This window comes from Flavobacterium sp. FlaQc-52, assembly GCF_044007495.1.
GTDB lineage: Bacteria > Bacteroidota > Bacteroidia > Flavobacteriales > Flavobacteriaceae > Flavobacterium > Flavobacterium cupriresistens.
Genome location: NZ_JBIPCV010000018.1, coordinates 1 through 42,166, shown reverse-complemented (window position 1 = coordinate 42,166; position 42,166 = coordinate 1). Strand labels below are relative to the sequence as shown.

The following is a 42,166-nucleotide window of genomic DNA, read 5'->3' as shown; positions in this document are numbered from 1 at the left end:
TTATTTATTGGCAAAAGCCTTAGACTAATTCTCTTATGAAAAACAAAAACACAATCAACAAGTTAGCTTTCAATAAAGTAGCTGTTGCAGAATTAAACGACAACCAAATGTATGACGTTGACGGCGGCACAAGCCCAACCTGTCTTTTAGTAATCAGTTATTTATTGGCAAAAGCCCTAGACTAATTCTCTTATGAAAAAACAAAACACAATCAACAAGTTAGCTTTCAATAAAGTAGCTGTTGCAGAATTAAACGACAACCAAATGTATGACGTTGACGGTGGAACAAGCCCAACCTGTCTTTTAGTAATCAGCTTTTTATTAGCTAAAGCCCTAGACTAATTCTCTTATGAAAAACAAAAACACAATCAACAAGTTAGCTTTTAATAAAGTAGCTGTTGCAGAATTAAACGACAATCAAATGTATGACGTTGACGGTGGAACAAGCCCAACCTGTCTTTTAGTAATCAGTTATTTATTGGCTAAAGCCCTAGACTAATTCTCTTATGAAAAACAAAAACACAATCAACAAGTTAGCTTTCAATAAAGTTGCTGTTGCAGAATTAAACGACAATCAAATGTATGACGTTGACGGTGGTACAAGCCCAACATGTCTTTTGGTAATCAGCTTTTTACTGGCCAAAGCCTTAGATTAATTATTGGTGAAAAAACAAAACGTGAACAAACAAGCTGTATTTAAATAAAATAGCTGTTACGAAATTAAATGTCGGTAAAATACATCCTGTTGATGGTGGAAGCTCAGCTTTTTGTATTCCGTGTAGTATTGTTATAACGATACATTTAATATAATTTCGAACATGTTCCCCTTAAAAAAGCATTATTAGTTTTACTGATAATGCTTTTTTTTATGCTTTTTAATCCTAAAAACAGACCACAAACAGATTCGACATTAAATCATTCTAATATCGAATTATAGCACTGGTAATAAGGTGTTTACGGCTATAAAAGAATGCTATTTTTTATAAAAATGGGTATTTTTCATTTTTTTCTTCCTTAAATATTAGGTTCATTTGTCCTGTAATTAATACCGATACCGATGAACGATAAAGAAATTTTCCCAGAAGAGATTTTAAACAACACAGTTGAAAGTCATATTATTAAACATAATAAGAAAACATCACGTTTATTTGTGATTACGTTTATGGCCCTTTTAATTGCTTTTATCTCGCTTCCTTTTATATATATAGACATTTATACGACGAGTAGAGGAACTATAATTCCACAGGAAAAGAAACTGACTCTTTATTCTCCTATAAGCGGTAAAATATCGTTTTTTAATGTTGAGGAAAACAAGAAAATCAAAAAAGGAGATACGTTACTGATCATAGATCATAACATATTAAAAGAAAGAGAAAACTTAAATACGATTCAGAGCTCAGAAAATTCTGTTTACCTGAATGACCTAAAGAATTTAATTCACCGAAATTACAACCAAGTACAATCGGATCAGTATAAAAGAGAGCTTTTAAAACACCAGCAGGAATTGTATAACCTTGATGTTATTGTTAAAAATACGCAAGCCGACTTCGACCGAAAAGAGCATCTTTACAGAAAAGAAGTCATATCAAAATCAGAATTCGAAAAAGCACAATTAGAACTGGATAAAATCAAGAATGACCGAATTAATCTGATCAAACAAACAGAGTTGTCCTGGCAAAAAGAATACACGCAGTTAAGCCAGGATAATAAAAGCATTCATTCCAATCAGAAACAGCTTAAAGAAGAAGAGAATAATTATATCATCATTGCTCCCATTGACGGCGAATTGGTCAATATGCAAGGCTTTCATAAAGGAAGTGGAATTGCGGCCGGGAATCCAATTGTAGAAATTTCTCCTGATAAAAGTATTATTGTAGAAACCTACGTAAATCCATCTGAAATTGGGTATTTAAAAGAAGGCGGTGATGCTATTTATCAAATAGATGCCTTTAATTCCAATCAATGGGGATTTGCCAGAGGACGCATTTTCGAAATAAGTAAAGATGTACTTATCGTTAATAATGAACCGTACTATAAAATAAAAAGCAACCTGCAAACCGATAGTTTAACCTTAAAAAATGGGGCTCAGGGAAATCTAAAAAAAGGAATGAGTTTAACAAGTCGTTTTTTCTTGACTAAAAGAACAGCATTTCAATTATTATTTGACAAAGTAGAAGATTGGTTTAATCCTTACAATAGCAAAAATGAGTAAAATAGAAATAAAACAACATGATTTTTCAGATTGTGGTGCAGCTTGTTTAGCTTCAATTTCAGAATTCTATAATTTAAGTTTGCCTATTTCAAGAATTAGACAATATGCAAGTACAACCCAAAAAGGGACAACACTATTAGGTTTAAGAGAGGCCGCGGTAAAATTAGGCTTTCTAGCCAAAGGAGTAAAAGTGGAATTTGAAGGATTAAAAGACGTGCCTTTACCGGCGATTTTGCATGTTTTGATAAAAAAAGACGGACATGAGTTTCCTCATTATGTTGTTGCCTACAAAGTAACCAAAAATTATATCCAGGTAATGGATCCGTCTAGCGGGAAACTGGAAAAGAAACCATTTGCCGATTTTGAAAAGATCTTTACAGGTTATGCTTTGATATTGGTTCCTGATGATGATATTTTTAAAGAAAAAAATGAAAAAGTATCCAATTTCAGAAGAATATTATTTTTACTGAAACCTCATAAATACATTTTATTGCAGGCTATTATCGGTGCCGTTCTCTATACTTTGCTAGGTTTTTCGGTATCAATATATGTTGGTAAGATTACCGATTTTGTACTCGTGAGCGGCAATAAAAGCTTGTTGAATCTAATGAGTATTATTGTTATTGGTTGTTTGTTGCTTCAAATTTTATATAGCGTTTTAAAAGATGTCTTTATTTTAAAAACAAGTCAGCAAATCGACTCCAGACTTATTCTCGGGTATTACAAGCACCTTTTTACAATGCCTCAAAAGTTTTTTGATACCATGCGAATTGGTGAAATCATGTCAAGAATAGGGGATGCTGTAAAAATACGCGCTTTAATAAATGAAACCGCTTTGAGTATTTCTGTAAATGTACTAATCGTATTCTTTTCGTTTATTTTTATGTTTTCGTTCTATTGGAAATTGGCTTTAATTATTTCGTTAATCATTCCGTTTTATATTGTTATTTATTTAATCACAAATAAGTTAAATAAAAAAGCAGAGCGGGAAATAATGGAAAAAAATGCGCTTTTGGAATCGCAGCTGGTAGAGTCAATAAAAAACATCGGTACTGTAAAACGTTTGTCTTTAGAGGATTTTTCTAAAACAAGAACAGAACTTAAGTTTGTTGATTTGTTAAAAAGCATTTACAAATCGGGAATGAATGGAATTTTCGCAAGAACTTCTACCGATTTTATTTCGCGACTATTTACAATTATCCTTTTATGGGTAGGGACATATTACGCTATTGATGGAGACATTACTCCAGGTGAGTTGTTCTCGTTTTATTCTATAATAGGTTATTTTACGGGACCTGCCTCACAGTTAATCGGAACCAATCAGGCCATTCAGAATGCCATGATTGCCTCAGACCGCTTGTTTGGTATCATGGATCTTGATCGTGAAGAAATGGAATCTAAGGTGAATTTAACAAAAAATAATTTTGATGATATAAAATTTAAGAATCTTGATTTCTCTTATGAACTAGGACGTTATATCTTTAAAGATTTGAATCTTACGATTAAAAAAGGTCAGTTTACAGCATTGGTTGGAGAAAGCGGAAGCGGGAAAAGTACTATTGCGTCACTGATTCAGAATATCTATAGTCCAAAAGAAGGGAAAATATTAATTGGAGAATATGATTTAAATTACATCTCCAAACGAAGCATTAACGCACTCATTACCACTGTGCCTCAAAATGTGGAGCTTTTTGACGGAACGATTGCTTTTAATATTTCAATTGGAGAATCAAATCCGGACATGGAGAAAATTATTGAAGTAAGTAAAAAAGTAGGCGCATATGATTTTATTGAATCTTTGCCAAACGGTTTTAATACTTATCTGGGAGAGTTTGGTGCAAATCTATCCGGAGGAGAGCGACAAAGAATAGCTTTTGCAAGAGCGCTTTACAAAGATCCGGAAGTACTTATTCTTGATGAAGCTACTTCGGCACTGGATTCTGAATCTGAAATGGTGATTAAAAATTTAATCGAAGAATTGAGCGCACAAGGCAAAACCATTATTGTGATCGCACATAAACTGCAGTCGATTAAAAAAGCAGACGTTATTTATGCCTTTAAAAAAGGAGAAATCGTTGAATCAGGCTCACATGAAGAGCTTCTGAATAAAAAAGAATACTATTATAAAATGTGGAATAATATAATTGTTTAATAAGGAAATTTAACAAAAATGAAAAATTACTCTTTTACAAAAACGGCTATTGTAAGAACTCCAATTGAGGAAAAACAAACGGATCTTACCTGGGAAAAAATTACAGCAATTTTTTCTAAAAAAGAAAATAGAGAAGCTTTATTTATAGGTTCACCTAACATTTACAAAGCACTTCTTTTGTGGGAAAAAGGCGAAGCTTTTCAAACAGAAGAAGAACTTAAAAGTTTAAAAGGATCTTTATACAAATATGCTTCCCGATTGTCGAACAGAAGCACGCCCTTTGGAATGTTTTCTACAGTGGCAGCGGTAGATTTGAGTGCAGAAACCAATCTTAATATTGCAGCAAGTGCATTTGGAAGATTTACCAAATTTGATATGTATTTCTTGGGAAGCTTTCTACCGGTTATTGTAAACAATGATGCGATCAGAGCCGTTTTAAAATTTTACAGCAACAATTCGATTTATACGGTTTTTGATAAATATCGTTATGTTGAGTATTATTTTAAAGACAATGTAAGGTTTCATAAAATTTCTGAAGTTGAAATAAGCGAGTACTTAGAGTTAATATTCGAAAAAGCAAAAAATGGAGTTTTAGTTAGTGAACTGGCCGAATTACTTGTTTCTGATGAGATTTCTTTGAAAGATGCCAATGAATTTATAGACACACTTATTAAAAGTCAGTTTATCGTAACCGAACTGGAATTCACCATTACTGGAGAAGACTATTTTGAGCGATTGTTACGTGTACTCTCTGAAGAGCGATTTGACTTTTATGAAGCAGGTGTGATCAAAGAACTGATTACTAATTTAAAAGCCAAAATCAATTTCCTCGATACCAATAGCAGTAACGATCCTGCTTTATATACAGAGATTCATGAGTTGGTAAATGAAGAATTAGAACATGTAGATATTTCAAAATTATTTCAGGTAGACAGTTTCAGAAAAATCGAGAATGGTTCTATTAGTTTTAAAACCCTTAAGAATCTGCGCCCGGCGTTAAGTGTTTTAAACAAACTGCAATCGAGTTCAGAAAACGGCCATTTAAAAGAATTCAGAAAAAAATTCCTGGAGCGATTTGAAGAGTATGAGCAACCTTTGGTAAGTGTTCTGGATCCGGATATCGGGATTGGGTACGGAAAAATATCAGGAGCAAAATCGCCTTTAGTGGAAGATTTATTAATCAATTCAGGTCAATCGGGTGTCAATCAGATCTCGATGGATGCTAAAAAAACATTTCTGTTAAAAAAGCTAATCCACGCGACAAAAAACAATTTGCAATCAATTGATTTGTTAGATGAGGAAATCAACAAATTTGAAGAAAATGAATCTTTATACCCGGATAGTTTTTCAGCATTTGTAAATGTATTTCATGAAAATGGAGTTGAAAAAATCAATCTAAAAACGGCAAGTGGGCCGTCTGCAAATGGGTTAATAGGCAGATTCAGCCATTTAGATACCAAGATTTTGGATTTGTGTAATGAAGTTACAACTATAGAAAATGAGTTGTATTCTGATAAAATTGTAGCAGAAATCGTGCATTTACCACAAGCAAGAACAGGAAACATTCTGTATCGAAACTTTCAGAGAGCATATGAAATTCCGTATTTAGGAAATGCTTCGGTAGACAGCGATCACCAGATTAAGATTGAAGACCTGTATGTTTCCGTAAAAGGAGGAAAAATTGTTTTGCGTTCAAAAAGACTGAATAAAGAAATAATCCCTAGATTGAGTAATGCTCATAATTTTGCTTCGAATGCCTTACCAATCTATCATTTCTTGTGTGATCTTCAGAATCAAAACTCTTTCGGCTTTGGTTTTGGCTGGGGAGCCTTACAAAATGAGTTTGATTTTCTGCCAAGAGTAAATTACAAAGACACCATTTTAAGCAGAGCAACCTGGAATATTACAAAGACAGAAATTGAAAGTATACTAGCGGTTGGTGAGTCTAAAACGGTTGAATTTATTCGCGATTTCAGAGAAAAAAGAAACATTCCTGATTTGATCTATGTTTCTCAGGGTGACAATGAAGTGTTGATTAATTTCAATAATGATTTGAGCTGTAATGTTTTTTACTACATGTTGAAAGGGGAGACTTTCATTCAATTAAAAGAATTTTTATTTGCAGAAGATACCATTACAGGAAATTATTGCAATGAAATCATCTTTACCGCTCATAAAAATATTGCCAAAAAAGAAGAAACTTCTATTGCAAACCAATTTGTTTCAAAAGAAAATCAAGAGGGTGTAGCGACTTCATTTTCAATAGGTGAAAAATGGCTGTACTATAAATTTTATTGTGGAGAAAGAGCCGGTGAAGAACTCCTAAACAGAGCGATCAATCCTATTATTGAAGAATTACAATCAAAAGATTTAATTGAGAAGTGGTTTTTTATCCGATACTACGATGTACAGGGACACCACATCAGATTCCGTGTTTTATTAAAAAACAGCAATTTATTTACCGATTGCATTCAAACGATAAGACAACATATTGAACCTCTTGAAAAAACAAGAATTATCTGGAAAACACAAACCGATAATTATCTGAGAGAGTTACAACGCTACGGTTATGAGGCTATCGAAGAAACCGAATCTTTGTTTTTTAATGACAGCGCCTGTACGTTAAAATTCACCGATATGATTGAAGGAGATTCCGGAGAAAAAATAAGATGGATGTTTGCCTTATTGTCTATAGATCACTTTTTAAATGATTTTGATGTAAAACTGGAGGGGAAAATCAAATTGTTTAATGTAGCTAAAACCGGTTTTGGAAAAGAATTTAACCGCTCAGGCCGTCTTAACAAACAAATTAATGAAATGTTTGTAAAGTATGAATTTGATATAGAATCTTTCTTAAACCCGGCTGTTATGGATGAAATGTATGCGCCTTTGATTGAGATTCTGGAGGAGCGTTCCGAGAAAAATGTATCGCCTGTAAAAGCAATAAAAGCGATAGACAAAGAGCACCGTTTACCAACTCATCTGGATAATATAATGTTGAGTTATGTTCATATGATTTGTAACCGAATCTTTTTAACAAAACACAGAATTCATGAAATGGTTGTCTATGACTTTTTATACAAATATTACAGCAAACAGCTTCATACCGGTAAAAACGAGAAAGTAAAAGAAGTAACAGAACTAATATCTTAAAAATATGAGAGCACTGGCAGTAGTAACTTCTTCCTTATTTGATAAGATTGAAGACCATAACAAACACTTACTTCGTATTGATAATGTGGAAATTCCTTTGGCGTTTGTCGAAGGAAATTCCCCTGATTTTGATGCCGAATCAGATCAACATGCCAATTTTGTATTGGTAAAAAAAGTTAGTTTTTCTTTAAATTACAGAGATTTAGGCATTGTAGAAAATGCCTGGCAGCGATTAAAAGGGGCTACTATCGATACTTTTTACCCGATCGGGTCAGATTTTGCAGGGCATGTAATTGCAATTGGTAAAAATGTTACGACTTTGTCTGTTGGAGATTTGGTAATCGGAAACTGCTTCTATCCTGAAGCCGAAAACGGAGCAATGCCCGGAATTCCGTCCAATCATTCAAGTAAAGAACATGAAATTTATCATTACGGAAAATTAGTAAAAGTACCCTCTTATCTCACAGGCGTTGAGGCCGGTGCTTTGGGAATCGGAACACAAACGGCTAATGCCATGATTCGAAAAGCCAATATTAAAAAAGGAGATAACGTACTGGTAACCTCTGTAACGTCAAACACCTCTTATTTTTTATTAAACGCGCTTTGGAATATGGACTGTAATGTTTATGGCTTATCCTATTCCGGAAAAAATATAGCGTTAGTACGCGAACATTTTCCGTTTATAAAAGATATTTTCGAAGTAAAAGAAAAAAACATTCCGAATACACTGTTGATAGATGTAGTGCTGGACTCTTTTTCAGACACGTATTTAGAACTTTTATTGCCTCAGTTAAATATTAATGCCCGTTACTTGACTTGCGGTATTTTTAATCAATCGATAGGTAAATTAAAAGAGGTTAAACCAACCAATTTAACCCTATTGATCGCCAATTTAATGATGCGAAATATCAGTTTTATTGGTAATTGTCTGGGTACAACTCAGGATTTAGTTTCTGGTTTGGAATTTTATGAAACAAAAAAACTATTAGTTGATTCCGTTTTCACAGAAGAAGATTCGTTGTCTGATTTTATTTTAAAGTCGTTTAACACAGAATCGGATAAATTTGGAAAGGTAATCTATGAATACAACGAAATCGAAGAGGAAGCGGAGGTTTAATAGTTGTTTCTAAACCAAACCTTTTGCCATTCCCTTTTTAAAATTAGAAAAGAAACTTGTTCGGCCAGGAGTACCAAATCCGATCCGTCAAGTTTTTTTATTTCGGTTTCAGACACATCTATAATATACAGCAGATTCAGATATTCGGCAAATTTGTACTGAATCATGCGGTAGATTTTTTCGTGCAGCTGAATTTTTATTTCATCAGGAGAAATGCTTAACGGAAAATCGATTCCTTCGTTGGCTAAATTAAAATCCTTATTAATTTGTTCAATTAATTTTAGGTACAAAGCCTCGGTTTGGGCTTGTTGGAGTAATAGCTCAGTTGATTTTGGAGCGATGAAATTCATACAGTTTTCTTTTTATTTTCCCAAACACCTACAATCTTCGCCAGCAGCACATCTCCGCCTGCATAGACAAAAACGGCGCCCATTGGCGGATTTGAAGTAGGGATAACTCCAAATACATTCGGGACCCAAGTCCAACATTTAAAATAAGTGCCTACCAGCTCTATAAATATAACACAAAAGGCTATAAAACAGTAGAGATTCTGCCAACGTTTTCTTTTCAAAAGTACAAAAAACAGAATGCCGAGAAGCAACGAAAAATAGTCCTTTAAAAATAAAGCAACACTTAAAAATAAAAGAGCAAAAAAGGAGAGGAAATATTTTCTTAAATAAAGTTCTTTAGAAATGGACCATTCGGTATTGGCAAAAACATAACCCGAAACATAAACAATAGCATGTCCAAAAGGTACGTATAAAGGAATTGCCGGAGTTCTGTACGAATACATTCCTAACAGGCTACAGAAAAGTAGCTCACCGATATAAGAAAGCCCAAGCATTACGAGCATCAATTTCCTTAAATAGGAGTTTGATGTAAAATAAAAACCCGCAAAATAAAGGATGCACAATACGTTGGTCAGCTGTCTGCCGTCAAAATAATGCTCGGTAAAAAAGACAGAATCGATCCCTAATGCCAGAACAGTAAAAAACGGAAAACCTATTGCAAAAAGGAATTGCAGTTTTGCATCATTTCTTTCGGAATTAAAAATAACCGCCTCTATTTTGTCCATCAGATCGTTGTATTGAAAAAGCAGCTTTTACGTTTAAAAGCTACACTTTTCTGCCCATTAAATTTTCGCCAAAGGTTTTTAAAATGTTTTTCTTCTCTGCGCTGATATTTATTTTTTCTAAAGTTTCAAAAGCTTTAAAAGTATACATTTCTATCGCTTCCTGTGTTGCTTTTGAAGCACCCGATTCGTTAAAAATGGCCTTTGCTGTTTCAATTTTAGCCGTATTGTCGTCAAGTTGTAAGCCGAACAAATTTTGCAGTTGCAAAGCTCTTTCCTTTGAGGAGAATTCTATTGCTTTTAAGTATAAATAAGTTTTTTTATTTTCTATGATATCCCCCCCAACTTGTTTTCCAAAAGTTTCCGGATCTCCGAAAGCATCCAGAAAATCATCCTGAAGTTGAAAGGCCAGTCCTAAGTTAAGTCCGAAATCATAGATTAAATCTGCCTCTTGTTCAGAAGTTTTGGCTACAATTGCCCCCATTTTCATGGCAGCGGCTACCAAAACAGCTGTTTTATATTCAATCATTTTAAGGTATTCCGGAATGGTTACATTGGTTCTGTTTTCAAAATCAACATCCCATTGTTGTCCTTCGCAAACTTCAAGAGCAGTTTTGCTGAACAATTTTGCCAGGTCTCTGAAAATCGTCGGCTCGTATTGTTCAAAATATTGATACGCCAGAATTAACATGGCATCTCCCGATAGAATTCCGGTATTCAGATTCCACTTTTCATGTACCGTTTCTTTTCCTCTTCGCAAAGGAGCGTCATCCATAATGTCATCATGAACCAGCGAAAAGTTATGAAAAACTTCAACAGCCATAGCAGCCGGAAGTGCTGTTTTGTAATCGGCATCAAAAACTTCTGCCGCCATTAAGGTAAGTACAGGACGCATACGTTTTCCGCCAAGACCTAAAATATATTCAATGGGTTCATAAAGATCTTTGGGTTCTTTATTGATGCTTTGTTTGTTTAAATAACTAATAAAGAAATCCTGGTACTGACTAATATCGTGCATAAAATGAAATTCTGATTTACGAAGTCCAAAGATACAATTCAATTATGAATAATTAGTTCTTAAATTTTAAAAGGAATTATGCATTAAAAACAGCGTTTGGAGCAGGTAATGCACAATACATCAAAAAAAATATAAAAAAAACTTGGAAACTTTGTTGGTGTTTAAAGTTTCCTGTTTATATTTGCACCGCAGATACGGAAACTCAGGAAACTATAAAAGTTTCCACGTAAGAGCTCGAGTAATGTGTTAACACAGTAAAATCAGGTATTTATGAAAACAACATGGACCATAGATTCTAGTCAATCAGATGTTTTAATAAAAATGAGACATTCGATAATTGCTTATTTAGGAGGAACTACAAACAAATTTGACGGTTATGTAGATTTTAAAAACAATGAAATTGAAGATGCTTCTGTTGAGTTTTTTCTGGATATAAACAACCGAAATGATAGTTTCCAGCAAATGGACACCCATTTACAATTGAATGATTTGTTTAATGTAAACGAACATCCAATTATTAGTTTTAAATCGACCTCTTTTCAGAGAGTGAGTAATAATATTAATTTTTTCAAAGGAGATCTGACAATAAAAGATGTAACGAAAGTGGTAGAGCTTGATGCTGAGTTTATTGGAGTTAATTCTTATGATGGTAAACAAAAAGTCGCTTTTGAAATTACCGGAAACATTAAACGTCAGGATTTTGGGTTAGATTATAATTCGTTTAACCATAACGGAGGTTTGGCATTGGGAAAAGATATGAAGCTTATTGCCAATTTAGAATTTAGTATATAACTGTTATATAGTGAACAAATTAATGTAAAATTATTACAAATTTATTGGAAACTATTTTCGTAAACAAAGTTTCCAAATTATATTTGTAGTACAATTTGAAAATTAAAATGAAAGAGAAAATCATATCAAAAGCAAGTGAATTGTTTTTAAAACTGGGTTTTAAAAGTGTTACTATGGATGATATTGCAGGGGAAATGTGTATTTCTAAAAAAACGATCTACAAGTATTTCTGTAATAAAGAGGTTTTAATAGAAGAGAGTACTTCATTGGTTCATACACAAGTACATCAGATTATTGATTCTATAGTAGCAAAAAACCACAATGCAATTCATGAGAATTTTGAAATCAGAGAAATGTTTTGTGAGATGTTTAAGAACAATATTGATTCTTCCCCTATTTATCAGTTAAAAAAACATTATCCGGAAATATACCATAATATAATGAGTCAGGAAATTGATTTGTGCAGTCAATGGTTCAGAGATAATATTGCAAAAGGAATCGAGCAGAATTTATACAGAGCAGATTTAAATGTTGAGGTATATGTGAAATTCTATTACATTTTGATTTTTCATATCAACGAAAATACAGTCTCAGAAAAAGAGGCACAAAGCATAGAATTAGAAGCTTTGGAATATCACACCAGAGCCATGGCAACAGCAGAAGGCATTGTCGAATTAGAAAAACAACTTAAAAAATTTACTACTTAATCATCAATCTATGAAAAGAATCATTCTTATATTTTTGTGTTCCATTGGCTTAAGTGTCAACGCACAAGTCAAAACACTAACCTTAAAAGAGGCTATTACCTACGCGCTTGAGAATAAAGCCGATGCTAAAAAGTCTAAATTAGAGGTTGAAAAAAGTGAATATCAAATTCAGGAAGTACGTTCCAGAGCCTTGCCTCAGATTACAGGAAATGGAAACTTAACTTATAACCCAGTCTTACAAACAAGTGTGATCGACGGAGCAGGATTTGGACAGCCGGGAACGACTATTCAAGCGACTTTTGGTCAAAAATGGACTTCGGGAGCCGGAATTTCTTTGACTCAGGCTTTGTTTGATCAATCTGTTTTTACAGGATTGAGAGCAGCAAAATCTACTCGTGAATTTTATCAGATCAACGATCAATTGACAGAAGAGCAGGTAATTGAAAGAGTTGCTAACAATTATTATTCTGTTTATGTACAACGCGAAAGATTGGTTTTACTGGACAGTAACTATGTAAATACCACTAAAGTACGTGACATTGTTAAAGGTCAGTTTGATAACGGTCTTGCTAAAAAGATCGATTTAGACAGGATTATTGTAAAAATGTCAAACATTAGTACAGAACGTCAGCAAATCTTAAATCAGGTTCAGTTACAGGAAAACGCCTTGAAGTTTTATATGGGAATGCCTATCGAAACTCAAATCGAAATTCCACAAGAACAATTCGAAGTTACGATTCACGCTTTGACAGAAGAGCCAAATATGGCCAACAGAACAGAATATTTGCTTTTGAAAAAACAAGAGGAATTGTTAACCTTTCAAAAGAAAGCGGTTATGGCAGAATACTATCCGACACTTTCTTTAGTTGCAGGCTATAATTTTATTGGTCAGGGTCCGGAAATGCCTCTTTTTGCAAAACCTAGAGATGGAGTATACTGGTCTGATTACTCAGCAATCGGAGTGAATTTAAAAGTGCCAATTTTTACAGGATTCGGTACCCGTGCTAAAGTAAGAAAGGCAGATGTGGATATCAGATCACTTCAGGAAGATATTAAAGACACACGTCTTTCTCTTGACTTAGATTACAGAAACGCAAAAACTCAAATTGAGAATAACCTTGTAACAATCGAAAATCAGAAAGAAAATATGCGATTGGCAAGTGAGATCTTAAGCAATACAAAAAACAATTACCTTCAGGGATTGGCATCATTGACCGATTTGTTAGATGCTGAAAATGCATCACTGGAAGCACAAAACAATTATACCAGAGCAGTTTTAAATTACAAAGTTGCCGAAGTAGCATTAATCAAATCAAAAGGCGAACTTAAATCTCTTATTAAATAACTATACACAAATGAAAAAAACTATTATAACTATCGTAATCATAATTGCAGCATTAGCTCTGATTGGATTTGTCTTAAATAATAATAAGAAGGAGAATAAAGCTAAAACAGACATTGTTGCAGAGAAAAATGCAGCGGTTTCAGTAAAAGTAACTCCTGTAAAAACAGAAGAAGTTTCGTTGGATTTCGTGGCAAACGGAAACTTCCAACCAACTCAGGAATTGACTTTCTCTGCTGAAAAATCAGGAAAAGTAATCAGTGTTTTGGCTAAAGAAGGAGACTACGTAAGAGTAGGCCAAACTTTACTAACGGTAAGAGGAGATGTAATCAATGTAAATGCACAAACGGCTGAAGCTGCTTATTTAAATGCAAAATCAGATTACAGCAGATACGAAAATGCATTTAAAACCGGTGGTGTTACAAAACAACAATTGGATCAGGCAAAATTGGCTTTAACCAATGCACACTCTAATTATACAGAAGCTAAAATTAATGTGGGTGATACGAGAGTAAAAGCTCCGATTAACGGATTTATCAATAAAAAATATATTGAACCGGGTTCGATCTTAGCAGGTATGCCGGCAACAGCATTGTTTGATATCGTAAATGTTTCTAAATTAAAATTAACAGTTACGGTAAACGAAAACCAAGTAGCAAGTTTGAAAAATGGAGACAATGTAAACGTAACAGCCAGTGTTTATCCGGATAAAACGTTTTCAGGAAAAATTACTTTTGTTGCTGCAAAAGCAGATGCTTCTTTAAACTTTCCTGTTGAAATTGAAATCGCAAATAACTCGAACAACGATTTAAAAGCAGGTATGTACGGAACAGCAAATTTTGCATCCAAACAACAAAAACAACACTTAATGGTTGTACCTAGAAATGCATTTGTTGGAAGTGTGAGCAGTAATGAGATTTTTGTAGCACATAATGGTATTGCAAAATTAAGAAAAGTTACGGCTGGAAGAATTTTGGGTGATCAGGTAGAAATTATCAACGGATTGTCTGACGGTGAAACTGTAATTACTACAGGTCAAATTAACTTACAAGACGGAAATACAGTAGAAATTATTAAATAATTGGACGCTTTTAAGCTTTAGGCAATAAGCAGTAAGTATTAAGCTTATTGCCTAAAGCGTACAGCCTAAAGCCTACAGCCAAAAACAAAACAAATGAAATTAGCCGAAATATCGATAAAACGTCCGTCGTTAGTAATTGTATTGTTTACGATTCTGACACTTGGTGGATTGTTCAGCTATAGCCAGTTGGGTTATGAACTGATCCCGAAATTTGAACAAAATGTGATTACGATTTCTACTATTTATCCCGGAGCTTCTCCGAGTGAGGTAGAGAATACCGTAACCAAGAAAATAGAAGATGCGATCGCATCCTTAGAAAATGTCAAGAAGATTGACTCGAAATCTTACGAGAGTTTGTCCATCGTGTCGATTACGCTGACTTCTAACGCAAAAGTCGATTTTTCGATGAATGATGCACAGCGAAAAATTAATGCCATCATAAGTGATTTACCGGAAGATGTTAAAACACCGGCGCTGACCAAATTCTCGCTGAGTGATTTACCAATCATGACGCTTGGAGCAAATGGTAAAATGGATGAGGCAGAGTTTTACGACTTAATTGATAAAAAAATTGCGCCTATTTTATCTCGTGTACAAGGGGTAGCGCAGGTAAGTATCATTGGTGGTTCTGAGCGTGAGATTCAGGTGAACCTTGATGCCTTAAAAATGCAGGGGTACGGACTTTCGATTCCACAAGTACAACAGAATATCTTGACTTCGAACCTGGATTTCCCTACAGGAAATATTCAGACTCGTGATCAGAAAATATTAATTCGTTTAGCGGGTAAATATAAAAGTGTTGAAGAATTAAGAAACTTGGTAGTATCTTCTCAAAACGGAATTCAAATTCGTTTAAGTGATATTGCAGATGTACAGGATACTCAAAAAATTGCAGAGAAAATATCTCGTGTAGATCAAAAAAGTGCGATTGTTTTGCAAATTGTAAAACAGTCAGATGCCAATGCCGTAGCGGTAAGTGAGCAATTATTGAAAACGATTGCAACTCTTGAAAATGATTACAAAAGTAATCAGTTAAAGCTTGAAGTAGCAAAAGACAGTACTATTTTTACATTAGAAGCAGCAGATTCTGTTGTACACGATTTATTAATTGCGGTTGTTTTGGTTGCGTTTGTAATGTTGTTCTTCTTGCACAGTATTAGAAACTCGTTGATTGTAATGGTGTCTATCCCGGCCTCTTTGATTGCCACTTTTATTGGTATTTATTTAATGGGATATACGTTAAACTTAATGAGTTTATTAGGATTGTCTCTTGTTGTTGGTATTCTGGTCGATGATGCGATTGTGGTCCTCGAGAATATTTACAGGCATATGGAGATGGGTAAAAGCAGAATTCGTGCTTCGTACGATGGAACTGCTGAAATTGGTGGAACAGTAACTTCGATTACATTGGTAATTGTGGTGGTATTCTTGCCGATCGCGATGAGTTCTGGTTTAGTATCTAATATTATTACACAATTTTGTGTTACCGTAATTATTTCAACTTTACTGTCACTTTTAGCTTCATTTACAATTATCCCTTGGTTATCATCTCGTTATGGTAAATTAGAGCATATTGAAGGAAAGAATTTATTTGGAAGAATTATCCTTGGTTTCGAAAGCTATTTAACACGTTTTACCAACTGGGTTTCTGAATTATTGACCTGGTGTTTGGATCACTATATTAAAACTTTTGCTGTAGTAATTGTATTGTTCTTTGCTTCAACAGTTGGATTAATGGGTGGTGGATTCATCGGTGGAGAGTTCTTTGCTTCTTCTGATAGTGGAGAGTTCTTAGTTCAAATCGAAATGCCGAAAGACGCTTCGTTAGAGCAAACCAACTTCATGACTCAAAAAGCGGAAGCGTACTTAAAAGGACAAGAATACGTACACAGTCAGATTACAACGGTAGGACAAACCAGTGAAGGTTTTGGAGCATCGCAAGCTACAGCATACAAAGCAGAGATTGACGTTAAGATGATCGAACAAAAAGATCGAACAGACGATGCCAACGTTTATGCTGCTAAAATGAAGCGTAAACTGGAGAAAGTATTAGTTGGAGCAAAAGTAAAAACAGTTCCGGTTGGTATCTTAGGTACTGCTGAGGATGCTACTTTAGGATTGATCGTAACAGGTCCATCAACTGAAAGTGCGATGGCCTTTGCTAAATTAGCGGAAGCTGAGTTACGTACTATTCCCGGTACAACAGAGATTAAATTAACGGTTGAGGACGGAAATCCTGAAATCAACGTTAAGGTGGATCGTGATAAAATGGCTGCCTTAGGACTAACACTTCAAACAGTTGGTCTAACGATGCAAACGGCTTTTAGTGGAAACACAGATGGTAAATACAGAGCCGGAGAATACGAATACGATATCAACATCAGATACAATGCTTTTGACAGAAAAAGTATCAAAGATGTTAGTAACTTGATTTTTATTAATTCAGCCGGACAGCAAATTAAATTATCTCAGTTTGCTTCTATTACAGAAGGTTCAGGACCTAGCCAGTTAGAGCGTAGAGACAAATCTGCTTCTGTAACGGTAAAAGGACAAAACGTTGGGGTTCCTTCCGGAACAATTGTTACGCAATGGCAAGCCAAACTGGATAAGCTTAAAAAACCAACCGGTGTAAACTACATCTGGGGAGGTGATCAGGAAAACCAAAGTGAAGGTTTTGGTACCTTAGGAATCGCGTTACTAGCAGCTATTATATTAGTTTACCTGGTAATGGTGGCACTTTATGATAGTTTTGTTCACCCGTTTGTGGTATTGTTTGCGATCCCGCTTTCGTTTATTGGTGCGATGTTAGCGTTGGCTTTGACCAACAATTCATTAAACATCTTTACGATTTTAGGTATCATCATGTTGATTGGTCTGGTGTGTAAGAATGCGATCATGCTTGTCGATTATACGAATCAGCGAAGAGCTGCCGGAGAATCGATCAGAACCGCATTAATCCAGGCAAACCACGCTCGTTTACGTCCGATTTTGATGACGACAATTGCGATGGTATTCGGTATGTTCCCAATTGCATTGGCATCAGGAGCAGGAGCAGAGTGGAAAAACGGATTGGCTTGGGTAATTATCGGAGGATTGATTTCTTCGTTATTCTTAACCTTGATTGTAGTTCCAGTAATCTATAACATCATGGAGAAAATCATTCATAAATTCTCTAAAGGAGAAAAAATCGACTACGAAGCTGAAATGGTAGCGGATTATGTGCCAACAGAAGTAAGTGAAGATGGTTTTAACCCGAAACACACGCACTAAGAATTTAAATTCCAATATTTTAAATTCCAAATTCCAAATTTTAAATTAGGAGTTTCGTAATAGAAAGATCCCAAGTTCCTTAATTGGAATTTGGGATTTTTTATTGAATTAAATAAGTTGGAATTTGATAAAAAAGGGGTCTTCGACTTCGCTCAGCCTGACACTTGGGGAGGAAAAATTTGGCGGCTTTGCGACTTTGCGAGAGACATTCGGAAGCTAAGAGGAGAGGCTTTTATGGAAAACCACACACTAAGGGGGTAAATACCAATATTTTAAATTCCAAATTCCAAATTTGGAGTTTTAGAGAAAAAAACTTGGCGATTCTGCGACTTTGCGAGAGACATTCGGAGGCTAAGAGGAGAGGCTTTTATGGGAAACCACACATTAAGGGGTAAATTCCAATATTTTAAATTCCAAATTCCAAATTAGGAGTTTCGTAATAGAAAGATCCCAAATTCCTTAATTGGAATTTGGGATTTTTTATTGAATTAAATAAATTGGAATTTGATAAAAAAGGGGGCTTCGACTTCGCTCAGCCTGACATTTGGGGAGGAAAAACTTTGCGGCTTTGCGACTTTGCGAGAGACATTTTGAGGCTAAGAGGAGAGGCTTTTATGGGAAACCACACATTAAGGGGTAAATTCCAATATTTTAAATTCCAAATTTTAAATTAGGAGTTTCGTAATAGAAAGATCCCAAGTTCCTTAATTGGAATTTGGGATTTTTTATTGAATTAAATAAGTTGGAATTTGATAAAAAAGGGGTCTTCAACTTCGCTCAGCCTGACATTTGGGGAGAAAAAAACTTTGCGGCTTTGCGACTTTGCGAGAGACATTCGGAGGCTAAGAGGAGAGACTTTTATGGAAAACCATACACTAAGGGCTAAATTCCAATATTTTAAATTCCAAATTAGGAGTTTAAGAATAGAAAGATCCCGAATTCCCTGATTGGAATTTGGAATTTTTTATCACCATCAAATAAGTTGGAATTTTACAAAAAAAGCCCTTCCTTTTTTTGTTTATTTGTATCACCTTACTAAAAAACAGCTATGTTACAAAAAAATAAATCTGCGGCTATTGGTTTTATTTTCATAACCATGTTAATTGATATTACCGGATGGGGGATTATTATACCGGTAATTCCGAAACTAATTGAAGAATTGATACATGGTGATATTAGTGAGGCCGCAAAAGTGGGTGGCTGGTTGACTTTTGCCTATGCCATAACCCAGTTTGTGTTTGCTCCCGTAATTGGTAATTTGAGTGATAAATACGGACGTAGACCGATTCTCTTAATTTCTCTTTTCGGGTTTTCATTAGATTATCTTTTATTGGCTTTTTCGCCTACAATTATATGGTTATTTGTTGGACGTATCATTGCCGGAATCACCGGAGCGAGTATTACAACGGCTTCGGCTTATATTGCCGATGTAAGTACGCCCGAAAACAGAGCTAAAAACTTCGGATTGATCGGAGCTGCTTTTGGTTTAGGATTTATTATTGGTCCGGTTATCGGGGGATTATTAGGACAATATGGTTCCAGAGTTCCTTTTTATGCGGCTGCCGTTTTGTGTATGGTGAATTTTTTATATGGCTTTTTTATCTTGCCGGAATCCTTAAAGAAAGAAAACCGCAGAGCTTTCGACTGGAAAAGAGCGAATCCGGTTGGTGCTATTTTAGGTTTAAGAAAACATCCAACCTTAATTGGACTTATCTCCGCGATATTTTTGTTGTATGTAGGTTCCCATGCCGTACAAAGTAACTGGAGTTTCTTTACGATCTATCGATTTAATTGGGATGAGCGCATGATCGGAATTTCATTGGGAATAATTGGTTTACTCGTAGGAGTCGTACAAGGAGGATTGGTACGATGGATCAATCCAAAAATAGGAAACGAAAAAAGTATCTATATCGGTTTGGCTTTATATACGGTCGGGATGTTGTTGTTTGCATTTGCTACAGAAAGCTGGATGATGTTTGTGTTTTTAATTCCGTATTGCCTTGGTGGAATTGCCGGACCAGCGCTACAATCTGTGGTGTCCAGTAAAGTATTACCAAGTGAACAAGGAGAGATACAAGGAACGTTAACGAGTTTGATGAGTGCTTCATCGATTATTGGACCTCCAATGATGGCCAACACTTTTTACTTTTTTACACATGACGATGCTCCCTTTAAATTTGCGGGAGCTCCCTTTATTCTGGGTGGTGCTTTAATGTTACTGAGTACGATCGTAGCTTATTTTTCATTAAAAAAACATGCTGTTTCAAAAGCAGAAACTAGTCCGGCGACAGAAAGTATACCCGCCACTGAAACGATTTCAATAAAAGAATAAACCAGAAATAAAAAGAGCCTTCATTATTCAAAATGAAGGCTCTTTTTTTATTGTTGTCGGAAGATTATTCCTTGGTTTCTCGAAGTAAAGTTGACAGGTTTCAAAAACCTGTCAGCTTTATTTTTAAGGGATTAAAGTATATTGTTCTTGGACGGAAATTTTAAAAATAGCCACAGATTAAAGGATTAGATAATCTGTGTTAATCCTTTTAATCAGTGGCAAAAAAATAATTCGTGCCAATTGGTGAAATTCGTGGAAAAATTTACTGCTCCACAACTTTTAGCCTTGATCCATTATTCCTTTACGAATTTTATGGCTTTTACTTTTCCGTTAGCTTTTACTTTTAAAACATAAATTCCTGTTGAAAGACTTGACAAATCAATTTCAGAGTGAGTTGTATTTATTTTTTTGAATAGAACAGATTTACCTGAAGTAGAGAAAATTTCAATTTCATCGATTGTCTCCTTATTGTCAAGGGTTAGAATGTGTTTGACCGGATTAGGCGAAAATTTGAAATACGCTAACTCAAAGTCAGGAGTAGAAAGTGCTCCATCAGATTTTGCTGTTACTGCGAGACGTTCTGTACTTTCAATCCCGTTTATAGTTTGTGAAGCATAATAGATTATACCATTGACTAAAACGGTTGTTAGAGGTAAACTGGTTTCGGCCTTTTTACCTGTTGACGAACTTTTGTTGCTGTACCAGGTAATATTTTGACCCTCAACGACAATATCAGCCAAAGTTTGTCCGGCTTTAAATTCGAAAACAATGGCATTTTTTCCATTTACAAGTGGTGCCGGTGGATTTACGGCTATGTCTTTAATAAAATAACATCCGTTGCTATCCTTTATATGTACAGAATGATACCCATAAGATATATTTGTAAAATAAGGACTGGATTGAAATGCACTCCCGTCTAATGAAAAAACATATTGTCCCGAACCTCCGCTAGTAGTAATAGTTAAAATTTGTGGATTTGCCTCTACAGTTGCGGTTAATAAAGAGGGTTGCGTAATTATTGCAGCTACCGATGAGATACATCCGGTAATATTATCCTTAACCGTTAAGTTGTAAGTGCCGGCAGCTAAATTTTTCAAAAGAATTGGGTTATTGCCAGTTCCAATAATATTGACACCCCCATTTACGCTATACGAATAACCGCCATCTCCTACTGTTTGTATCTTTATAGCACCATTTTGTTCTCCAAAGCAGCTTACATTAGTTACAATCTCTAAAACAGCTTTTGGAGTAACTGCGTTTTTTACTTCTATAATTAAAGTTACTGTAGCCTCTTGTGTATCGCGAACAGTTATATAATAAGTACCTGGAACTAAACCTGAAAATACATTTGAGGCAGTAAGAGGTTCGTTGTTTAGCAGATATTGATACGAACCTGTACCTCCTGTTGCCGTTACCGTAATTGTTGCTGTAGGATTATTACAAGTTATTGCAGTTACCGAAGCAACGGCAGAAAGTGTGTTTCTTGGGGCTACATTTACATTTGTTTTAGAAACGATGCAGCCGTTGGAGTCTTTAACATATACCGTATAAGTTCCTTTTGACAGATTGTTAAATGTATTAGCAGTCTGATATTGTACTCCATCTAAAGAATATTGGTAAGATCCGCTTCCTCCTGCTGCAGTAATACGTATGTTATTAGCATCAACCATCGCATCGGCGGTTAATTGATTGGGTTGGGTAATTACTGCCGTTAGCGTTTTTATGCATCCGGTGGCATTGTCTCTAACATTTATAGTGTAATTACCGGGACCTAAATTGTTAAAATAAGAATTGTTGTCGGAATTGCCATCTCTATATGGACCTCCATTTAAGCTATAAGAATAATCGGAGGGCTTTACTTTCTCTACCTTTATATAGCCATTTTGAACTCCAAAACAGCTTACATTTCCAACAACCAAAGTAGCTTCGGGAGGATTTACGGCACTTATTACCTTGGTTAGAGAGGTTGTAGCACCTTGACTGTCTGTCACGATTATAGTGTAAGTTCCGGCTGTCAAATCTGTAAATAAATTTGAAGTCGTAGAAGGGCCATTATTTATCGAATATCGATACGTACCTGAACCTCCTGTTGCCTCTACGGCTATTGTTGCTGTAGGATTATTACAAGTTATTGCAGTTACCGAAGCAACGGCAGAAAGTGTGTTTCTTGGGGCTACATTTACATTTGTTTTAGAAACGATGCAGCCGTTAGTATCTTTAACATATATGGTATACGTCCCTGTAGCCAGATCAGAAAAGAGATTGCTAGCCTGGTAAGGCACCACCAATACATTGTCAATAGTTGAGACGGCATATTGATAAGATCCGGTTCCTCCTGCCGCAGTAATACGTATGTTATTAGCATCAACCAACACATCGGCTGTTAATGGATTGGGTTCGGTAATGACTAAAAAGGTTGTGGAAATACATCCAATTTGATCGCGGGCTTCTATAGTGTAAACTCCCGATACAAGATTGTAGAAATAAGGACTGGTCTGGTAAGGCCCATTATTAGCACCGTTATTTACAGAACGGTAAACATAAGGAGCTTTTCCTCCTGTAGATTGCATAAGGATAAAACCGTCATTTGCTCCGTAACAACGGGATTGCGCGGTTACTCCAACGGTATTCAATCTTGGATTTAGGATCAGATTGAAATAATTTGTCGTGACCGTTCCCTTATTATCAATTCGCGCATAAATAGTTCTAGACGGCTCCGTACTTTTAAATTGGGTTGCTTGCAAAATTGGATTTACATTCATATTCGCCTCTTGCAGACTAACATGATAAGTTAGGGTAGTTTCGGCTGGATTTAAATTGCCCAGTAAAAGAGAATTGTTGACGGTTAAATCGAAATAAGTATCATCGTAACAGTGCTCAATAGGGTTGACTTGAGCATAAAACAGATTGGTAACTAATAAAAGAATAAAATAGAGTAGTTTTTTTTTCATACGTATCGGTTTGTTAAATAGAACTTTAACAAATATAGTATAAAAATAGATTTAGCGTTATTCTAATCATATATATGGGTTAGAATATGCTACAGCCTTTTTTTTTAAAATAAAGAATTTTAAGAAACCAATTTCGGCCTGAACCGCATAGCTCTTTTAAGGAATAAGCGTTTTCTTAAGATGTTGAATCTCTATCGCTGAGTTTATCCTTGTTGATAATTCATTGTAATCAGGATTGTAATTGTCCCAGATTTTCCAAATCCCATCTCTCTTTTTTATAAAATACGTTTGTCGGTTTACTTTATTTAAAACAATTGAAATGGCGTCGTTTTCATCCTTCCATTCCAGATTCCAGAACTCCTTTGCCGTGATAATGGCAATGGTGTCGGTTATGCTCGATACTTTAAAATCAAAAATTTCAAAATTAGATCGGTTGTTTATACAGTTGAGATGGTAGTTTAATTGGGAATAATTTTCGAAAAGATCTTTAATTCGTTTGGAGAAGGGGCCTTCCGGAAACACAAAATCAGATAAGCCTTCGTGACAGATTTGTGGCAATTTTTTTAAAGAGTTGAATTCTTCGTGACAATAATCGATAATCAATTTTTCAAAAAAAGAAGCCGATTCTGTTTTATTTTCAAACTCCAATAATTTGTTGGCATCTATTGCTTCATCGTTTAGAAAACTGTTTAAAGAAGGATAACCAATAAAAATAGCCAGTTTGTCTAAACTCTTTAAGAAACGCAAATCAGAGCTTTTAGTTTTTGAAGAGTCATTTTTAAAAATTCTTTGCAAGGTCATACTCGAAATAGAACAACCCAGCTCATTTTTTTTAGAGCCTTGCATGAACTCTGATTTTTCTAAACCATCAGAAATAATTTCCGACAGTATAATATAATGTGCTCTCTTCCACTCTTTAACCCCGGACAAAGTGCTGTTCTGTATAACTGGATGCGACTGTATGCCTTTTATTAATTTTTCTATTATGATTTCCATGGGCGAATTTTTTTAATAATTGACGTTCTTTTTCACGGTAATTAAATACAATTCTTATTAATGAATACACGGTTACATAGTTATGTTTAAGATAAGTTACAGTTGTGGTATTCTTATTGTTAATGTTATGCCAAAACTACTGATAAATTTGTTAAATAATTTAACCGACTTAATAATTAACAATTAAAAACAAAGAATTATGAAAAAACCTCAAATTAAATTTTCAATTAGAAAAATTGCACTCTTATTTTTAGCATTGCTTGCTTTTTATTCTTGTGAAAAAGGAAATGATCAGCAAGAAATCGATACTCAGGAAAAATTAATGGACGGACATGTTAATCTTTTAGATAAAGGAAGATATGGATTGGCTCAAATGCCGGACACTTATTTAAAGAGTATTCAGTTTACCTCTCCGGAAGAATACCGTTCTAAAATTGCCCAATTTAGACCGGACTTAACAACCAGTGCTCAGAAAATGTCTTTAACGGCTAAAGTGGCAGCAGTAAAAAACTTGCCGACACCTCCAGTTGGAGATCAGGGAAGCGAAGGATCTTGTGTAGGCTGGGGAGTTGGTTATGCCGCTCACAGTATTGCCAGATATCTTAACAATACTATACACCAAAGTAATTGGAGTGGAGCTTCAAGAAGTGCAGCATACGTATACAATCAGATAAAATTAGGGAATTGTGGAGCAGGATCTTATCCAAATGATGCGATGAACCTAATCAAAAATCAAGGAGAATGTTCAGAAGCTCAAATGCCTTACATTGCCGGAGGTTGTAATACACAACCATCATCACAACAAAAAACTTGGGCTGCAGGTAGAAAAACTGGCGGATGGTTTAGTGTGAACCCAAAAAGTGTTGCAGATATCAAATATTACCTAAACCAAAATTACGCTGTTGCAGTATGTTTTGATGTAAATCAAAGTTTTTATGACATTCGTAACAACAACCACGTTTGGTCTAGTCTATACGGAAGCAGACAAGGTGGACACTGCGTATGTATAGTAGGATATGATGATGCTACGGGACTTTTTAAAGTACAAAACTCTTGGGGAGCAGGATGGGGCCGTAGTGGTTTCTTCTATGTGACTTATGCTAATATCACCAACGGAGCCTTCAATTGGGCGGGATGTATTGTCCCTAATCCATCGGCAAACTCTTAGTATTAGGATTAATTGGTAAGAAAAAGAGGCAGTTGTAAAACTAGCCTCTTTTTTATTGCAGGTATACGTAATGATTGTAATAATCAATAATGGCTTTCCCTTTAAGTAAAACATCGGCGCCAATAATGCCATGAACAGGTTTTGTTTTGTAGGCACGTAAAGCTTCGTTTACATGCGAAAGATCAAAAATCACCAAACTGAAATCAGTATCTTTCCAACTCCCAAGTTGCAAACGATTGTGAGAAGAAAGTTGCGTTTCCATACCCGTTCCTCCTGCTCCGGAAGCTTTAGTTTTGGATTTTTTTGCCGATAATTCGAAGTACTCGATGCTTTCAAATCCAATACAGGAATTAGAAGCTCCGGTGTCCAGAATAAAACTTCCCGAAACCCCATTGATTTTGGCCTTAATAGACAAATGCTGTGTTTTGGTAATTTTGAACTTTATTTTTCGATACTTTGCTTTTTTAAGGACTTTCTGAAGATCTTCCATTTTCGATAAGGATTGAAAACCAAAAATAAACCAATTGCTGCCAATAAACTAATGCTATAGACGATATAATTGGAAGATTTTTCGGGTTGCGAAATAGTTCCGTAATAAACAAAAGCACTCCAATAATAAGGTGATTTTTTTGCATTTGGGATATTAGGATCCTTTAAAAAATCTCTTTTTGCATTGGCATTTGCTTCAACATAAGATTGTTTGTTTTTGAGGTTGGTATAAAAGTCATTCATAAAAACAGAAGTCGTAAAATCGTTTACCTTCCATAAAGAAAACAATAAATTTTTGGCACCCGCAAACTGAAATCCTCTTGCAATACTCATAGCACCTTCGGCTTTGTATAGTTTTCCTATCCCGGTTTCACACGCACTGAGAACTACCAGATCCGGATTGATGTTGAGGTTGTATAATTCTGAATATAAGATTTCCTGATCATAAAATTTGATGCTTGCCGGTGTTTCTAAATCGCCCGAAGAAGCATGTGTACTTAAATGCAAAATAGCATAATTCGCCGCATTATTTTTGAAATTAGAAAAGGTGGCGTTGCTGTTTTCAAAATACTGACCTCCAAAATTTTTCTTTATCGATTGCAATTCGTTTTTAGAAAAAGTCAAAGCAAAATTGGTTTTTTCGAAGATCGGAAAAATGCCCAAAACCGTTTTTTTAGCATTTGAATAGGGAATGGAGTTGAGGTAAAAGGAAGCCGAATTCGTATACCCAATATTAAAATCATTCAGGAAAAAATCCATTTTTGCAAAATTGGTCGTTTTGGATTCCTTTGTAATTAAAGCTTCAAACGGTAGAAAATTCAAAATCCCGTCCGGCACTATGATAAGGTTGGGATAAACAGATTTTTTAGGTAGTTTTAAAATATCGTAAACCTGTTTGCTGTATGTATTGTAGTCGGAAATAGCATTGGTAATCGCATCGGCGGAATTGAAATAATCAATAAACTGAACAATTTTAGGAATTGATACAGGCGTTGTATTAAGCCGATCTAAACGAATCTGATTGTTTTGTAAAGTAAAATAATATTGATTTTCAAATCCCATAAAATAGCAAATCATCATGGCTTTATCGTTTTCCAGTTTTGAAAATAAGGCTTTTAAATTGCAGGTTTCAGGAATATAGTTTCCGTTTTTAGACTCCGTTTTTTTGAGTAAAAGCATGATTTCGTTTTGCTTTTTTATAAGTCGGTTTAGCTCTGTAAGCGTTGCCGAGTTTCCTTTCTGCTGTTCTTTTAAAATGGAATTGTTTAAGTTTTGAAGTTCGTACAAATAATGTTTTTCTGCTGCGGAAGCGCTTTTAATGTTAGAACGAAAACTTTTTAAAATGCCTGATTTGGTTTTTTCAGACAATTGAAAGGCGTTTTCAATATATTCAATTTTGCCTTCTTTTTGATATAAATGGCTATAGATAGCAATACATTTTTCAGTCCGGTTTCGGGATCGTAGTTGTGTAATGATTTTGGAGTTTTCATAAACCAAAGAATTCATGACTAAATTTTCGATATAAAATGAAATTTCAAAAGCTCGTATTGCTTCTTTTGGTTGCTTGAATTGAAAAATTTCCGCCTGTAGATCAAGCGCATCAATTAAAACCGTTTCCGCATACACTTGATTTTGATCCGGAAGACTGTTTTTTGAATTGTAATTGGGAACTAAAATTTTAAAAATAGCCGAAATCAGTTTCGTGCTTTCATTGTATTTATGTTCATCAAAAAGCAATAAAGCTTTTTCGTAGTATAGTTTTGCAAGTTTTCTGGGTTGTTGATTTTTGGTTTCTAAAAACAGTTTTTCGGCTTTTTCTAAATAGGAATTTGCAATTTTAAAATCTCCTCGCTGCCGATTTAGTGTTGCCAGATTCCGATAACAATTCGATAAAGTTTCGGATTGCTCTTTTTCATTTTTTAAATAGTTAACAGCCAATTCAAATGCCTTTTTAGCTTGCTGATGAATTTCAGGACGCATTAAATTAGTTGTGGAAATTAATAAATAATTATTCCCGAGATTATTCAGTAAAATCCCTTTTTGAGAATTGGATAATTTCTCTGTTTTCAAAGTGTTTTGCAACAATTCAATGGCTAGAGAAATTTTACCCGAACTTTGATAAACGTTAGATAAATTGAGAATTGCTGCTATTTTCTGAGGCTCGTTTTTTTCGATATTGGCAATAAAATAATACTGTTTAATAGTGTTTTCAGCATTGTCATAGTCGCCCAGAATCGTGTACAAATTGCCCAAAGGTTTTAAACAAAACTCCACTATATCGTAGTTTTTGAGTTTGTTCTTCTGATAGATTTGCCAGGCCTTTTCATAACTTTTGATCGCCTTTTCCGACTGCCCAAACTGATTTTCATAATAGGCTTTATTGCAGTTTAAAACCACCAAGGCTAGTAATTCTGCCTTAGATTTTGGTTTTGAATTTCTCCAGAAATCCGCTTCTGCTTTATCGAGGTTTTGCAGCCCCTCCGGACTTGGATTACCCACAAAAGTATCTACAACATGGTATATTTTATCTTCCTGACTTTGCCCAAAAACGGTCAGACTTAGGAAAAGGAAAATTAAACCATATAAGTGATGTGAGTTCATTTAAAGTTTGTTGGTGGGAAGAGTTAAACCATATAAGTGATGTGAGTTCATTTGAAGTTTGTTGGCGGAGGAGTTAAACCATATAAGTGATATGAGTTCATTTAAAGTTTGTTGGTGGGGGAGTTAAACCATATAAGTGATGTAAGTTCATTTAAATATTGTTGGCGGGAATAATTAAACCATATAAGTTATGTGAGGTCATTTGAAGTTTGTTGGTGGAGGAGTTAAACCATATAAGTGATGTGAGTTCATTTAAAGTTTGCTGCGAAAAAGTTAAGCGCAACAATATTCAAGCCAGTATAATATGAACTTACATCACTTATATGGTTTAAAAAAAAACCGCTAAAACTTCCAAATTCCATAAAACTGAAAATAATTAAAATTCTGCTCAAAGTTGATTACATACCGTGCCCCCAGACTTGGACCAATTCGGGCCGCTCCGATTGTTAAGTCGAATAACAAACCGGTTTTAAAATCAGCAAAAGAATTTTTAACCGAATTCGAATCTGTTTTGGTGTTTATTACAAATTTTTCGGAATCTCCTTCAAAAGTTTCAATTTTTATAGTCTGATTTCGTTCCTCAGAAATATTGAAATTGGCTTGTAAACCCGCACCAACACCAATATAGTTATTGATATTGTACCGAATCAGGATAGGGACTTCCCAATTGACACTTTTATTTTCAGTGCTTGTAGTAGTTCGTTGACGCTGTTTTAGACCATTGGGACTTATAACAATACCGTCAATTACATTTGCGGCACTGTCATATTTATTGATACTATTGAGCCATTCCACCTGCCAGTAAAAGCGATACGACTTAAAAGGAGAAATAGTGGCACCAACAAAATAACTCGTCGAGTTGTCTAAATCCGGATATAGATTGTAACCCGCTTTTGCGCCAATAGAGATTCCGGGTAAAAATCGGGTAGTGGCGTAGTTGGTAATGATAGGTTCATTTTTGTCGAAAATGATCGCAGTACGGGTTCTGGTTTTTACTTTGTGAAAGTCTTTATTAAATTTCATAGAATATTTCACAAAGCCTTTTGTACTGTCTTTTTCGTGTACATTTTTCTGTTCACTTCCCGGTAGATAGATGTTTTTGAACGTAAAAAAGATCTGTTTTTGTTTGATAATCGTATCGAGACAGCTTACTGTCGGAACTTCGTCTTTCGGGCAAATCGGACATTCAGGATACATGCTTTCGATTTTGAAAGTCTTTTTGTCAAACATATCTGGAATATCAGTTTCAAGGCGAATCATTCTGGCAGGACCTTCTCCGTTGTTTTGAAAACGGGTTTTGAAATTTACCCGTTTAAAACGCACGAATCGATAGTTCATAAAACTTCCGTTAGATCCCATTTTGTTTGGGTCGTGAGAAGTGACAATTTCCATCTCAAGGTTCTTTATTTTATGGTTTTTATAACTTCGGTTAGGAACAAAGATGCCACGCATCGTAACAGTTGCGCTGGTATCTTTAATCATTTCGGGAGTCGTTTTGAACGTATAAAAAAGATTGCGGGTTTCGCCCGGATTGGCATCATCAAATTCTAATACAGAAACATTATGATAGGTTTTATGGGCGTCTGACAAGGAGGCGTCCAGATCTTCTTCAGTTGTGGTATTTTTATATTTTTTGATTCTTGAAATGCTTTCGGCAGAAGCCAGATACGATTTGGTATCCTCAAGATCATTCACCGAAGCCACCACGTTTTCTTTTACTTCACGTTCGTTGGCATGAGTCCTGAAATCTATTAATTCGAAATTGTTGTTTTTGAATTGCTTTTCATTGTAAAACAAATAAAGCTTTCCACTCGAAACATAATTTTCCAGATTTTGATAACTCACTACAACTACCATTTCCTGTTCCGGAATAGGATCACAGTTTTTTAAGATTGCAAAGCCGTTCTGATCTGCAATAGAAGCAATGTCTTTATAATTAGAATCTGTAATGTCATTTACAGCAACTTTTTTAGGACGTGTTGCCGGAGGCTTCCCGTTGTCGTAATTGTTGGTTACGGCTAGTCTTGTGGTGTAGTTGCCCTTGTTTTTATAGACATGTTTAGGCTCGGCCTCTTTGCTGTAATGTCCGTCTCCCAGTTCCCATAGATAGGAATAACTTGGTTTTGGAGCACCAGCAATTGGAATTAAAGGTGGCGTCTCAGGTTTGAAATTAACCTGATTCCCGTTCTGATTGTAAATAATAGTTGCTCTTCGGGTTATGGTGTCTTTTACCTTAGTTTGTGCCAACGCCATTACAGAGGAAAGAAAAATTAAATAACATAAAAGCTTTTTCATATCGAGGAGGTTTTTTATCTCTGAGGTATGCAGCGTCCTTTTCTGTCCATCGTTGCAGATGACGGAATGACACTGTTCAGATAGCTGTTGGGGACAGGATTAGCTTCTGTAGCACATCATAAATAATTGTAAAACAGATTAAATGTAAAAAAAAGTGATGAGCTAATCACCACTTTTTCTCAAAAAGTATTTAGTAAGTTACTGAATAGCATTAATTGCTGCTACCAGTTGCGCTTCGGTGCCGACTGTTGTTTCGGCAAGTGTGAAGCTATAAATATCGCCGGCAGCTACGGTTACCCCTTTTATTGCGTAGCGCCATTGACCATTATTTTCCGTTACAAAAATCACATGACAAGCCAATCCAATTGGGATTTGTCCGTAGTGTTCACTAAACAATCCGGCTGTTGTATAGGTATCCAGTTTGGCCAATGCATTTGTTCCTTCACCATCATAAGACAAATAAACAGCACTGTTGTTGTTGTCATACCCTTCAGGCGCATCTACAAGAAGGCTTGTTTTTGGTCGAGGATCACTGTAAAAACGGTCCACGTTTGTCCATCCAAAGTTTCCAAAAGTAACATAGTAGTTTGATGCTTCTCCTTTTACACCGCCACCATTTTGACCTTCACCATCTTTAGCTTGTTTCCAAACCAATTCTCCTGCTTCGTCAATTCTTCCTGTCCATAAGGTCATTGCATTGTCTACGCCATCCGTTAAAGCTGCCGGAATGATCATACTCATAGAACAAGAGGTTTGAAGTGCAACACCGCCTTGTGTAGCCTTAATGAAAAATTCACCTCCCGAAATCAATAAGTTTTTCTTTCCGTCTGTTGTAAGTCCCATGGTAGGTTTGTTGGTCACAAGCATGTTTCCTTTGTCAAAAAGTTCGATGTATTCAATGTCAACAGTTCCGGTCACGGGAGTTCCGTTTTTCATTAAACAATCTCCGTTGATGCTTACTTTCACACCTTTGGCAGAAGTAAAGGTTACCACACCACTTGCAGCTGTGATGGTGAAGTTTTGTGTATTTTTTTTGACTCCTTGTTCTCTGATACTTTTGAAGGCTGCAGGAGTTGCAGGCAGAATCACATTGTTGTCGCCATCGTTGTTGTCGCTGTTGTCACAGCTTACTAATGTCGTTATAGCGAATAATAAAAGTCCGATTGTTTTAAAATTTGTTTTCATGATGTTTAGTTTTAATAGTTATTTGTGAATAGATGTTTATGAAAGGGAAATTGTTACCCTCTGTTTTTATTTTATTTCGATTTATACTAGTAGATCAATGGCATGGAGAATTTGTTACCCCTCTTTTTAATAAATTATTTCGAAAGGCATTTTTCTTCAAAAACATTCCCGTCTTCATCCAGTGCGACCAGTATGTCTTTCTTTTTTGAAAATGAAACAACAAAGTACAGCCACACGATTGACCAAAGCCCCATAGTAAGGACCGTAAGAAACAGATGAAAAGGATGATTGATTTCTTTTTTTTCTTTGGATAAAACAGCATAAGGTAATTTTTCGTTATGCTCGATAATGACAAAACCATTTCGTTTTTTAGCGGTAAGCATTTTGTGAAACTGATCCAGATTTTTTTCGTTTATAAGTTGATAACTTTCCATGTCACTTCATTTTTTGAATTGTTTAAAAAGATTCTTGTGCTGTTATATCAATTTGATTTTGTAATTGTTACCCCTGTTTTTGAAATTTATTTTAAGATTCTTTTTACATTAGCGAATTAAAAAGTTGTTTTATGGCCAAAACTAAAATTCATTCCGACCAAAAATATATTGAAGGACTTGCTGCTAATAATTCGACTATAATTCAGGAGATTTATAAAAAGTATGTTCCGAAAGTTGTTTTCTATATTAGGAACAATTCCGGTAATCAGGATCAGGCACAGGATATTGTTCAGGAAATAATGATACTGCTTTTTAATCAGGCCAAAGCCAATACACTACAGCTAACCTGTCCGTTTGATGCCTACTTTTTCTTGTTGTGTAAAAGAAAATGGCTAAACGAATTAAAAAAAACTGCCAATAAGGGGGTAACAATTAATGAAGATGCGGGATCTATAAGTGAATCTGCTCATGAATTGGTAGAGCAAACCAAAGAATTTGATGAAAAACAACAGCTTTTTGATACCATGTTCCAAAAATTAGGAGACAAATGTCAGGAAGTATTAAAGTTGAGTTTTACCCTAAAAACGATGGAAGAAGTTGCCGAAAAGCTTAATGTTACTTACGGGTATGTCCGTAAAAAGAAGTCATTATGCATTGGCCAGTTAACACAGTGGATTCAGGAAAATAAAAACTTTAAATCTCTAAAAAATAACTAGTCATGAACGAAGAACGCTACATATTATTCGATCAATACCTTCAAGGCGAACTGACTGTTGATGAAAAAGCGAATTTTGAAAAACAATTATCCGAAGATCAGGAATTTTCTGCGGAGTTTGAGGCTTTCCAAATAGCGCAGCAGCAATTAGAAAATAAATTCGGAATTGCAGCAGAAAGAGAGGCGTTTAAAGAAAATCTGATGAAGATTTCGGACAACCATTTCAATAAAAATAAATCAAAAGTGATTGCCCTGAAACCTTGGAATTATGCAGTTGCGGCCTCTGTAGTACTTTTGGTAGGATTGTTCTTTTTTAATTATACTCAAAAACCGATTTACGAAGAGTATAGCGAACACGAACAGGCTTATTTTACGGAAAGAGGAGATGTAAATACAGCTTTAAAACAAGCAGAAATAACTTTTAACGCTCATAACTATAAAGCTGCAATCCCGCATTTTGAAACGGCTCTAAAGGAATCAAAAACACCAGAAGTTCAATATTTTTATGGAATTTCTTTATTAGAAGACAATCAGTATAAAAAAGCAGAAACCACCTTCGAAGAGCTAAGATCCGGAACCTCGGCATACAAATACAAAGCAACTTGGAATCTCGCTTTGTCTAAATTGAAACAAAAAGACTATATCGGTTGTAAAGAGATCCTGCGCACCATTCCTCAGGATTATGAAGATTATGTTGAAGTCCAGATTCTACTGAGGGATTTGAGATAGTAGTTTTCAGTCTCAGTATTCAGTCTCAGTATTCAGTTATTCGGCATGTCGGGACTGGGACTGAGACTGAAAACTGCGACTCTTTATTTCGTCCTAAAATTCCTCGTTTTTAAAATTTATTATTTACATTCGGCCAACCAAAAAACAACCAAATTTTAAACCGAATGAAAAAGGTTATCCTGTTACTTCTTCTTGTGTCTTCACAAATTGTGTCGGCAAATTCAAAAATTACCGAAACCGAAAAACTTACCGCCACTTGCAAAGTCTGGGGATTTCTGAAATACTATCATCCAAAGGTAGCCAACGGAGATTTTAACTGGGACCAGCAGTTGTTGGAAATTTTGCCAAAAATAGATAAAGCAAAGACAAAAGAAGAGTTTTCATTGGTGTTGGAAAATTGGATTGATACTTTAGGCGAGGTAAAAGCAATTGCGCCAATTGTAGTATCAAAAGATACAGACTACTTTGATAAAAACTTTGATTTATCGTGGATTAGCAAAAATAAAAACTTCTCGAAAAGACTTTCGAAGAAATTAAAATTTATAGAAGAAAACAGATTTCAAGGAACGCTCTTTTATATAGAAGGTAAGGAGCATGTTGGAAATGTTGCTTTGAAAAATGAAAGTTATAAAAATCCGGACTTTAAGGATCAAAATTCAAAACTTCGACTGCTGTTTATGTACTGGAATTTAATTGAATATTTTTTCCCCGATAAATACCAAATGGATCAGAAGTGGGATACAACTTTAGAAAAAACAATCCCGCTTGTTATTAAATCTGAAAATGCTGATGCTTTTTATGGCGCAATGAAAAAATTAGTGTCTAAACTTGATGATAGTCATGTAGAGTTTTTCATATATCCTACTACGGCATCAACTACTAAGATAAAGAGATATTTTCCTGCTGATGGTAAGATAATTGAGGAGAAACTGGTGGTTACAGAAATTTTGGGCGACAGTCTGGCACAGGCATACGATATAAAAATCGGTGATGTAATTACTAAAATAAATGATAAGACAATAAAAGAACTTATTTTAGAAAATAAAGACATGATTTGCGCGTCAAATGAAGCTTCGTATCTGGATAAACTGGTCAAGATAATTTTGTTAAGTAATTCAGATACAGTCAAAGTAGAGTTTTTAAAAGACGGTCAGTACAGTACAAAAACAATGACCTGGTTTAATTATCATGATTCTCACCGAAACGAGTTTAAAAAAGGAGCCCAAAAAAAGAAAGAAAAGTTTAAGCTTTTAGAGAATAACATCGGTTATGTCAATATGGGAGTGCTAAAAGACAGAAATATTCCGGACATGATAGAGACTTTAAAAGCGACTAAGGCAATCGTTTTTGACATGAGAAACTATCCGAACGGCACTTACCAGGAAATAGGAAGGTTTATAAACCCTCAGGAAAAAGAATTTGCAATTTACACCCGTCCCGATTTAAGTTATCCGGGAAAGTTTGTATGGAGTGGAGGAACCTCAATCGGTTTTGAAAATAAGGATCATTATAAAGGAAAGGTAATTGTACTGCTCAACGAGAAGTCAGTAAGCCAATCGGAATGGACAGCGATGTGTTTTCAAACCACCGGAAATACGACCATCATCGGAAGCCAAACCGCCGGCGCAGATGGCAACGTCTCTGAATTTGATTTCGAAGGATTTCATACACTATTCTCCGGAATAGGAGTGTTTTATCCGGACAGACGCGAAACACAAAGAATCGGTATTGTTCCGGACATAGAAGTAAAACCAACCATAAAAGGAATCCAGGAAGGAAGAGATGAGGTTTTAGATCGTGCATTATTATTTGTAGAATCAGGTAAATAACAGTGCCTTTTTTCGATATTAATAACCCTTCCGAAAGCATAAGCAATAATCTTTGTAGTAGTCAGAGGATGTAAAAGTTACTCCAAAAGTTACACACAGAATAAAGTTCACGATAAAGAGATTAATTCAGTAAAAAGAAGAAAATCAGTTTTAATCCGCGTCTTCACGTCAGTGAACCCGTTTAATCCGCGTCCCATTTTTAACGTAATACTTGTGAGTACAATCAAATTGGGAAAGTGCACAATATTGTCGTAATTTTGGCTTTTTTAAATTGATACACTTGAATTCAACAGTAATTATTACCGATACGCACACCCACTTATATTCAGAAGAGTTTGATCAGGATCGTGATGAAATGATACAACGTGCCATAAACGCCGGAGTAACACGTTTTTTTATTCCTGCAATTGATGCTGCAGCAACACAATCGATGTATGACTTGGAGCAAAATTATCCTGAAAATGTATTTTTGATGATGGGGTTACATCCCACTTACGTGAAAGACAATTATCTGGACGAATTGAAACACGTAGAAACCGAATTGACAAAGAGACAGTTCTACGCCGTTGGTGAAATTGGAATCGATTTGTATTGGGATAAAACACATCTCAAAGAGCAGCAATTCGCCTTTAGAAAGCAAATTCAGTTAGCGAAACAATATAAATTACCGATCGTAATTCATTGCCGTGAAGCGTTCGATGAGATCTTTGAAATTCTCGAAGAAGAGAAATCAGCCGATTTATTTGGAATTTTTCACTGTTTTACCGGAACACAGGAACAGGCTTTACAAGCAATATCCTACAATATGAAGCTCGGAATCGGGGGTGTAGTAACTTTTAAAAACGGAAAAATTGATCAGTTTTTAAATCAAATCGATTTAAGACATATTGTTCTCGAAACCGATTCGCCCTATTTGGCGCCAATTCCGTACCGTGGAAAGAGAAATGAAAGTAGTTATGTTATTAATGTAGTAGCAAAATTAGCAGATATTTATAACGTTTCTGAAGCAGAAATAGCGGCAATTACAACACAAAATTCAAAAGACGTTTTTGGTATTTAACCCACAACTTACAATACTTTGAATTTTTTTTTGTTCTTTTGCGCATTAAAATAGATATTTATAATGCAGAGATTTGATGCCATTCGACCTTTTTATGATTCAGAAATAAATGAAGCACTTCATGGTGTTGCTAATCATCCGATGATGAAAGCCATGATGAATTTTACTTTTCCGGAGTTAGAAGACGAAGTTTGGAAAGATCAATTGAGAAAAACACATTCGATTCGTGATTTTCAGTGTAATTTTATTTATCATACGATTCAGAAAGTACTGGAAAGAAGTTCAGAAGGACTTACAACTTCAGGCTTTGAGAAATTAGAAAAAAATACTTCCTATTTATTTGTCTCCAATCACCGTGATATTTTGTTAGATACCACTTTGCTGAACGTTTGTTTATTCGAACACGGTTTGGTGATGACGGCATCTGCTATTGGAGATAATTTAGTTAAAAAAGCATTTTTAAGCACACTGGCAAAACTGAATAGAAACTTTTTAGTTCTGAGAGGTTTAACGCCAAGAGAAATGTTACAAAGTTCTAAGTTATTGTCTGAGTATATGGGACAATTACTGCTTCGCGAAAATCGTTCAGTTTGGATTGCGCAAAGAGAAGGACGTACCAAAGACGGAAATGACGAGACCAATCCGGGAGTACTTAAAATGATCGGAATGGGTTCTGATGAGGCTAATCTAATGGATTATTTTAAAAAGATAAAAATAGTTCCGGTTTCCATTTCATACGAGTACGATCCGACAGATGTTTTGAAAATGCCACAATTAATGGCAGAAGCAAACAACGAAGTTTATATTAAAGAGAAAAACGAAGATTTCATGACCATTTTAAGTGGTATCATGGGAACTAAGAAAAGAATACATATTTCTGTTGGAGATGTTTTAGATACAGAAATTGATCAGATTGCAGCGGAGAATGATAATGCCAACAAACAAATTCAGGCTTTGGCACAAGTAATTGATGATTCTGTTTTGAAAAACTATCAATTATGGCCGACCAATTTTATCGCTTACGATATTTTGAACGAGACAGATAAATTCTCACACAAGTACAAAGAGAGCGAGAAATCCCTTTTTGAACGTCGTTTAGAAATGAGAATTGGTAGCGATAATCCGGTTACAAGACAAGGATTTTTGGCTATGTACGCCAATCCGGTGGTTAGTAAATTAAAATATCAGGATGTCATCTAAAGCTAAAATACTTTTAATTTATACCGGAGGAACTATCGGTATGAGCAAAGATTTTGAGACAGGAGCGCTCAAAGCTTTCAACTTTAGTAAATTATTACAAAAAATTCCGGAGTTAAAACAATTGGATTGTGAAATCGAAACGGTTTCATTTGAGAATCCGATTGACTCTTCCAATATGAATCCCGAAATGTGGACCAAAATTGCCACAATTATCGAGGAGAACTATATCCCTTTTGATGGGTTTGTAGTGTTACATGGTTCAGATACAATGTCGTATTCTGCTTCAGCATTGAGTTTTATGCTTGAGAATTTAGCTAAACCTGTAGTGTTTACCGGATCGCAATTACCAATTGGAGATTTGCGCACCGATGCTAAAGAAAATCTGATTACTGCTATTCAGATTGCTTCACTTCAGGAAAATGGTAAACCTGTGATTCATGAGGTTTGTTTGTATTTTGAATATAAATTATACCGAGGCAATCGAACTTCAAAAGTAAATGCAGAACATTTTAAAGCCTTTACCGCACCTAATTATCCTGAATTAGTAGAGTCAGGTGTACATTTGAAATTAAACGAACATTTATTTCTGCCTATAAAATCGGCTGCAGACTTAATTGTCCATAAGAATCTGGACAATCATGTAGCAATTGTAAAAATGTTTCCCGGAATGAGCGAAGCTGTTTTGGGTTCGATTCTGGCAACTCCCGGCTTAAAGGGAATTGTTTTGGAAACATACGGTTCCGGAAATGCTCCAACCGAAGATTGGTTTTTAAGTTTGATAAAAAAAGCAATTCAATCCGGCTTGCATATTGTAAATGTTACACAATGTTCGGGAGGAAGTGTGAACATGGGGCAATACGAAACCAGTACAGCTCTGAAAGAATTAGGCGTAATTTCAGGAAAAGACATTACAACCGAAGCCGCAATTACAAAACTAATGTATCTACTAGGGCATAAAATCAAAGCAGAAAACTTCAAAACAATATTCGAAACCGCTTTGCGCGGAGAAACTTCGCTATAAATAATTAAATTCCAATATTTAAAATTCCAAATTCCAAAATTGAGAAAATTGATTTCTTAATTTTGGAATTTTGTTTTTAGCAGATAAACGTAAATTTTTCCGTTTTGATTTAGAGGCTTCATTGAAGACATACTTTTCCATATAATTATGCAATATGTTTTTGCACGAAAGAGAAGTAACTCTCAATATACTTCCAACTATATTTAAAAAATACCAGATACCAAGAAACCAAATCTAAAATGAACTTATATTACTTATATGGTTCAAAGCTCACAAGTCCACAAGTTTGGAATTTGGAATTTAATTATTGGATTTTAAATTATCAGTATTTCTGTATTGAACAGGGCAAGTCTCCAATTCCTCTGCAGTTTTGTGATTTTTGTAATACACATAAACAAGCACAGAGATAAGACAGATTACCCCCTGAATAGCCACTGTCGCTCGTACACCAAGTGAATGAGAAATGTACCCAATAATCAAACTGCCCACAGGAATCATTCCCTGATAAGCCATCATATAATAACTAATACTTCTCGAACGCATGTTTACAGCACTTTGTGTCTGAATATAAATATTTATCGATGAGGTTTGTCCCATCATTCCAATACCACTCAAGGTCATACAAATAAGAGCAACAGCCAGACTGCCCGAAATCGCTAGAATAATGACACTGAAACCGAGCAGTAAACTCGATGCAATCATTATTTTATTCATGTTTTTGGATGTTTTTAAGTTGGCAAGGTAGATGGCAGCTAAAACAGAGCCAATACCGGCGGCACTTTCAAACCAGCTAAAAGTCTGAGCATTTCCGTTAAAAATATCTTTAGCAAAAACAGGCATAAGCGTATTAAAAGAAATTACAAACAAACTACTGCACATAAGCATAAGTAACATTCGGGCCATTTCAGTTTCTTTTTTCACATAATCCATACCTTCCATGAAATCATCCAACATTTTGAGTTTGTTTTCTGCTTTGATATGGGGTGTGATTTTCATCAACATCAAAGAAATTAGAACCGGAATATAACTTAGAAAGTTTCCCATAAAACAAATGTCTTCACCGTATTGATGCAAAATAATTCCGGCAAGAGCGGGTCCTGCAATTCTCGCAAAGTTGTTTAGAGTTGAGTTTAGCGCTACTGCATTTGGTAAATCCTCTTTGTCGTTTACAATATCAATCATCATAGTTTGTCTACAAGTCATATCAAAAGCATTGATAATACCCTGTATAAGACTCAGCGCTAGTATAAAGTTAATGTTGTATATTTTTAGATAAATAAGGAGTGCCAATGCGCCTGCCTGTAGCATTGCCAAAGATTGTAATACCATCATACAGCGATGTCTGTCGTAACGGCCAATAATACTTCCGACCAGAGGTGCTAAAAATAAGGACGGAATCATACTTAAAAAAGTCGCCAGTCCAAGTAAAAATACAGATCCTGTTATGCTATAAACCATCCAGCTTACAGCAGTTTTTTGCATCCAGGTACCAATAACCGAAACCGACTGACCGTAAAAGAATAATTTGAAGTTTTTTGATTTTAACGCCTTAAACATGATGCCTTTTGTTTTTTTACAAAGTTCGGAATTATGATTTCATTAGAAAAATTAATAATTTTACTTATAATAAGTAGTAAAACTTATCAATATGGAAATCTATCAACTACACTATTTTATAAAAACAGCTGAGGTATTACATTTTACAAAAGCAGCGGAGCTTTGTTATGTAACACAATCCGGATTATCACAGCAAATAAAAAAACTCGAAGAAGAACTCGGGATGCCTTTATTCGTCAGAATTGGGAAAAAAGTACAACTTACCGAAGCCGGATCTGTTTTTTTGATTCATGCCAAACAGGTTATAGAAAAGGTGCAAAACGGTAAGCAGGCAATTGATGATTTAAACGATATGATTGGTGGGGAGTTGCGACTTGGTGTGACCTATATCTTTGGACTTTTGATTTTACCGGTGATCAATTCGTTTGCAAAAAGATATCAGAATTTGAAAATTGTGGTAGAATACGGAACAACTGAAGCTTTAGAGCAGAAACTAATGAAGAACGAATTAGATTTGGTTTTGGTTATTTCGTCTCACGAAATTGGACTTCCAATTAAGAAAGTGCCTTTGTTTACTTCTCAGATGGTGATGGTGGTTTCAAAATCACATCCTTTGGCGATTTTAGATAAGATTGCTTTCAAGAAAATAGAAGAGATTCCACTTATTTTGCCGGGAAAAGGTTCTAATTCGAGAGAATTTGTAGAAGGGTTGTTTCTCAAACACAATATGAAACCCAAAATTGCGATCGAATTAAATTCTATTCATGCTTTGTTGCAAATGGTAGAAAACAGCGATTGGGCGACTATAGTTGCTGAAAAAGCGCTGAAAGGCTGGGATAATCTGAAATCTATTGTTATTACCGGAGTTCCGACTAAAAGAGATTCCTTTATGTTGACGATGGGAGGATACCAGAAAAAGGCCGTAAAATTGTTTATGGAGGAGTTTAGAAAAAGTATTTAAAAGGAATGTTGGATTTTACTTTTGTAAGTCACTTTTTTTTATGTTATTTGCAAACCGAAAATAGAGAGGTGTCCGAGTGGTTGAAGGAGCTAGCCTGGAAAGCTAGTATATGGGTAACTGTATCGTGGGTTCGAATCCCATCCTCTCTGCAAAATTAAAACCGCAATTTCATGTTATGATGAGATTGCGGTTTTTTCGTTTATTCCACTTTTTCTTAAGGTAGAGAATAAATGATACTGCTTTGTTAATTAGTGTGTTTATGCTATCTTTTTTGGTGTTGTTGATTCCTTCTTATTATTGTAGTCAAGATTTCTCCGGTGAAATCCATTCGTTTCGATCAGTTTTCTTTATATAGTACACCCTCAACCCGACAGGTTTTCAAAACCTGTCGGGTTTGTTTGTTAAAGAGAGTAAGGTAAAGAATAACAGTTGTCCTTTATATATAGGTATAGTAAATAAGCTGATAAGTGAATGTTCTGGTAAAGCCAGAGTTTATTAGGGATCAACACTAAAACCTGTGGAGTAGTAAAAATTAAGCATAAATATTAGTGAGTCTAAAAAGGAAGTATTCTATATTTCTAACACCTCTGAATTTTGATTTAAACGCTTTTATTTTTGCATTGAAAGATTCTGCCGAAGCGTTGGTGCTTCTGTTGTCAAAATAGTTCAATATGGTTTGATAATGATTCATGATTGTGCGAGAGATTGTGCCAAAAGACTTAAACCC

34 protein-coding genes and 1 tRNA gene are annotated in these 42,166 nt (G+C 35.2%); 23 read left to right on the top strand and 12 right to left on the bottom strand.

What is annotated here, in order from left to right:
• Positions 1 to 35 precede the first annotated feature (35 nt).
• From ACHRV5_RS21705 to ACHRV5_RS21670, 8 genes are all read left to right on the top strand, one after another.
• Entirely contained in the window at positions 36 to 185 is a 150-nt protein-coding gene (locus tag ACHRV5_RS21705; RefSeq protein ID WP_230004263.1) for a class I lanthipeptide, read from the top strand.
• A 7-nt stretch (positions 186 to 192) separates the two neighbouring features.
• Complete coding sequence (locus ACHRV5_RS21700) at positions 193 to 342, top strand: class I lanthipeptide (RefSeq protein WP_230004266.1); 150 nt, start codon at positions 193 to 195, stop codon at positions 340 to 342.
• Between the two features lie 7 nt (positions 343 to 349).
• Positions 350 to 499, top strand: coding sequence for a class I lanthipeptide (locus ACHRV5_RS21695; protein ID WP_230004263.1), 150 nt, complete (start codon positions 350 to 352; stop codon positions 497 to 499).
• 7 nt (positions 500 to 506) lie between these two features.
• Positions 507 to 656: a class I lanthipeptide gene (locus ACHRV5_RS21690; RefSeq protein ID WP_230004264.1), complete on the top strand. Its 150-nt coding sequence runs from the start codon at positions 507 to 509 to the stop codon at positions 654 to 656.
• A gap of 401 nt (positions 657 to 1,057) precedes the next feature.
• A complete protein-coding gene (locus ACHRV5_RS21685) occupies positions 1,058 to 2,212 on the top strand; it encodes an HlyD family secretion protein (RefSeq protein ID WP_230004268.1) in 1,155 nt (384 codons plus the stop codon).
• Positions 2,205 to 4,364 (top strand): peptidase domain-containing ABC transporter, encoded by a 2,160-nt coding sequence (locus ACHRV5_RS21680; RefSeq protein WP_230004269.1) that lies wholly within the window; start codon positions 2,205 to 2,207, stop codon positions 4,362 to 4,364. Before ACHRV5_RS21685 ends, ACHRV5_RS21680 begins: the two co-directional genes overlap by 8 nt.
• An 18-nt stretch (positions 4,365 to 4,382) precedes the next feature.
• Positions 4,383 to 7,517, top strand: a complete 3,135-nt coding sequence (locus ACHRV5_RS21675) for a lantibiotic dehydratase (protein WP_395428178.1) — start codon at positions 4,383 to 4,385, stop codon at positions 7,515 to 7,517.
• A 4-nt stretch (positions 7,518 to 7,521) separates the two neighbouring features.
• A complete protein-coding gene (locus ACHRV5_RS21670) occupies positions 7,522 to 8,634 on the top strand; it encodes an alcohol dehydrogenase catalytic domain-containing protein (protein WP_395428177.1) in 1,113 nt (370 codons plus the stop codon).
• Here ACHRV5_RS21670 and ACHRV5_RS21665 read toward each other — a convergent pair.
• The 3 genes from ACHRV5_RS21665 to ACHRV5_RS21655 are packed head-to-tail and all read right to left on the bottom strand — an operon-like array spanning position 8,631 to position 10,724.
• Positions 8,631 to 8,984, bottom strand: coding sequence for a hypothetical protein (locus ACHRV5_RS21665; protein WP_047779111.1), 354 nt, complete (start codon positions 8,982 to 8,984; stop codon positions 8,631 to 8,633). The two genes, ACHRV5_RS21670 and ACHRV5_RS21665, sit on opposite strands and share 4 nt — an antisense overlap.
• Entirely contained in the window at positions 8,981 to 9,709 is a 729-nt protein-coding gene (locus ACHRV5_RS21660; RefSeq protein ID WP_395428175.1) for a hypothetical protein, read from the bottom strand. The genes ACHRV5_RS21665 and ACHRV5_RS21660 overlap by 4 nt, the downstream gene beginning before the upstream one ends.
• A 40-nt stretch (positions 9,710 to 9,749) precedes the next feature.
• Positions 9,750 to 10,724, bottom strand: coding sequence for a polyprenyl synthetase family protein (locus ACHRV5_RS21655; protein WP_047779109.1), 975 nt, complete (start codon positions 10,722 to 10,724; stop codon positions 9,750 to 9,752).
• Positions 10,725 to 10,994: 270 nt separating this feature from the next.
• Here ACHRV5_RS21655 and ACHRV5_RS21650 point away from each other — a divergent pair, with 270 nt between their 5' ends.
• The 6 genes from ACHRV5_RS21650 to ACHRV5_RS21625 all read left to right on the top strand — a co-directional run bounded on the left by ACHRV5_RS21650 (position 10,995) and on the right by ACHRV5_RS21625 (position 20,248).
• Positions 10,995 to 11,516 carry a YceI family protein gene (locus ACHRV5_RS21650; RefSeq protein WP_047779108.1) on the top strand — a complete coding sequence of 174 codons (522 nt, stop codon included), beginning with the start codon at positions 10,995 to 10,997 and terminating at the stop codon, positions 11,514 to 11,516.
• A gap of 107 nt (positions 11,517 to 11,623) precedes the next feature.
• Positions 11,624 to 12,223 (top strand): TetR/AcrR family transcriptional regulator, encoded by a 600-nt coding sequence (locus ACHRV5_RS21645; RefSeq protein ID WP_047779107.1) that lies wholly within the window; start codon positions 11,624 to 11,626, stop codon positions 12,221 to 12,223.
• Positions 12,224 to 12,233: 10 nt separating this feature from the next.
• Positions 12,234 to 13,568, top strand: a complete 1,335-nt coding sequence (locus tag ACHRV5_RS21640) for a TolC family protein (protein ID WP_230004273.1) — start codon at positions 12,234 to 12,236, stop codon at positions 13,566 to 13,568.
• Between the two features lie 10 nt (positions 13,569 to 13,578).
• Positions 13,579 to 14,646: an efflux RND transporter periplasmic adaptor subunit gene (locus ACHRV5_RS21635; RefSeq protein ID WP_047779105.1), complete on the top strand. Its 1,068-nt coding sequence runs from the start codon at positions 13,579 to 13,581 to the stop codon at positions 14,644 to 14,646.
• Between the two features lie 93 nt (positions 14,647 to 14,739).
• Positions 14,740 to 17,916: an efflux RND transporter permease subunit gene (locus ACHRV5_RS21630; protein WP_047779104.1), complete on the top strand. Its 3,177-nt coding sequence runs from the start codon at positions 14,740 to 14,742 to the stop codon at positions 17,914 to 17,916.
• A gap of 1,048 nt (positions 17,917 to 18,964) precedes the next feature.
• Entirely contained in the window at positions 18,965 to 20,248 is a 1,284-nt protein-coding gene (locus ACHRV5_RS21625) for a TCR/Tet family MFS transporter (RefSeq protein ID WP_395428171.1), read from the top strand.
• Between the two features lie 293 nt (positions 20,249 to 20,541).
• Here ACHRV5_RS21625 and ACHRV5_RS21620 read toward each other — a convergent pair whose 3' ends face one another.
• A complete protein-coding gene (locus tag ACHRV5_RS21620) occupies positions 20,542 to 23,199 on the bottom strand; it encodes a T9SS type A sorting domain-containing protein (protein ID WP_395428169.1) in 2,658 nt (885 codons plus the stop codon).
• A gap of 156 nt (positions 23,200 to 23,355) precedes the next feature.
• Positions 23,356 to 24,195 carry a hypothetical protein gene (locus ACHRV5_RS21615; RefSeq protein ID WP_047779102.1) on the bottom strand — a complete coding sequence of 280 codons (840 nt, stop codon included), beginning with the start codon at positions 24,193 to 24,195 and terminating at the stop codon, positions 23,356 to 23,358.
• 199 nt (positions 24,196 to 24,394) lie between these two features.
• Here ACHRV5_RS21615 and ACHRV5_RS21610 point away from each other — a divergent pair, with 199 nt between their 5' ends.
• Positions 24,395 to 25,363, top strand: coding sequence for a C1 family peptidase (locus ACHRV5_RS21610; protein ID WP_047779101.1), 969 nt, complete (start codon positions 24,395 to 24,397; stop codon positions 25,361 to 25,363).
• A gap of 52 nt (positions 25,364 to 25,415) precedes the next feature.
• Here the strand turns inward: ACHRV5_RS21610 and ACHRV5_RS21605 are convergent, their stop codons facing one another.
• The 5 genes from ACHRV5_RS21605 to ACHRV5_RS21585 form a co-directional block, all read right to left on the bottom strand.
• Positions 25,416 to 25,853: a retropepsin-like aspartic protease gene (locus ACHRV5_RS21605; RefSeq protein ID WP_047779100.1), complete on the bottom strand. Its 438-nt coding sequence runs from the start codon at positions 25,851 to 25,853 to the stop codon at positions 25,416 to 25,418.
• Positions 25,805 to 28,453 carry a CHAT domain-containing protein gene (locus ACHRV5_RS21600; RefSeq protein ID WP_395428167.1) on the bottom strand — a complete coding sequence of 883 codons (2,649 nt, stop codon included), beginning with the start codon at positions 28,451 to 28,453 and terminating at the stop codon, positions 25,805 to 25,807. Before ACHRV5_RS21600 ends, ACHRV5_RS21605 begins: the two co-directional genes overlap by 49 nt.
• A gap of 342 nt (positions 28,454 to 28,795) precedes the next feature.
• Positions 28,796 to 30,748 carry a PKD domain-containing protein gene (locus tag ACHRV5_RS21595; RefSeq protein WP_395428165.1) on the bottom strand — a complete coding sequence of 651 codons (1,953 nt, stop codon included), beginning with the start codon at positions 30,746 to 30,748 and terminating at the stop codon, positions 28,796 to 28,798.
• A 198-nt stretch (positions 30,749 to 30,946) separates the two neighbouring features.
• A complete protein-coding gene (locus ACHRV5_RS21590; RefSeq protein ID WP_395428163.1) occupies positions 30,947 to 31,933 on the bottom strand; it encodes a hypothetical protein in 987 nt (328 codons plus the stop codon).
• Positions 31,934 to 32,067: 134 nt separating this feature from the next.
• Positions 32,068 to 32,367, bottom strand: coding sequence for a hypothetical protein (locus ACHRV5_RS21585; protein ID WP_395428162.1), 300 nt, complete (start codon positions 32,365 to 32,367; stop codon positions 32,068 to 32,070).
• 131 nt (positions 32,368 to 32,498) lie between these two features.
• On the opposite strand from ACHRV5_RS21585, the gene ACHRV5_RS21580 reads away from it, so the two are divergent.
• The 6 genes from ACHRV5_RS21580 (at position 32,499) to ACHRV5_RS21555 (ending at position 38,921) form a co-directional block, all read left to right on the top strand.
• Positions 32,499 to 33,083: an RNA polymerase sigma factor gene (locus ACHRV5_RS21580; protein WP_047779095.1), complete on the top strand. Its 585-nt coding sequence runs from the start codon at positions 32,499 to 32,501 to the stop codon at positions 33,081 to 33,083.
• A 2-nt stretch (positions 33,084 to 33,085) separates the two neighbouring features.
• Positions 33,086 to 33,811, top strand: a complete 726-nt coding sequence (locus ACHRV5_RS21575) for a tol-pal system YbgF family protein (RefSeq protein ID WP_395428160.1) — start codon at positions 33,086 to 33,088, stop codon at positions 33,809 to 33,811.
• Between the two features lie 164 nt (positions 33,812 to 33,975).
• Positions 33,976 to 35,640, top strand: coding sequence for a S41 family peptidase (locus tag ACHRV5_RS21570; RefSeq protein ID WP_395428158.1), 1,665 nt, complete (start codon positions 33,976 to 33,978; stop codon positions 35,638 to 35,640).
• 280 nt (positions 35,641 to 35,920) lie between these two features.
• Positions 35,921 to 36,700, top strand: coding sequence for a TatD family hydrolase (locus tag ACHRV5_RS21565; protein WP_230004282.1), 780 nt, complete (start codon positions 35,921 to 35,923; stop codon positions 36,698 to 36,700).
• A 63-nt stretch (positions 36,701 to 36,763) separates the two neighbouring features.
• Positions 36,764 to 37,900 carry a 1-acyl-sn-glycerol-3-phosphate acyltransferase gene (locus ACHRV5_RS21560; RefSeq protein ID WP_047779091.1) on the top strand — a complete coding sequence of 379 codons (1,137 nt, stop codon included), beginning with the start codon at positions 36,764 to 36,766 and terminating at the stop codon, positions 37,898 to 37,900.
• Positions 37,890 to 38,921, top strand: a complete 1,032-nt coding sequence (locus tag ACHRV5_RS21555; protein WP_047779090.1) for an asparaginase — start codon at positions 37,890 to 37,892, stop codon at positions 38,919 to 38,921. Before ACHRV5_RS21560 ends, ACHRV5_RS21555 begins: the two co-directional genes overlap by 11 nt.
• A gap of 300 nt (positions 38,922 to 39,221) precedes the next feature.
• On the opposite strand, the gene ACHRV5_RS21550 is transcribed toward ACHRV5_RS21555, so the two are convergent.
• Positions 39,222 to 40,478: an MFS transporter gene (locus ACHRV5_RS21550; RefSeq protein WP_395428155.1), complete on the bottom strand. Its 1,257-nt coding sequence runs from the start codon at positions 40,476 to 40,478 to the stop codon at positions 39,222 to 39,224.
• A gap of 91 nt (positions 40,479 to 40,569) precedes the next feature.
• On the opposite strand from ACHRV5_RS21550, the gene ACHRV5_RS21545 reads away from it, so the two are divergent.
• Both ACHRV5_RS21545 and ACHRV5_RS21540 read left to right on the top strand, forming a co-directional pair.
• A complete protein-coding gene (locus ACHRV5_RS21545; RefSeq protein WP_395428153.1) occupies positions 40,570 to 41,439 on the top strand; it encodes a LysR substrate-binding domain-containing protein in 870 nt (289 codons plus the stop codon).
• A 62-nt stretch (positions 41,440 to 41,501) separates the two neighbouring features.
• Positions 41,502 to 41,588, top strand: a tRNA-Ser gene (locus ACHRV5_RS21540).
• 383 nt (positions 41,589 to 41,971) lie between these two features.
• Here ACHRV5_RS21540 and ACHRV5_RS21535 read toward each other — a convergent pair.
• Positions 41,972 to 42,166: transposase (locus tag ACHRV5_RS21535; RefSeq protein ID WP_395428151.1), on the bottom strand; the 195-nt coding region annotated here is incomplete at its 5' end.

Coding starts and splice junctions, on each gene's coding strand:
- ACHRV5_RS21705 (WP_230004263.1), top strand. CDS start 36: ATGAAAAACAAAAACACAATCAACAAGTTAGCTTTCAATAAAGTAGCT.
- ACHRV5_RS21700 (WP_230004266.1), top strand. CDS start 193: ATGAAAAAACAAAACACAATCAACAAGTTAGCTTTCAATAAAGTAGCT.
- ACHRV5_RS21695 (WP_230004263.1), top strand. CDS start 350: ATGAAAAACAAAAACACAATCAACAAGTTAGCTTTTAATAAAGTAGCT.
- ACHRV5_RS21690 (WP_230004264.1), top strand. CDS start 507: ATGAAAAACAAAAACACAATCAACAAGTTAGCTTTCAATAAAGTTGCT.
- ACHRV5_RS21685 (WP_230004268.1), top strand. CDS start 1,058: ATGAACGATAAAGAAATTTTCCCAGAAGAGATTTTAAACAACACAGTT.
- ACHRV5_RS21680 (WP_230004269.1), top strand. CDS start 2,205: ATGAGTAAAATAGAAATAAAACAACATGATTTTTCAGATTGTGGTGCA.
- ACHRV5_RS21675 (WP_395428178.1), top strand. CDS start 4,383: ATGAAAAATTACTCTTTTACAAAAACGGCTATTGTAAGAACTCCAATT.
- ACHRV5_RS21670 (WP_395428177.1), top strand. CDS start 7,522: ATGAGAGCACTGGCAGTAGTAACTTCTTCCTTATTTGATAAGATTGAA.
- ACHRV5_RS21665 (WP_047779111.1), bottom strand. CDS start 8,984: ATGAATTTCATCGCTCCAAAATCAACTGAGCTATTACTCCAACAAGCC.
- ACHRV5_RS21660 (WP_395428175.1), bottom strand. CDS start 9,709: ATGGACAAAATAGAGGCGGTTATTTTTAATTCCGAAAGAAATGATGCA.
- ACHRV5_RS21655 (WP_047779109.1), bottom strand. CDS start 10,724: ATGCACGATATTAGTCAGTACCAGGATTTCTTTATTAGTTATTTAAAC.
- ACHRV5_RS21650 (WP_047779108.1), top strand. CDS start 10,995: ATGAAAACAACATGGACCATAGATTCTAGTCAATCAGATGTTTTAATA.
- ACHRV5_RS21645 (WP_047779107.1), top strand. CDS start 11,624: ATGAAAGAGAAAATCATATCAAAAGCAAGTGAATTGTTTTTAAAACTG.
- ACHRV5_RS21640 (WP_230004273.1), top strand. CDS start 12,234: ATGAAAAGAATCATTCTTATATTTTTGTGTTCCATTGGCTTAAGTGTC.
- ACHRV5_RS21635 (WP_047779105.1), top strand. CDS start 13,579: ATGAAAAAAACTATTATAACTATCGTAATCATAATTGCAGCATTAGCT.
- ACHRV5_RS21630 (WP_047779104.1), top strand. CDS start 14,740: ATGAAATTAGCCGAAATATCGATAAAACGTCCGTCGTTAGTAATTGTA.
- ACHRV5_RS21625 (WP_395428171.1), top strand. CDS start 18,965: ATGTTACAAAAAAATAAATCTGCGGCTATTGGTTTTATTTTCATAACC.
- ACHRV5_RS21620 (WP_395428169.1), bottom strand. CDS start 23,199: ATGAAAAAAAAACTACTCTATTTTATTCTTTTATTAGTTACCAATCTG.
- ACHRV5_RS21615 (WP_047779102.1), bottom strand. CDS start 24,195: ATGGAAATCATAATAGAAAAATTAATAAAAGGCATACAGTCGCATCCA.
- ACHRV5_RS21610 (WP_047779101.1), top strand. CDS start 24,395: ATGAAAAAACCTCAAATTAAATTTTCAATTAGAAAAATTGCACTCTTA.
- ACHRV5_RS21605 (WP_047779100.1), bottom strand. CDS start 25,853: ATGGAAGATCTTCAGAAAGTCCTTAAAAAAGCAAAGTATCGAAAAATA.
- ACHRV5_RS21600 (WP_395428167.1), bottom strand. CDS start 28,453: ATGAACTCACATCACTTATATGGTTTAATTTTCCTTTTCCTAAGTCTG.
- ACHRV5_RS21595 (WP_395428165.1), bottom strand. CDS start 30,748: ATGAAAAAGCTTTTATGTTATTTAATTTTTCTTTCCTCTGTAATGGCG.
- ACHRV5_RS21590 (WP_395428163.1), bottom strand. CDS start 31,933: ATGAAAACAAATTTTAAAACAATCGGACTTTTATTATTCGCTATAACG.
- ACHRV5_RS21585 (WP_395428162.1), bottom strand. CDS start 32,367: ATGGAAAGTTATCAACTTATAAACGAAAAAAATCTGGATCAGTTTCAC.
- ACHRV5_RS21580 (WP_047779095.1), top strand. CDS start 32,499: ATGGCCAAAACTAAAATTCATTCCGACCAAAAATATATTGAAGGACTT.
- ACHRV5_RS21575 (WP_395428160.1), top strand. CDS start 33,086: ATGAACGAAGAACGCTACATATTATTCGATCAATACCTTCAAGGCGAA.
- ACHRV5_RS21570 (WP_395428158.1), top strand. CDS start 33,976: ATGAAAAAGGTTATCCTGTTACTTCTTCTTGTGTCTTCACAAATTGTG.
- ACHRV5_RS21560 (WP_047779091.1), top strand. CDS start 36,764: ATGCAGAGATTTGATGCCATTCGACCTTTTTATGATTCAGAAATAAAT.
- ACHRV5_RS21555 (WP_047779090.1), top strand. CDS start 37,890: ATGTCATCTAAAGCTAAAATACTTTTAATTTATACCGGAGGAACTATC.
- ACHRV5_RS21550 (WP_395428155.1), bottom strand. CDS start 40,478: ATGTTTAAGGCGTTAAAATCAAAAAACTTCAAATTATTCTTTTACGGT.
- ACHRV5_RS21545 (WP_395428153.1), top strand. CDS start 40,570: ATGGAAATCTATCAACTACACTATTTTATAAAAACAGCTGAGGTATTA.